General features: G+C 71.6%; 51 protein-coding genes and 1 pseudogene (2 of these 52 running past the window's edge). 34 read left to right on the top strand and 18 right to left on the bottom strand.

The features are described from left to right. The 3 genes from ACFVWY_RS08545 to ACFVWY_RS08535 all read left to right on the top strand — a co-directional run. Positions 1-656, top strand: the 3' portion of a protein-coding gene (locus ACFVWY_RS08545; RefSeq protein ID WP_389868596.1) for a hypothetical protein. 94 nt of this gene lie to the left of the window's left edge; the window shows 656 of its 750 coding nt (coding positions 95-750); its start codon lies off the left edge, out of view; its stop codon occupies positions 654-656. Positions 657-703: 47 nt separating this feature from the next. Next, the gene (locus ACFVWY_RS08540) at positions 704-1525 is read left to right on the top strand and encodes a serine hydrolase domain-containing protein (protein ID WP_389868595.1); all 822 of its coding nucleotides are present in this window, start codon (positions 704-706) and stop codon (positions 1523-1525) included. 228 nt (positions 1526-1753) lie between these two features. Further along, positions 1754-2095: a hypothetical protein gene (locus ACFVWY_RS08535; RefSeq protein ID WP_389868593.1), complete on the top strand. Its 342-nt coding sequence runs from the start codon at positions 1754-1756 to the stop codon at positions 2093-2095. 92 nt (positions 2096-2187) lie between these two features. Here ACFVWY_RS08535 and ACFVWY_RS08530 read toward each other — a convergent pair whose 3' ends face one another. Further along, entirely contained in the window at positions 2188-3063 is an 876-nt protein-coding gene (locus tag ACFVWY_RS08530; RefSeq protein WP_389869026.1) for an aminoglycoside phosphotransferase family protein, read from the bottom strand. A gap of 437 nt (positions 3064-3500) precedes the next feature. Between ACFVWY_RS08530 and ACFVWY_RS08525 the strand changes: the two genes are divergently transcribed. Together ACFVWY_RS08525 and ACFVWY_RS08520 are read left to right on the top strand one after the other, a co-directional pair. Further along, complete coding sequence (locus ACFVWY_RS08525) at positions 3501-4775, top strand: cytochrome P450 (protein ID WP_389868591.1); 1275 nt, start codon at positions 3501-3503, stop codon at positions 4773-4775. 428 nt (positions 4776-5203) lie between these two features. After that, on the top strand, positions 5204-5794 hold the full coding sequence (locus ACFVWY_RS08520; RefSeq protein ID WP_389868589.1) for a GNAT family N-acetyltransferase: 591 nt from the start codon (positions 5204-5206) through the stop codon (positions 5792-5794). A gap of 88 nt (positions 5795-5882) precedes the next feature. Here ACFVWY_RS08520 and ACFVWY_RS08515 read toward each other — a convergent pair whose 3' ends face one another. Both ACFVWY_RS08515 and ACFVWY_RS08510 read right to left on the bottom strand, forming a co-directional pair. Continuing rightward, the gene (locus ACFVWY_RS08515) at positions 5883-6266 is read right to left on the bottom strand and encodes a hypothetical protein (RefSeq protein ID WP_389868587.1); all 384 of its coding nucleotides are present in this window, start codon (positions 6264-6266) and stop codon (positions 5883-5885) included. A 110-nt stretch (positions 6267-6376) separates the two neighbouring features. Next, entirely contained in the window at positions 6377-7045 is a 669-nt protein-coding gene (locus tag ACFVWY_RS08510) for a pirin family protein (RefSeq protein WP_389868585.1), read from the bottom strand. A gap of 129 nt (positions 7046-7174) precedes the next feature. Between ACFVWY_RS08510 and ACFVWY_RS08505 the strand changes: the two genes are divergently transcribed. The 5 genes from ACFVWY_RS08505 (at position 7175) to fabF (ending at position 12073) form a co-directional block, all read left to right on the top strand. Then, positions 7175-8374 (top strand): PucR family transcriptional regulator, encoded by a 1200-nt coding sequence (locus tag ACFVWY_RS08505; RefSeq protein ID WP_389868583.1) that lies wholly within the window; start codon positions 7175-7177, stop codon positions 8372-8374. A gap of 89 nt (positions 8375-8463) precedes the next feature. After that, complete coding sequence (locus ACFVWY_RS08500) at positions 8464-9378, top strand: ACP S-malonyltransferase (protein WP_389869023.1); 915 nt, start codon at positions 8464-8466, stop codon at positions 9376-9378. 11 nt (positions 9379-9389) lie between these two features. Next, entirely contained in the window at positions 9390-10421 is a 1032-nt protein-coding gene (locus ACFVWY_RS08495) for a ketoacyl-ACP synthase III (protein WP_389868581.1), read from the top strand. A 63-nt stretch (positions 10422-10484) separates the two neighbouring features. Further along, positions 10485-10733: an acyl carrier protein gene (locus tag ACFVWY_RS08490; protein ID WP_389868579.1), complete on the top strand. Its 249-nt coding sequence runs from the start codon at positions 10485-10487 to the stop codon at positions 10731-10733. Between the two features lie 77 nt (positions 10734-10810). After that, complete coding sequence (gene fabF / locus ACFVWY_RS08485) at positions 10811-12073, top strand: beta-ketoacyl-ACP synthase II (RefSeq protein WP_389868578.1); 1263 nt, start codon at positions 10811-10813, stop codon at positions 12071-12073. Between the two features lie 99 nt (positions 12074-12172). On the opposite strand, the gene ACFVWY_RS08480 is transcribed toward fabF, so the two are convergent. Further along, complete coding sequence (locus ACFVWY_RS08480; protein ID WP_383928722.1) at positions 12173-12667, bottom strand: DUF3145 domain-containing protein; 495 nt, start codon at positions 12665-12667, stop codon at positions 12173-12175. 349 nt (positions 12668-13016) lie between these two features. On the opposite strand from ACFVWY_RS08480, the gene ACFVWY_RS08475 reads away from it, so the two are divergent. Further along, on the top strand, positions 13017-13946 hold the full coding sequence (locus ACFVWY_RS08475) for an SGNH/GDSL hydrolase family protein (protein ID WP_389868575.1): 930 nt from the start codon (positions 13017-13019) through the stop codon (positions 13944-13946). A 16-nt stretch (positions 13947-13962) separates the two neighbouring features. Next, positions 13963-14961 (top strand): aldose epimerase family protein, encoded by a 999-nt coding sequence (locus ACFVWY_RS08470; protein WP_389869021.1) that lies wholly within the window; start codon positions 13963-13965, stop codon positions 14959-14961. Between the two features lie 14 nt (positions 14962-14975). On the opposite strand, the gene ACFVWY_RS08465 is transcribed toward ACFVWY_RS08470, so the two are convergent. Next, positions 14976-17459, bottom strand: a complete 2484-nt coding sequence (locus ACFVWY_RS08465) for a glycoside hydrolase family 3 protein (RefSeq protein ID WP_389868573.1) — start codon at positions 17457-17459, stop codon at positions 14976-14978. Positions 17460-17610: 151 nt separating this feature from the next. Between ACFVWY_RS08465 and ACFVWY_RS08460 the strand changes: the two genes are divergently transcribed. Together ACFVWY_RS08460 and ACFVWY_RS08455 are read left to right on the top strand one after the other, a co-directional pair. Further along, positions 17611-18225, top strand: coding sequence for a TetR/AcrR family transcriptional regulator (locus ACFVWY_RS08460; protein WP_389868572.1), 615 nt, complete (start codon positions 17611-17613; stop codon positions 18223-18225). A gap of 149 nt (positions 18226-18374) precedes the next feature. Further along, complete coding sequence (locus ACFVWY_RS08455; protein ID WP_389868570.1) at positions 18375-20309, top strand: flavin monoamine oxidase family protein; 1935 nt, start codon at positions 18375-18377, stop codon at positions 20307-20309. Between the two features lie 42 nt (positions 20310-20351). On the opposite strand, the gene ACFVWY_RS08450 is transcribed toward ACFVWY_RS08455, so the two are convergent. The 4 genes from ACFVWY_RS08450 to ACFVWY_RS08435 form a co-directional block, all read right to left on the bottom strand. After that, positions 20352-20960: a LysE family translocator gene (locus ACFVWY_RS08450; protein WP_389868568.1), complete on the bottom strand. Its 609-nt coding sequence runs from the start codon at positions 20958-20960 to the stop codon at positions 20352-20354. 14 nt (positions 20961-20974) lie between these two features. Beyond that, a complete protein-coding gene (locus ACFVWY_RS08445; protein ID WP_389868566.1) occupies positions 20975-21778 on the bottom strand; it encodes an EI24 domain-containing protein in 804 nt (267 codons plus the stop codon). 84 nt (positions 21779-21862) lie between these two features. Next, entirely contained in the window at positions 21863-22294 is a 432-nt protein-coding gene (locus tag ACFVWY_RS08440) for an organic hydroperoxide resistance protein (RefSeq protein WP_389868564.1), read from the bottom strand. Between the two features lie 120 nt (positions 22295-22414). Continuing rightward, positions 22415-23434, bottom strand: coding sequence for an NADP-dependent oxidoreductase (locus tag ACFVWY_RS08435; protein ID WP_389868562.1), 1020 nt, complete (start codon positions 23432-23434; stop codon positions 22415-22417). 139 nt (positions 23435-23573) lie between these two features. Between ACFVWY_RS08435 and ACFVWY_RS08430 the strand changes: the two genes are divergently transcribed. The 3 genes from ACFVWY_RS08430 to ACFVWY_RS08420 all read left to right on the top strand — a co-directional run bounded on the left by ACFVWY_RS08430 (position 23574) and on the right by ACFVWY_RS08420 (position 26701). Then, entirely contained in the window at positions 23574-24020 is a 447-nt protein-coding gene (locus tag ACFVWY_RS08430; RefSeq protein ID WP_389868560.1) for a MarR family winged helix-turn-helix transcriptional regulator, read from the top strand. A 130-nt stretch (positions 24021-24150) separates the two neighbouring features. Next, positions 24151-25188: a rod shape-determining protein gene (locus ACFVWY_RS08425; protein ID WP_389868559.1), complete on the top strand. Its 1038-nt coding sequence runs from the start codon at positions 24151-24153 to the stop codon at positions 25186-25188. 19 nt (positions 25189-25207) lie between these two features. After that, positions 25208-26701, top strand: a complete 1494-nt coding sequence (locus tag ACFVWY_RS08420) for a GAF domain-containing protein (protein WP_389868557.1) — start codon at positions 25208-25210, stop codon at positions 26699-26701. Here ACFVWY_RS08420 and ACFVWY_RS08415 read toward each other — a convergent pair. Continuing rightward, the gene (locus ACFVWY_RS08415) at positions 26679-27110 is read right to left on the bottom strand and encodes an Lrp/AsnC family transcriptional regulator (RefSeq protein WP_376684693.1); all 432 of its coding nucleotides are present in this window, start codon (positions 27108-27110) and stop codon (positions 26679-26681) included. The genes ACFVWY_RS08420 and ACFVWY_RS08415 overlap by 23 nt on opposite strands. Before the next feature lie 126 nt (positions 27111-27236). Between ACFVWY_RS08415 and ACFVWY_RS08410 the strand changes: the two genes are divergently transcribed. The 3 genes from ACFVWY_RS08410 (at position 27237) to ACFVWY_RS08400 (ending at position 31447) form a co-directional block, all read left to right on the top strand. Further along, on the top strand, positions 27237-28445 hold the full coding sequence (locus ACFVWY_RS08410) for an MFS transporter (protein WP_389868554.1): 1209 nt from the start codon (positions 27237-27239) through the stop codon (positions 28443-28445). A 199-nt stretch (positions 28446-28644) separates the two neighbouring features. Then, positions 28645-30096 carry an acyl-CoA synthetase gene (locus ACFVWY_RS08405; protein ID WP_389868552.1) on the top strand — a complete coding sequence of 484 codons (1452 nt, stop codon included), beginning with the start codon at positions 28645-28647 and terminating at the stop codon, positions 30094-30096. Then, positions 30089-31447 carry a carboxyl transferase domain-containing protein gene (locus tag ACFVWY_RS08400; RefSeq protein ID WP_389868550.1) on the top strand — a complete coding sequence of 453 codons (1359 nt, stop codon included), beginning with the start codon at positions 30089-30091 and terminating at the stop codon, positions 31445-31447. The genes ACFVWY_RS08405 and ACFVWY_RS08400 overlap by 8 nt, the downstream gene beginning before the upstream one ends. A gap of 20 nt (positions 31448-31467) precedes the next feature. Here ACFVWY_RS08400 and ACFVWY_RS08395 read toward each other — a convergent pair whose 3' ends face one another. The 4 genes from ACFVWY_RS08395 to ACFVWY_RS08380 form a co-directional block, all read right to left on the bottom strand. Next, positions 31468-32736: an MFS transporter gene (locus ACFVWY_RS08395; protein ID WP_389868548.1), complete on the bottom strand. Its 1269-nt coding sequence runs from the start codon at positions 32734-32736 to the stop codon at positions 31468-31470. A gap of 218 nt (positions 32737-32954) precedes the next feature. After that, the gene (locus ACFVWY_RS08390) at positions 32955-34838 is read right to left on the bottom strand and encodes an ABC transporter ATP-binding protein (protein WP_389868546.1); all 1884 of its coding nucleotides are present in this window, start codon (positions 34836-34838) and stop codon (positions 32955-32957) included. Positions 34839-34960: 122 nt separating this feature from the next. Continuing rightward, complete coding sequence (locus ACFVWY_RS08385; protein WP_389868544.1) at positions 34961-35143, bottom strand: hypothetical protein; 183 nt, start codon at positions 35141-35143, stop codon at positions 34961-34963. Between the two features lie 213 nt (positions 35144-35356). Beyond that, entirely contained in the window at positions 35357-35494 is a 138-nt protein-coding gene (locus ACFVWY_RS08380; RefSeq protein WP_389868542.1) for a hypothetical protein, read from the bottom strand. 450 nt (positions 35495-35944) lie between these two features. Here ACFVWY_RS08380 and ACFVWY_RS08375 point away from each other — a divergent pair, with 450 nt between their 5' ends. After that, positions 35945-36805, top strand: a complete 861-nt coding sequence (locus ACFVWY_RS08375) for a poly-gamma-glutamate hydrolase family protein (RefSeq protein WP_389868541.1) — start codon at positions 35945-35947, stop codon at positions 36803-36805. 188 nt (positions 36806-36993) lie between these two features. On the opposite strand, the gene ACFVWY_RS08370 is transcribed toward ACFVWY_RS08375, so the two are convergent. Continuing rightward, positions 36994-41151: a LamG-like jellyroll fold domain-containing protein gene (locus tag ACFVWY_RS08370; protein ID WP_389869019.1), complete on the bottom strand. Its 4158-nt coding sequence runs from the start codon at positions 41149-41151 to the stop codon at positions 36994-36996. Between the two features lie 711 nt (positions 41152-41862). Here ACFVWY_RS08370 and ACFVWY_RS08365 point away from each other — a divergent pair. From ACFVWY_RS08365 to ACFVWY_RS08305, 13 genes are all read left to right on the top strand, one after another. Continuing rightward, positions 41863-42768: a LysR family transcriptional regulator gene (locus tag ACFVWY_RS08365; protein WP_389868539.1), complete on the top strand. Its 906-nt coding sequence runs from the start codon at positions 41863-41865 to the stop codon at positions 42766-42768. Between the two features lie 438 nt (positions 42769-43206). Then, on the top strand, positions 43207-44775 hold the full coding sequence (locus ACFVWY_RS08360) for a 4-hydroxyphenylacetate 3-hydroxylase N-terminal domain-containing protein (RefSeq protein ID WP_389868537.1): 1569 nt from the start codon (positions 43207-43209) through the stop codon (positions 44773-44775). A gap of 208 nt (positions 44776-44983) precedes the next feature. After that, entirely contained in the window at positions 44984-45919 is a 936-nt protein-coding gene (locus tag ACFVWY_RS08355; protein ID WP_389868535.1) for a VOC family protein, read from the top strand. Next, positions 45916-46764 (top strand): dimethylmenaquinone methyltransferase, encoded by an 849-nt coding sequence (locus ACFVWY_RS08350; protein ID WP_389868533.1) that lies wholly within the window; start codon positions 45916-45918, stop codon positions 46762-46764. The genes ACFVWY_RS08355 and ACFVWY_RS08350 overlap by 4 nt, the downstream gene beginning before the upstream one ends. 4 nt (positions 46765-46768) lie before the next feature. Continuing rightward, complete coding sequence (locus ACFVWY_RS08345; RefSeq protein WP_389868531.1) at positions 46769-47191, top strand: cupin domain-containing protein; 423 nt, start codon at positions 46769-46771, stop codon at positions 47189-47191. A gap of 72 nt (positions 47192-47263) precedes the next feature. Further along, on the top strand, positions 47264-48841 hold the full coding sequence (locus ACFVWY_RS08340) for an aldehyde dehydrogenase family protein (RefSeq protein ID WP_389868529.1): 1578 nt from the start codon (positions 47264-47266) through the stop codon (positions 48839-48841). Positions 48842-48855: 14 nt separating this feature from the next. Further along, entirely contained in the window at positions 48856-49257 is a 402-nt protein-coding gene (locus ACFVWY_RS08335; protein ID WP_389868527.1) for a RidA family protein, read from the top strand. A gap of 77 nt (positions 49258-49334) precedes the next feature. Further along, entirely contained in the window at positions 49335-50129 is a 795-nt protein-coding gene (locus ACFVWY_RS08330; RefSeq protein WP_389868525.1) for a hypothetical protein, read from the top strand. Continuing rightward, positions 50012-50794 carry a cytosine permease gene (locus tag ACFVWY_RS08325; RefSeq protein WP_389868523.1) on the top strand — a complete coding sequence of 261 codons (783 nt, stop codon included), beginning with the start codon at positions 50012-50014 and terminating at the stop codon, positions 50792-50794. Before ACFVWY_RS08330 ends, ACFVWY_RS08325 begins: the two co-directional genes overlap by 118 nt. Before the next feature lie 102 nt (positions 50795-50896). Continuing rightward, positions 50897-51493: a flavin reductase family protein gene (locus ACFVWY_RS08320; RefSeq protein ID WP_389868521.1), complete on the top strand. Its 597-nt coding sequence runs from the start codon at positions 50897-50899 to the stop codon at positions 51491-51493. Then, on the top strand, positions 51490-52689 hold the full coding sequence (locus ACFVWY_RS08315; RefSeq protein ID WP_389868520.1) for an acyl-CoA dehydrogenase family protein: 1200 nt from the start codon (positions 51490-51492) through the stop codon (positions 52687-52689). Before ACFVWY_RS08320 ends, ACFVWY_RS08315 begins: the two co-directional genes overlap by 4 nt. 31 nt (positions 52690-52720) lie before the next feature. Continuing rightward, the gene (locus ACFVWY_RS08310; RefSeq protein WP_389868518.1) at positions 52721-53539 is read left to right on the top strand and encodes a fumarylacetoacetate hydrolase family protein; all 819 of its coding nucleotides are present in this window, start codon (positions 52721-52723) and stop codon (positions 53537-53539) included. Positions 53540-53805: 266 nt separating this feature from the next. Further along, a complete protein-coding gene (locus ACFVWY_RS08305; protein ID WP_389868517.1) occupies positions 53806-54249 on the top strand; it encodes a nuclear transport factor 2 family protein in 444 nt (147 codons plus the stop codon). 900 nt (positions 54250-55149) lie between these two features. Here the strand turns inward: ACFVWY_RS08305 and ACFVWY_RS08300 are convergent. The 3 genes and pseudogenes from ACFVWY_RS08300 to ACFVWY_RS08290 all read right to left on the bottom strand — a co-directional run. Further along, positions 55150-55671 (bottom strand): annotated as a pseudogene (locus ACFVWY_RS08300) (IS481 family transposase); the annotation flags it as partial. Then, the gene (locus tag ACFVWY_RS08295) at positions 55668-56177 is read right to left on the bottom strand and encodes a hypothetical protein (RefSeq protein ID WP_389868515.1); all 510 of its coding nucleotides are present in this window, start codon (positions 56175-56177) and stop codon (positions 55668-55670) included. The pseudogene ACFVWY_RS08300 and the gene ACFVWY_RS08295, both read right to left, overlap by 4 nt. Before the next feature lie 22 nt (positions 56178-56199). Further along, positions 56200-56313 carry the end of a MerR family transcriptional regulator gene (locus ACFVWY_RS08290; protein ID WP_389868513.1) on the bottom strand. 957 nt of this gene lie beyond the right edge of the window, so only the last 114 of its 1071 coding nucleotides appear in the window; the start codon falls outside the window, past its right edge; its stop codon occupies positions 56200-56202.

Genomic DNA, 56313 nt, shown 5'->3' with positions numbered 1-56313 from the left:
CCCGTCCGGGCTCGTCTGCCCAGGTCAAGGTGGTGGTCATACCGGGCGAGGGCGGCACGTACCTGGTGTCGGAGAAGAGGGCCACCAGCGCGGAGGACAAGGCGGTGCTGGCCGGCGCGGCGACCCCGGAGACGTGGAGCCGTCTGCTCCGCAAGCTGGACGCCGTCACTGTCAACATGACCGCCTACACGGTGACGGTCACCAACGCGTCCTCCTCGCCCGTCAGGGTGGTCGGCGTCGTCCCGGTGATCACGCGCCGCACCGAGGCGATCCACACCACGATGATCACGCCCCTCGGGGGCATGGAGTCGGACACCGTCCCCGTGGAACTGAACCTGGACCAGCGCTATCCGCAGTTCACCCGGAACGGAAAGCCCTACTTCGCCCAGAAGTCGCAGGTCCTCGAACCCGGAGACGGTTTCGTGATGGCCGTGGAGTCGAAGCTGCTGGGCAGGGAGTACGTCGAGTACCACCTGCGTGTGGACTACATCGACGAACGGGGCGACAAGCACTCCCTCCAGGTCCAGGACCCCGACCCCGGCAGAAAGGTGTTCCGCGTGTCCGGTGCTGTCGACGACAAGGAATACACCGACTACTGGGACGCCAACGCGGATCGCACGGGGCACCGGCTGTACAGCCGGGAGGAGCGGAAGTAGCCGAGGCGGGGCCGGGGACATCAGGCCGTGCCCGTACGCTCGTACGCATGCAGAGCCTGGCGATGATCGACAACTGGCCCGTCCCCACCGCGGCGGCGGCTGTCGTACGAGCGGACGGCACGGTCGTCGGTACGCACGGCCCGACCGCGCACCGCTTCCCGCTCGCCTCGGTCACCAAACCGATCGCGGCCTACGCGGCGCTGGTGGCGTACGAGGAGGGCGCGGTCGAGCTCGACGAGCCGGCCGGGCCGAAGGGCGCCACCGTACGGCATCTGCTGGCGCACACCAGTGGGCTCGCGTTCGACGAGCACCGGGCCATGGCCGCGCCGGGCACCCGGCGGCTCTACTCCAACGCGGGCTTCGAGGTGCTCGGCGACCACATCGCCAAGGCCACCGACATCCCGTTCCCGGAGTACGTACGCCAGGCCGTGCTGGAGCCGCTCGGGATGACGGCGACCACGCTGGACGGTTCGCCCGCCAAGGACGGTGTCTCGACCGTCGACGACCTCGTCCGCTTCGCCGCCGAGGTGCAGGCCCCGCGTCTGCTCGACCCGCGTACGGTGCTGGCCGCGCAGACCGTCGTCCATCCCGGTCTGAAGGGCGTGCTGCCCGGCTACGGCCACCAGAACCCCAACGACTGGGGCCTCGGCTTCGAGATCCGCGACTCCAAGTCCCCTCACTGGACGGGCGGTTCCTCGTCCCCGGCGACCTTCGGCCACTTCGGCCAGTCCGGCACGTTCCTGTGGGTCGACCCGGCCGCGGGCGCGGCGTGCGTCGCCCTGGCCGACCGCGCCTTCGGCCCGTGGGCCGTCGAGGCATGGCCCCCGTTCACGGACGCGGTCCTCGCGGAGCTGCGCACCGGCCGCTGAACGGGGGTCCGCTGTCGCGCACGGTACGCGTACGCGCGCGCATCCGCTCAGGTCCGGCGGGAAGCGGCTCGAACGCGGCGGCTCCCGGGTCGGTAGCGTGCGGGCGGCCCTGAGCCGCCCGAGGAGGCGAGCCCCCTCCACCGGACTGGGCTCCGTCGCCGCCGCGCACCCCGCGGCGGGCCCGGAATCCCGCGGGCCCGGACACGGTGGCCGTGGCAGCCTGCTCGTATGCCATGGGAGATACGCGAGCACGCGGGCCGCCACTACGCCACCACGTTCCACTACGCCCTGCCCGACGACTCGTGGGCCGTGGAACTGAGCGAGGCCGCGCCGGTACCGGCCGCCCGGGCCGAGGACTCCGGCGCGGCGGCCCCTGTGCCAGGGGCCCCCTTCCTGAGGGCGCTCGTCCCCGACGAGGACCCCGGTCTGGCGCCGACCGTCCGCGTCTTCAGCCCTCACGAGCACGTCGTCCCCTACGAGATCATGCTCTGGTTCATGGAACAGGTCACTGACCAGGTAGCACGCTGCCGCATCGCGTTCGAGCAGGAAGAGCCCGGGGCAGTGGAGTGATCACGCGGCACGGGACACAGCCGGGCCGTGTCCCGCGCCAGGAGGAGTGAACGGAGCGCGGGGCACGAGGTGTTGGGCGACGTCAGGTGTTCTCACCGGGCCAACGCGAGCAGTTCGTCGATCACCGGCTCCTCACCACCGTGACCGAGGTGGGCGATGGCCGCGAACGGGGCGATCACCCGGCTCCAGGCGTAGAGCCGGTCGCCGTCGAGCCCGCACGCCGCCGCCACGCGCGCGCAGCGGGTCTCCACACCCTCCAGCCCGGCCCCGGCCACGACGTAGTCCACGGCGTCGAAGCACGGATCACCCACACACGCCTTCGGATCGATGGCCATCAGACCGCGCTCCGCACCGCCGTCGAGCACATTGCCCAGGTGGAGGTCACCGTGAAGCAATACGGTGGCCGCCTCCGTGTCCAGCAGCCGCTCGCACCGCCGGACGGCCCTGCTCCACGCGGTGGCATCGATGCGCGCACTGACCGCGGGCTCGGACAGCCGCCTGCCGACCCGGACGAAGGCCTCTTCGCACCGCCCCCGCAGCACACGCGGTGGCCGCGGAGGCGGAGCGACCGCGTGCAGCGCGGCGAGCAGCTCCGGCCACTGCCCAAGAAGCGCGGCAGCAGGCATGTCCGCCGCCGGTGTTCCGGGCACGACCTCTTCCAGCACCATCGCGCCCGCGTCCTCGTCCACGGCCAGGACAGCGGGCACCCGCCCCGAGGCGGCGAACCGCCCCAGCGTTCCGGCCTGCTCGGCCAGAAGAGCCCGGTCCGGACTGAGTTTCAGCACCGCGGGCGTGCCGTCGGGCCACTGGCACCGCAACGTGACCGACGACGCGCCGTCCGGGAGGGGTTCACCGAGGGAGAGGCCCCAACGGGACGTCAACCGGGCGATCAGGTCCGGCGTGCCGACGCACCAGTCGGCCACCTGCGGACCGAATCGACGAGCCAGCCGCGTGGTCACGCTGTCCACATCCACCCACTGTCGTGTCATACGGGCCAGTCTGCCGCCCCCGTACCCGGCCGACCGGTGCGATCAGGGAAAGAGACCGGTCGGGCCGGACGCGCCACTGGCTGTCTTCGTGCGAAGTAAGGCGGCCGGGGCGGACGCGTCACCCGGCTGCCTTCGTGCGAAGCGAGGCGGCCGGGGCGGACCCGCCACCCGGCTGCCTTCGTGCGAAGCGGCTGCCGATCCCCGTCTCCCCAAGCCGGTCTCGCCCCAGCGGCACGCGCCTTCGACGGGACGGTTCACTCCCCGGGCCGGGGCGTCGGCCGACGACCGGCCCTGCCGCGGCGCACCCGCGGCACATGCAATTCGTTTGGGCGGATTAGCGCCCGTGGCGGTCTGCCGGTGCGGCCCGGCCGCCATGATGCCGATACGGAACGACCACCTGTTGGGAGTGACCCGCCATGACGACGCAGGACCCGGCCGCCACCGAATCCCACCCCGAACCCCTGGACCTGGCCGATCAGGAACTGGTCCGTGATCCGTTCACCGCCTACGCGCCCATCCGTGAACGCGAGCGGATGGTGCGGGGGCACGTACAGGGCGTCGACCCCATGTGGGTGGCCACCCGCCACGACGACATCCGCATGATCATGAGCGATCCCGGCTTCACCATCGACGCCACCAGCGTCCCCGGCGCGCCGGTGGCCCACCGCACCGAACAGACCTGGCAGGCCCGCGGCATGTACGCGGGGTACGAGGACTACCTGCGTGCCGGAATCTTCGACTCGGACGGTTCCGACCACCGCCGTCTGCGCGGTCTGGTCACCGCCGCGTTCTCCCCGGGACGCGTGGCCGCGCTGCGCCCCAGGATCAAGGAGATCGCCACCCACCTGCTCGACCGCCTGCCGGACCACGCCGAGAACGGCGTCGTCGACCTCATCGAACACTTCGCCCGGCCGTTGCCCATCACCGTCATCTGCGAACTCATCGCCGTTCCCGAAGCCGACCGCGACCGCTGGCGGGAACGGAGCGCCACACTGGCCGCGGGCACCTGCGGGGACGAACTGGGCGACGCGCTCGCCGGCATGGTCGCCGACGCCCACGACCTCGTCGACCTCCACGCCGCCCATCCCGGAGACGACCTCATCTCCGAACTGCTCGCGCCGCACCATCGCGACCGGCTGAGTACCGACGAACTCGTCGCGCTCATCACCAACCTGGTCGTCGCGGGGCACATCACCACCGTCAACCTCATCGCCAACAGCACCGAAGTGCTCCTCGCCCACCCGGACCAGCTCGCCCTCCTGCGCGAGGACCCGGCCCTCGCGCCCTACGCGGTGGACGAGCTCATGCGCTTCTGCGGACCCGTCGTACGGGCGCTGCCCCGCTACGCCACCCGCGACACCGTCGTCGGCGGAACCCCGGTGTGCGCCGGGGAGGCCGTCCTGCCGATCGTGTCCGCGGCCAACCGTGACCCGGCCGCCTTCACCGACCCCGATCGCCTCGACCTCGGCCGTACCCGCCGCAGCAGGGAGACCCACCTCGGATTCGGGCACGGTGCCCACCGCTGTCTGGGCGCGCACCTCGCCCAGGAGGAAGCCGCCATCGCCCTGACCGCGCTGTTCGACCGGGCGCCCGGCCTGCGGCTCGCCACCTGCCCGGAGCGGCTGAACCGCGGCAACAACCCGGTCAACTGGCATCTGAAGGAACTCCCCGTGCGGCTGCGCGCCGAGTGAGCACCGGCAGGCGTACGGCCTGTCCGCTGGCCCCGGACCGGTCCGCGCGTCCCTCGCCGGGGAGCCGAGGCCGGACGGACGCGGTTCACCCCGGCATGAGCTGATCGGGACCACAGGAGCACAACGACGCGGCGGGGGCTCCGCGGAGCCCCGGCTCCCCTCCGGACCGGGCGGAGTCGGTCACCTGGCCCACGGCGGGCGGGCCCGCACCAGACCGCCCTTCCGTTCCCGCCCCGGCGGGGCCCGGCAGGACACCGGCCCGTCAGCGCCCCGGAAGGGCCCGCCTCCCTGCCCCTCCCACCGAGTTCGTCCGGCACCGCGGCCCTGCGCGGCCGGGGCGGTGGCCGCGGCAAGCGGCGGCCCCGGGCCTTCGATGTACCGGACGGACCCATGGCCGAGACGACGGGGTGGATCTACACTCCTCGGCCATGGCCGACATAGTCCGCGCGACCGCCGCCGATGTCCCCGCGCTCGCCGCGGTCCTCGCCAGTGCCTACGCCGAGGACCCCGTCTGGAGCTGGCTGATGCCACGCGACCGGAACCGGCGGCTGCGGCTGCTGTTCACCGCGCACCTGGCCCAGCAGGTTCCAGCCGGGCGGGTCTGGACCGACCCGGAGCGCACGGTCACGGCGGTGTGGGCGGAGCCCGGGGCGTGGAAGCTGCCGGTGACGTACCTGCTGCGCAACGCGGGTCCGCTGCTGCGGGCCACCCGAGGTCAACTCCCCCGTACCACCCGGCGGTTGTTCGCCATGGAGCACCGCCACCCGGCCGGTCCCGACCACTGGTACGTGGAGTACATCGGCACCCGGGCCGACGCACGGGGCACCGGACGCGGGGCGCGGGTGCTCGGCGGGCTGCTGGAGCAGGCGGACGCGGACGGGCGGCCGGTCTTCCTGGAGTCCAGCAACCGCCGCAACCTCAGCTTCTACCAGCGGCACGGGTTCGCCGTGCACGAGGAGATGGTCTTCCGGTCGGGCCCTTCGATGTGGTCGATGTGGCGCCGGGACGACGGGAGTTAAACGGACCGGGCCGGGCGTGACGCGTTCCGGCTCCGCCGCCCGGGACCAGTGCGCGGAGCCCGGCCCCGGCGGCGCGATCCAGGTGCGGCTACGGCTGGATGACGACCGAATTCACCGGAGTGAGGTTCATCCAGACGGCGCCCCCCGGCGGGATGGGGGCATCGCACCCCGTGCCGTTGCTCCCCGTGCACATCCGGATGGTCCAGCCGTCGGTCTGGTTGTTGAAGATCCAGTGGTAGCCCTCCTGGTAGAAGAGCTGGTGGACACCGGCCTGGAGGTACTGGTTGGTCGGCTTGCTGTTCCGGTAGTCGAACTCGCCCTCCGGGTAGATGCACGCGGAACCGGAGTTGCACCCGTACTTGGCGCTCGCCGCCTGGACGGCCGACGCCTGCCCTGTAGTGGCCCCCAGCAAGCCCGACGCGAGGGCGATCGACGCGGCGCCGCCCGCGAGGGCGCGCTTGAAGTGCTTCATGGGTCTCTCCCTGTGGAGCGATTGGCTGACGCCGGAAGACTGCGGCAGCACTCACACGTCACGCACGACACTTTGGCCCCAGCCAAATCGATGCCCGCGCCCCCAGGGCCTCAGACCGGCAGTTCCCAGACCAGGACCCCGGCCGCCGCGCCGTCCGCCTCCGCTGCCAGCGCCAGTCCTTCCTCCCCGGTGATCCGTGCCGAGTCGCCCGGTCCCAGCGCCTCCCCGCCGAGCCGTACCGCGCCGGACACCACCTGGACGTACAGGCGCGGCGCGTCCGGCAGTTCGACCCGCTCCCCTGCGGCCGGGCGGTACACGTGGAGCAGCGCCCCGGCGGCCGGGAGGGCGTACGGGGCGTCGGCGGCGGCGAGGCCGGGCACGATGGTGTACGCGGGGTCGCCGCCCGGTTCGAGGGGGGCCAGCCACATCTGGATGAACGTCAGCGGGGTGTCGCCGTCGTTGCGTTCGATGTGGCGGACGCCGGAGGCCGCGCTGAGGTGCTGGAGGTCGCCGGGGCGTACGCGGGTGGCGTGCCCGGTGGAGTCGCGGTGGGTCAGCTCGCCCTCGACGACCCAGGTGACGATCTCCGTGTGGCTGTGCGGGTGCTCCTCGAAACCGGCGCCGGGCTCCAGGCGCTCCGTGTTGCAGGCCATGAGCGGGCCGAAGCGGAGGTTGTCCGGGTCGTAGAAGCCGCCGAAGGAGAAGGCGTGCCGGGACAGGATGCCTGCGCCCTGGTCGCCGCCCTGGTAACGGTCCTCGGCGCGGTGTACGGAGATCACCGGGCCACCGTAGCCCGGCCGGGGCCGCGGTGCGCCCGCGGCCGGGCAAGCCCTTGCGAAACCCGCCGGTACGACCCGCGGCCGCCCCGGCCCTCCGCGCCCGTCGCCGGATGAGGCAATCTTGTCTGCGTGCCCCGACCCGATCCTGAGCAGCCCGATGCCCACGCCGCCCATCTGCATGCGGCGACCCTGAAACGCCTGGAGCAGTCCTCCGGCCGGCTCGCCGCGAACGCGATCGCCCGTATGGACGAGTCGCTGCCGTGGTACCGGGCGATGCCACCGGAGAACCGGTCCTGGATCGGCCTGGTGGCCCAGGCCGGTATCGCGGCGTTCACCGAGTGGTTCCGGCATCCGGAGACCCCGCAGGCGATCTCCACCGATGTGTTCGGCACGGCTCCGCGCGAGCTGACCCGGGCGATCACGCTGCGCCAGACCGTGGAGATGGTGCGGACCACGATCGAGGTGATGGAGGCCGCGATCGAGGAGGTCGCCGCACCCGGCGACGAGTCGGTGCTGCGTGAGGCGCTGCTCGTCTACGCCCGGGAGATCGCCTTCGCGACCGCCCAGGTGTACGCGCAGGCCGCCGAGGCGCGCGGCGCCTGGGACGCCCGGCTGGAGTCGCTCGTCGTCAACGCGGTGCTGTCCGGCGAGGCCGACGAGGGCGCGGTGTCCCGGGCGGCGGCGCTCGGCTGGAACTCCCCCGAGCACGTGTGCGTGGTGCTCGGCACCGCCCCGGACGGGGACAGCGAACTGACCGTGGAGGCGATCCGGCGGGCCGCCCGGCACGCGAAGCTCCAGGTCCTGACCGGGGTGCTGGGGAACCGGCTGGTGGTCATCGCGGGCGGCAGCAACAACCCGTTGCACGTGGCGAAGGCCCTGATCGGCCCGTACGCGGCGGGGGCGGTCGTGGCCGGTCCGGTGGTGCCGGACCTGCTGGCGGCCACCCGGTCCGCGCAGGCGGCGGCGGCCGGGCTCAAGGCGTCCGGGGCCTGGCAGGACGCCCCCCGGCCGGTGCTCGCCGACGACCTGCTGCCGGAGCGGGCGATGGCGGGCGACCCGGCCGCACGGGACCAGCTGGTGGAGGAGATCTACAGACCGCTGGAAGAAGCGGGTTCCGCACTGCTCGAAACACTGAGTGTCTACCTGGAGCAGGCGAGCAGCCTGGAGGGCGCGGCCAGAATGCTCTTCGTCCACCCGAACACCGTGCGCTACCGGCTCCGACGTGTGACGGACGTCACCGGATGGTCACCGTCGGATGTCCGGTCCGCCTTCACGCTGCGGATCGCACTGATCTTGGGGCGCTTGGCCGCCCGAGATCCGCAGTCCTAGACTTTTGTTGGACATCCACAATTCCCCCTACCGTTCTTCGTCCCTGTCCCCACGGGTCTTCCGGACCGTTCACAAGAGAGAGTGTGAGGGTGCTCGTACTCGTCGCTCCCGGCCAAGGCGCTCAGACGCCCGGCTTCCTGACTCCCTGGCTCGACCTCCCCGGTGCCGCCGACCGCATCGCGGCCTGGTCCAAGGCCATCGGGCTCGACCTCGCCCACTACGGCACCGAGGCCGACGCGGAGGAGATCCGTGACACCGCGGTGGCGCAGCCGCTGCTGGTCGCCGCGGGTCTGCTGTCCGCCGCCGCGCTCGGCGCGGCCCCGGCCGTCGTCGCGGGCCACAGCGTCGGTGAGATCACCGCCGCCGCCCTCGCCGGGGTCATCGGCGAGGAGGACGCGCTGCGCCTGGTCCGTGCCCGGGGGCTCGCGATGGCCGAGGCCGCCGCGGTCACCGAGACCGGCATGGCGGCGCTGCTGGGCGGCGACCCCGACGTCTCGGTCGCGCACCTGGAGAAGCTGGGGCTGACCCCGGCGAACGTCAACGGCGCCGGTCAGATCGTGGCCGCGGGCACCGCCGAGGAGATCGCCGCGCTGGTCGCGTCTCCGCCGGAGGGTGTGCGCCGGGTGGTTCCGCTCAAGGTCGCCGGTGCCTTCCACACGCGCCACATGGCGCCCGCCGTGGAGCGGCTGCGTGAGGCCGCCGCGAAGCTGACGCCCGCCGACCCGGCCGTGACGTACCTCTCGAACGCCGACGGGAAGGCCGTCGCCAGTGGCGACGAGGTCCTGTCGCGGCTGGTCGGGCAGGTCGCCAACCCGGTCCGCTGGGACCTGTGCATGGAGACTTTCAAGGAGTTGGGTGTCACGGCGCTCATCGAGGCGTGCCCTGGCGGCACGCTCACCGGTCTCGCCAAGCGCGCGCTGCCCGGCGTGAAGACGCTCGCGCTCAAGACCCCCGACGACCTCGACGCGGCCCGTGCTCTCATCGCCGAGCACGCGGGCGCCTAAGGAGCGGAGACATGTCGAAGATCAAGCCCAGCCAGGGCTCCCCGTACGCACGGATCATGGGGGTCGGCGGCTACCGGCCGACCCGTGTCGTGCCCAACGAGGTGATCCTCGAAACGATCGACTCGTCCGATGAGTGGATCCGCTCGCGCTCGGGCATCGCCACCCGCCACTGGGCCTCCGAGGAGGAGACCGTGGCCGCGATGTCCGTGGAGGCGTCCGGCAAGGCCATCGCGGACGCCGGGATCAGGCCCGAGCAGATCGGTGCCGTGGTCGTCTCCACCGTCTCGCACTTCAAGCAGACCCCGGCCATCGCGACCGAGATCGCCCACCTGGTCGGCGCGGGCAAGCCCGCCGCCTTCGACATCTCGGCCGGCTGTGCGGGCTTCGGCTACGGGCTGACCCTCGCCAAGGGCATGGTCGTCGAGGGTTCGGCGGAGTACGTGCTGGTCATCGGCGTGGAGCGGCTGAGCGACCTCACCGACAAGTCGGACCGCGCGACGGCCTTCCTGTTCGGTGACGGCGCCGGAGCGGTCATCGTCGGCCCCTCCAAGGAACCGGCCATCGGTCCGACCATCTGGGGTTCCGAGGGCGACAAGGCCGAGACGATCAAGCAGACCGTCGCCTGGGACGACTTCCGTTCCGGCGATGTCCTCCAGCTGCCGCTGGACGCCGACGGGAACGTCAAGTTCCCGGCCATCACGCAGGAGGGCCAGGCGGTCTTCCGCTGGGCCGTCTTCGAGATGGCGAAGGTCGCCCAGCAGGCGCTGGACGCCGCGGGGATCGCCCCGCAAGACCTGGACGTCTTCATTCCGCACCAGGCCAACATGCGGATCATCGACTCGATGGTGAAGACCCTGAAGCTGCCGGACAACGTCACCGTCGCCCGCGACGTGGAGACCACCGGCAACACCTCCGCCGCCTCGATTCCGCTCGCCATGGAGCGGCTCCTGGCGACCGGTCAGGCAAAGAGCGGCGACACCGCGCTCGTCATCGGCTTCGGGGCGGGTCTCGTCTACGCCGCGACGGTCGTTACTCTCCCCTAGGCACACCGGGCCCTTCAGCCCCGCCAGCCTCAACCTGCAACTAAACCTCTAAGGAGCGCCAAAATGGCCGCCACTCAGGAAGAGATCGTCAAGGGTCTCGGCGACATCGTCAACGAGATCGCCGGTATCCCGGTCGAGGACGTCCAGCTGGACAAGTCCTTCACCGACGACCTGGACGTCGACTCGCTGTCCATGGTCGAGGTCGTCGTCGCCGCCGAGGAGCGCTTCGACGTCAAGATCCCCGACGAGGACGTCAAGAACCTCAAGACCGTCGGTGACGCCGCCGACTACATCCTCAAGCACCAGGCCTGATCCGGTCTGCTCCTGTGTCGCCACCCGGCGGTGGCGCCGCTGATTCACGACCCTCTACACGTGGAGAAGATTTTCCAGTGAACTCGACCAATCGCACCGTGGTCGTCACCGGTATCGGCGCAACCACTCCGCTGGGTGGCGACTCGGCGTCGACCTGGGAAGGTCTGATGGCCGGCCGTTCCGGCGTCAAGCCTCTCGAGGGCGAACGTTTCGCCGAGCTGCCCGTCCGGATCGCCGCCCTCGCGGCCGTCGATCCGGGCGACGTACTGCCCCGTCCGCTCGCCCGCAAGCTGGACCGCTCGGCGCAGTTCGCGCTGATCGCGGCCCGGGAGGCGTGGGCCGACGCCGGTTACACCGGCAAGGCCGGCGACGACGACAAGGTCCGTCCCGAGCGGCTGGGCGCGGTCATCGCCTCCGGCATCGGCGGCGTGACCACCCTGCTCGACCAGTACGACGTGCTCAAGGAGAAGGGCGTACGCCGCGTCTCCCCGCACACCGTGCCCATGCTCATGCCCAACAGCCCGGCGGCCAACGTCGGTCTGGAGGTCAACGCCCGCGCCGGTGTGCACACGCCGGTGTCGGCCTGCGCCTCGGGCGCCGAGGCGATCGGCTACGCCGTCGAGATGATCCGCACCGGCCGCGCCGATGTGGTCCTCGCCGGTGGCACCGAGGCGGCGATCCACCCGCTGCCCATCGCCGCGTTCGCCAACATGATGGCGATGTCCAAGAACAACGAGGAGCCCGAGAAGGCCTCTCGCCCGTACGACACCGGCCGCGACGGCTTCGTCCTCGGCGAGGGCGCCGGAATCGTCGTCCTGGAGTCCGCGGAGCACGCCGCCGCGCGCGGCGCCAAGGTCTACTGCGAGGTGCTGGGCCAGGGCCTGTCCGCCGACGCCCACCACATCGCGCAGCCCGAGCCGACCGGCCGCGGCATCGCCGCCGCGCTGGAGAACCTGCTGGAGCACTCGGACCTCAAGCCGTCCGAGGTCGTGCACCTCAACGCGCACGCCACCTCCACCCCGCAGGGCGACGTCGCGGAGCTGAAGGCCCTGCGCAAGGTCCTGGGCGACGATCTCGACCACGTGGCGATCTCCGCCACGAAGTCGATGACCGGTCACCTCCTCGGCGGCGCCGGTGGCGTGGAGACCGTCGCGACCGTGCTGGCGCTGGTCAACCGGACGGCTCCGCCGACGATCAACGTGGAGCAGCTCGACGGGGACGTGGAGGCGGACATCGTCCGCGACACCCCCCGCCCGCTGCCGGAGGGCTCGATCGCCGCGATCAACAACTCGTTCGGCTTCGGCGGACACAACGTGGTGCTGGCCTTCCGCAGCGTCTGACCCGTGGACCGGCCGGCGTGCCGGCAGGGCTGAGGCCCGTCTCCCCCTAGAAACCGCCGTGGGGAGGCGGGCCTCAGCCGTGCCGTGGACCGCCCGCGGTCAGACCACCTGGTGCAGCCAGCGGACCGGGGCTCCCTCGCCCGCGTGGCGGAAGGACTCCAGCTCGTCGTCCCACGGCTTGCCGAGCAGCTTGGCGATCTCGGCCGCCAGGTCGCTCTCGCCCCGCTTCGAACGGGCCAGCGCCGCCCGCAGCCGGTCCTCCGGCACCAGGATGTCGCCGTGCAGGCCGGTGACGGCGTGGAAGATGCCCAGGCCCGGCGTGGAGCTGTAGCGCTCGCCCTCCGCCGTGGCGCTCGGCTCGGCCGTCACCTCGAAGCGCAGCATGTCCCAGCCCCGCAGCGCGGAGGCCAGTTTGGACGCCGTACCGGCGCGGCCCTGCCAGGAGAATTCGGACCGCCAGGTGCCGGGTGCGGCGGGCTGTCTGATCCAGTCGAGCTGGACCCGGACGCCGAGGACACCCCCCACGGCCCACTCGACATGGGGGCAGAGCGCGCGCGGCGCGGAGTGAACGTACAGAACTCCACGTGTCGTCACCGGGACCTCCAGTGTGGAACGAAGTTCGCCTTCTCCAGCGGCCTCGCGCCCGAACCGTCGATTCTCGGCCGGATCCCGAGGTTGTCATCAGTAAACAGCATCGGGGTGAAGCTCCTGAAAAAGGACAGTATGTGACGTGGTGTGATTTCCGGAAAGCCACTCAAGTGGAGCCGAGTGGGGGACAGCGCCGCTGGTACGACGAGGAAAAGCTACCGCGCGGCGGGGGCCCCGGTGTGACGTACGGTCGGTCCTGGGCCTTTCCTTCGCTCAGCTTTCACCCGCCAGGGCGTCGGGGCCTTCCGACCGGTGCCGCCAGGGGCTGCCGGGGCACAACCGAGGGGAGCACGGTATGCAGGATCGTTTTGCCCGCCGCCGTCCGCGCACCGCCGCCGCCCGCCCGCGTACCGGTGCCGCGGTTCTGGCGGCGGCCTGTCTGCTCGGCACGGCCGCCCTGACCGGTTGCGACTCCGGCGCGGGCAGTACGACGAAGGGGGCCGCCGCGCAGCCCTCCGCCCGGCCCGGACCGGTCTGGGACCGGGAGCCGGGGTCGGTGGCCGCGGTGGGCGACTCCATCACCCGGGGCTTCGACGCCTGCTCGGTGCTGGCGGACTGCCCGGAGGTGTCCTGGGCGACCGGCACGGACGGCGAGGTGCGCAGCCTCGCGGTGCGGCTGCTCGGCGACGTGAAGGCCGCCTCGCGCAGCTGGAACCACGCCCGGACGGGGGCCCGGATGGCCCAGCTGCCGGAGCAGATGGGGCTGGCCGCCCAGGAGAAGCCCGATCTGGTGACGGTGATGATCGGCGCCAACGACGCCTGCCGGGATTCCGCCCGGTACATGACGCCGGTGGCTGATTTCCGTAGCTCGTTCGAGGCGTCGATGCGGCAGCTGCGGGCCGGTGCGCCCAAGGCGCAGGTGTACGTGTCGAGCGTGCCGGACCTCAAGCGGCTCTGGTCGACGGGGCGGGACAACGCGCTGGGCAAGCAGATCTGGAAGCTGGGCATCTGCCCGTCGATGCTGGGCGACGCCGACGACCTGGGCCCGGCCGCGACGGCCCGGCGCGCGGAGGTGCGCGAACGGGTGGTGGCGTACAACGGGGTGCTGCGGGACGTCTGCGCGAAGGACCGGCTCTGCCGCTACGACGGCGGCGCGGTCTTCGACTACCCGTTCACCGGCAGGCAGCTCAGCCAGTGGGACTGGTTCCACCCGGGGCGCGACGGGCAGGCCCGGCTGGCGGAGATCGCCTACCGCAATGTCACCGCCGCCCGGCCCCCCGCATAGGCTCGCGATCATGACCATGATCACGAGTTCGGGCACGGCGGTACGGGCGGACGACTTCGGCACCCTCACGGACGGCACCCCGGTGCACCGCTGGACGCTGGAGCGGGACGGCACGCGGGTGCGGGTGCTGACGTACGGCGGGATCGTGCAGTCGGTCGAGGTGCCGGACCGGGACGGGGTACGGGCGGGCATCGCGCTCGGGCTGCCGGACCTGGACGGCTACCAGGCGTTCCCCGGGCCGTACTTCGGCGCCCTGGTCGGGCGGTACGCGAACCGGATCGGCGGCTCCGCCTTCGAGCTGGACGGGCGCGCGTACCGGTTGACGCCGAACGAGGGGCGCAATCAGGTGCACGGCGGGTCCGGGGGCTTCGACAAGCGCGTGTGGCGGGCCCGGGAGGTGGCGGACGGTGTCGAGCTGTCGCTGGTCTCCGAGGACGGCGAGGAGGGCTTCCCCGGCCGCCTCGCGGTGCGTGCCGCGTACACCCTGGAGGCGGGCGGGGCGCTGCGGATCACGTACCGGGCGAGCACCGGCGCGCCGACGGTGCTCAACCTGACCAACCACACGTACTGGAACCTCGCGGGCGCCGGCAGCGGCAGCGCGCTGGGGCAGGTGCTGCGGATCGCGGCCGGGCGGATCACCCCGGTGGACGCCGAGTCGCTGCCGACCGGTGAGCTGCTGCCGGTGGACGGGACCAGGTTCGACTTCCGCGCGCCGGTGCCGGTCGGCGAGGGCTACGACCACAACTTCGTGCTGGACGCGGCGGACCCGGGCCCGGCGGCCGAGCTGTACGACGCGGGCTCGGGACGGGTGCTGACGGTGACCACGACGGAGCCGGGGCTCCAGCTGTACACGGCGGACCACTTCGACGGGCGGCCGTTCGGCCCGTGCGCCGGGGTCGCGCTGGAGACCCAGCACTTCCCCGACTCCCCGAACCGGCCGGAGTTCCCGAGCACGGTGCTCCGGCCGGGCGAGGAGTTCGTCTCGACGACGGTGTACGGCTTCTCGGCGCGCTGAGCCCGGGGCGCCCGCTACGCGCCGGTCTCCACGGCCGCCGTCAGGCGTACGTCGGCCAGTGAGCGGGCCGCCTGGACCTCGTAGCCGCCGGGCACCCGGACCCAGCCGTACGCGTCCTCGTCCCAGATCTCGTAGCCGCGCGGGTCCAGGGCGATCGTGACCTCGGCGCTCTCGCCGGGTGCCGCCTCGGCACGGGCGAAGCCGACGAGCGTCCGGGCCGGGCGTACGGCGGTGCCCTCGCGGGGCGCCAGGTAGATCTGGACGGTCTCGGCGCCCGGCCGGGTGCCGGTGTTGCGGACGCGCACGGTGGCCGTGTGCGGGTCGGCGGTGAGGCTCTCGTACGCCCAGGTGGTGTAGCCGAGTCCGTGGCCGAAGGGGTAGGCGGGCGTGGCACCGGCCTTCTCCCAGGCCCGGTAGCCGACGAAGACGCCCTCGTCGTACCGGAGTTCCCCGTCGGTGGGGGTGGTGTTCGCGACCGGTACGTCACCGAGGGCGGCCGGCCAGGTGGTGGGGAGCCGCCCGCCCGGCTCGGCCGCACCGAGCAGCACATCGGCGAGGGCGTGTCCGGCCTCCTGCCCCGGGAACCAGGCGAGCAGCACCGCGGCGACCTCCTCCCGCCACGGAAGCTCCACCGGGGAGCCGGAGTTGACGATCACCACGGTGTTCGGGTTGGCGGCGGCGACGGCGCTCACCAGTGCGTCCTGGTGGCCGGGGAGGCGCAGGTCGGTGCGGTCGAAGCCCTCGGACTCGACGCGTTCGGTGGTGCCGACGACGACGACCGCGATGTCCGCCGCGCGGGCCGACTCCGCGGCCTCGGCGATCAGTTCGGCCGGATCGCGGCGCGGGCCGAGGTGGCAGAGGGCGAACGAGACGCCCAGGACGGGCGCGTCGTCGCCGAGGGTCTCGGGGATCTGCCGCAGCGAGACCTCGACGGGCTCCCCCGCGGTGAGGGTGATCCGGCCGCGCTCCAGCGGGTTGCCGAAGAAGGCCTCGCCGGGGTCGGCGGAGACCACCCGGTGCAGTCCGTCGTACAGGGTCTCGCCCGCGACGGTGAGGGTGAGCGCGCCGGTGCCCCGGGTACCGAAGACGTGCTCGCCGCTGTCGCGCGGGACGAAGGTGCCGGTGATCTCGACACTGTGCAGGGTGGAGCGGGTGACGCCCCCGGGAAGGCCGTCGCCGATCCACTGGACGGTGCCGCCGGGCAGGGGCGCGGAGCCGAGGACGGCGCCGGTCGCGTCGTAGCAGACGGCCCGGAGGCCGAAGCCCTGCTCGGCGGGGGTGAGTTCGGTGTTGGGGTCGGCGCCGACGCGGTAGTCGACGGTGCCCTCGGGGAGGGCGGCGGTCAGTCCGTCGAGCGGCGTGACGACGTGGGACGGGAAGACCTGGGCGGAGCCCCCGCCCAGGACCCGGGCGTCCCGGGCGAGCGCCCCGCTGACCGCGACGGTGCGGACGTCCGCCGGGTCGACGGGGAGGGCGGGGCGCACGCCGTCGCGGGCTTCGTTGCGGACCAGGACGAAGGAGCGGCGGGCGATCTCGCGGGCCAGTGCCTCGCCGTCGATCTCCGCGGGCCGGTCGGCCGGGGCGACGACGGGCGGGGCGCCGTCCAGGATGCCGACGCGGGCGGCCAGCCGCAGCACGTTGCGTACGGCGCCGTCGACGACGGACTCCTCGACCGCACCGGCCCGGACCGCCTCGGCGAGGGCCTTGCCGTACACCGTCTTCGGGCCGGGCATCGCGATGTCGAGGCCGCCGTTGACGGTGGCGGCGGTCGAGCGGGCGGCCAGCCAGTCGGAGACGACGCAGCCGTCGAAGCCCCATTCGCCGCGCAGCACCGTGTTCAGCAGGTAGTGGTGCTCGGTCATGGTGGTGCCGTTGACCCGGTTGTAGGCGGCCATGATGCCCCACGGGTGGGCGTTCGCGACGATCCGCTCGAAGGGCGCGAGGTAGATCTCGCGCAGGGCGCGCGGGGCGAGGACGTTGTTCACGGTGAAGCGGTCGGTCTCGGCGTCGTTGGCGGCGTAGTGCTTGACGGTGGTGCCGACCCCGCCGTCCTGCACCCCGCGCACATAGCCGGTACCGATCTCACCGGTGAGGTAAGGGTCCTCGCTGTACGTCTCGAAGTGGCGCCCGCCGAGCGGGGACCGGTGGAGGTTCACGGTCGGGGCGAGGAGGACGTGCACCCCCTTGCGGCGGGCCTCCTGGGCCAGCAGGTGCCCGGCGCGGCGGGCCAGGTCCGCGTCCCAGGCGGCGGCCAGCGCGGTCGGGGAGGGCAGGGCCACGGACGGGTCGTCGGCGCTCCAGGCGACGCCCCGGACCCCGATCGGCCCGTCGGACATGACCAGCGACCCCAGCCCCGCGGCGGGCAGCGCGGGCAGCGACCACATGTCCTGTCCGGCCAGCAGCCGCGCCTTGTCGTCGAGGCCCAGCGCCGAGAGCGCCGCTTCGACCGCGGCCTCGCGGACCGCGTCGGGGTGAGTGGGTGTGGGCGCGTCTGTCACGGCCGTACCTCCGCGTCGGATTCTGTGCTGAACACCTCCATACTGACCCGGCACCAGGTAAGCCAGTAGGTTTCGTTACCCTTCTGTTATGTGCAGGGATGGCGTACGGTCCCAGTGCGGGGGCGGACGGGCACCGGGAGGGGCTGGGGCGATGGCACGGGGCAGGGGAATGGAGCGGCGGGCGGAGATCGTCCGGGCGGCGCTCGAAGTGATCGCCGAGCGCGGCTACCGGGGCGCCTCGCTGAGCGCCGTCGCCGAGCGGGTCGGCCTCAGCCAGCAGGGACTGCTGCACTACTTCCCCACCAAGGAGGCGCTGCTGCTCGCCGTGCTGGAGGAGCGCGACCAGTGGGACACCGGGGGCTGTGCCGGGAGCGACGGCGTCTGGCCGGTCGCGCTGCTGGCCTCGCTGGTGGAGTACAACGCGATGCGGCCCGGCATCGTCCAGACCTTCTCGGCGCTGCTCGGCGAGAGCGTGACGGAGGGGCACCCGGCGCGGGAGTTCTTCACCCGCCGCTACACCCAGGTCCGGGCGAGCATGGCGGCGATCCTGCGCGCGGAGTTCGGCGAGCGGCTGCCGGGCGGGCTGAGCCCGGAGCGCGCGGCCCCCCTGCTGGTGGCGGTGCTGGACGGGCTCCAGTACCAGTGGCTGCTGGACCCCGAGGCGGTGGACATGCCGTCGGCGTTCGGGGACTTCCTGACGCTGCTGCGGGGGCCGGGGGCGACCGCGGAGCCGGAGGCACCGGACACCTCAACGCCCCTTCCCTGAGGGGGAGTTCCAGAGAACCGCCCATCATGGCACCCCGCACGGCATCGCGGGGCGGGTTGCCCCGGCCCTCACCACCTGCGGGTGATTTCGGGACTGTCTACGCGCGTTCGGGCATCGGGCACCCCGCCGGGCGCCCCAGGGTTGACCCCATGACTTCCACGCCCGCAGGCCCGTCAGCCGGCCTGCCCTCCCGCCGCACCCTGCTCTCGGGCGTCACCGCCGGTGCCGCCGCGCTGGCCGTGACCACCGGCCCCGCCACCGCGCACGCCGCCACGGACACCGCGGCGAACGCCGCGCCCGCGGCCACCGGTTCGGACTGGGAGACCTGTCTCTCGGTCGCCCGCGCCATCCTCGTACGCGACGCGCAGGACCAGTCGCTGGTGCCGCGCTACCGCGAGATCCTGCTCTCCAAGGGGCTGCCGCGCGGTCGCAAGAGCCCCAGGAAGGTGCTGGTCATCGGGGCGGGACCGGCCGGGCTCACCGCCGCCCACCTGCTCCGCAGCGCCGGGCACACCGTCACCGTCATCGAGGCCAACGGCAACCGCGTCGGCGGCCGGATCAAGACCTTCCGTCCGGGCGGCCACGAGCGGGCGAAGGCACCGTTCGCCGACCCGAAGCAGTACGCCGAGGCGGGTGCGATGCGCATCCCCGACAGCCACCCGCTGGTCACCGGGCTGATCGACGGCCTCGGCCTGAAGCGCCGCCCCTTCCACCTGGTGGACGTCGACGCCCAGGGCCACCCCGTCAACCGCACCTGGCTCCACGTGAACGGCATCCGGGTGCGCAAGGCGGACTACGCGAAGAACCCCCGGAAGGTGAACCGCTCCTTCGGGGTGCCCGCCGCGTTCGAGAACAAGCCCGCCGCGCAGATCGTGCGGGAGGCCTTCGCACCGGTGCGCGAGGAGTTCGAGGGCAAGGAGGGCACGGAGCTCGTCGAGGGCTGGGCCCGGGTCATCCAGCGGTACGGGCACTGGTCGATGTTCCGCTTCCTGACCGAGGCGGCCAAGCTCGACGTGCGCACCGTCGACCTGGTCGGCACGGTCGAGAACCTGACCTCCCGGCTCCCTCTCGCCTTTGTGCACAGCTTCATCGGGGCCTCTCTGATCAGCCCGGACACCGCCTTCTTCGAGCTGCCCGGCGGCACCGGGGTCCTCGCCGACGCGATGTACGAGCGGGTCAAGGACCTCGTGAGGCTGGACCGCCGGGTCACCCGCATCAGCCACGGCGAGGACGGCGTCGAGGTCGAGACGGTCTCCGAGGGCCGCGACGGCAAGCCACTGGTGCGCCAGACCTTCCGCGGTGACCGGGCGATCATCACCGTGCCGTTCTCCGGGCTGCGCCACATCCCCGTCACACCCGCACTCTCGTACGGCAAGCGGCGCGCGATCACCGAGATCCACTACGACGCGGCGACCAAGGTGCTGCTCGAATTCAGCCACCGCTGGTGGGAGTTCGAGGAGAAGGACTGGAAGCGGGAGCTGGAGCGGATCAGGCCCGGTCTGTACGACGCCTACCGGCTGGGCAGGGCACCGGCCGACGGCACCCTGCTGGGCGCCCACCCCTCCGTGCCGTCCGGCCACCTCCCGGACGGCCAGCGGGTGCATTACGCGGCACACCGGGCCGTCGCCCGCAGCCAGCCCGAGGCGGCCCGCGTCATCGGCGGCGGCTCGGTCACCGACAACGCCAACCGCTTCATGTACCAGCCCTCGCACCCGGTGGCGGGCTGCGCGGGCGGCGTCCTGCTCGCCTCGTACAGCTGGTCCGACGACGCCCTGAAGTGGGACTCGCTGGACGACGACGAGCGCTACCCGCTCACCCTGGCCGGGGTGCAGGACGTGTACGGGCAGCGGGTCGAGGTCTTCTACACCGGCGTGGGCGCCACCCAGTCGTGGATGCGCGACCCGTACGCGTACGGAGAGGCGTCGGTGCTGCTGCCGGGCCAGCACACCGAACTCCTGGCCGATGTGCGCGCGGTGGAGGGTCCGCTGCACTTCGCGGGTGACCACACCTCGGTCAAGCCCGCCTGGATCGAGGGGGCGCTGGAGTCGGCGGTCCGCTCGGCACTGGAGGTGCACAGCAGCTGACCGGGCCGGTACGGGGGCGTCGCCCGGGGCCGGCTGCCGCGCTCAGCGGGCCAGGCCCAGGGTGACGCCCAGACCGACGAGCACCGATCCGATGCCCCGGTTGAGCGCCTTCTGCCACCTCAGCATCCCGGTGCGCAGCCGCGCGTTCGAGAAGAACAGCGCGACCAGGGCGAACCAGCCGAAGTGGGCGGCGGACATGAACAGTCCGTACCCCGCCTGCTGCCACAGCCCGGTCCCGGGCCCGACGACCTGGGTGAAGGTCGACACGACGAAGAGCGTGGTCTTGGGGTTCAGCGCGTTGGTGAGGAAGCCGGTGCGCAGGGCCCCGAGCCGGGTCAGTCCCGGACGGGACTCCAGGTCGACGTCGACGTCCCCGCGGGCGAGGAAGGTCCGCACCCCGATGTAGACGAGATAGGCGGCGCCGACCAGCTTGATCGCGGTGAACAGGGCGGTCGACGAGGCGATCAGCAGCCCGACGCCGAGCATCGTGTACGTGACGTGGACGAGGACGCCCGCGGCGACCCCGACGGCGGCCATGAGTCCGGTCGTACGGCCGTAGAGGTAGCTGTTGCGGACGACCATCGCGAAGTCCGCGCCCGGACTGATCACGGCGAGGACGGTGATGACGGCGACGGCGATGAGCTCGGTCACGGGCGGGCCGTCCCTCAGTCCTTGTCGAGCCGGTACGGGGCGGGGGCCTCGTCGTCCCCCTCCCCGGCGCCGTCCCCGGCCGCCGGGGGCACCAGGTCGCGGGCCAGCAGGGTGGCCCCGGCGACGGCGCCCGGCATCAGGAACACGGCGACGAACGGGACCAGGAAGGCGAGCCCCAGCGGCACGCCGAAGCCGAGGGTCAGCAGCCGCCGGCCGCGCAGCAGCGCGAGCCGGTCCCGCAGCACCATGCCGCGGCGCTGGAGCGCGACGGCGGTCAGTTCCTCGGCGAGGAAGTAGCCGGTGACGCAGAAGCCGAGCACGGGAACCACCGTCTGGCCGAGCACCGGGACGAAGCCGAGGGCGAAGAGCAGCAGCGAGTAGAGCCCCACCCTCACCAGGACGCGGACGCTGTCGCGGGCGGAGATCCACAGCTCCCGCCAGAGCGGCAGCCCCGACTCGGGGACCTCGCCGCCCTCCGTGCGGTCGACCTGCTCGGAGAGCGATTCGTAGAAGGGCTGGCCGACCAGGAGCGTCACGGCGGTGAAGGTGATCACCGCGAGGAAGAGGCCGAGGCCGAACACCAGCACGGTCAGGGTGGTGCGGAGCAGGCCGAGCCACGGCGAGGACCAGCCGTCGGCGAACGGCGTCGCCCAGTCCGCCAGGTCGTCGGCGCCGTAGCCGAGGCCGACGAGGGCCGCCGCGTACAGCACGAGGGTGACCAGACCGGGCAGCAGCCCGAAGCCGAACCACCGGCCGTTCCGGCCGACCCAGCGCTGTCCCTTTATCAAGTAGCCGAAGCCCGCCCCTAGATCACGCATGACGTCAGCGTACTTGCGGTGCCGGGAAGCCCCGGGGGCCGCACCCCTGTGGAGTGCGGCCCCCGGAACGTGACGAGCGGGCGGTCAGGAAGCGACCGACAGCTCGACCTTGATGTTGCCCCGGGTGGCGTTCGAGTACGGGCACACCTGGTGGGCCTTCTCGACGAGCGCCCGCGCGGTGGCGGTGTCCACGTTCGGTATGGCGGCGCGGATCGTCACCGCGAGGCCGAATCCACCCTCGGCGGTCTTGCCGATGGAGACCTCGGCGGTCACCGTGGAGCCGGAGACGTCCGCCTTCTCCTGGCGGGCCACCACGCCCAGCGCGCCCTGGAAGCAGGCGCTGTAACCGGCGGCGAAGAGCTGCTCCGGGTTGGTGCCCGCGCCGCTTCCGCCCATGCTCTTCGGCGGGTTCACGACCACGTCAAGGGTGCCGTCGTCGGACGAGACCCGGCCGTCACGGCCGTTCTCGGCGGTGGCGACGGCGGTGTAGAGGACGTTGATGTCCTGCATGCTCATGCTGAGGATTCCTCCTGCTGTGCGCCGCGACTCGCGCCCACGGTCGCGGCGGCCCGGGATGAGAATAGTGCTTGCGCCGGGTGTACGCGCCGGGCCTATGCACCGGCGCGTACGCCCGCGTCAGGCGAGGGAGACGATCATCTTTCCGGTGTTCTCGCCGCGCAGCAGGCCGAGGAAGGCGTCGAAGCCGTTCTCGATGCCCTCGACGAGGGTCTCGCGGTACTTCAGCTCGCCCGAGGCCAGCCAGCCCGCCACGTCCTTCACGAACTGCGGCTGGAGCGCGGCGTGGTCGCTGACGAGCATGCCCTGGATGCGCAGCCGCTTGCCGATGACGAGCGCGAGGTTACGCGGCCCGGGGGTCGGCTCGGTCGCGTTGTACTGGGCGATCATTCCGCAGACGGTGACCCGGCCGTGCACGTTGAGTGTGGAGATGGCCGCTTCGAGGTGCTCGCCGCCGACGTTGTCGAAGTAGACGTCGATGCCGCCGGGGGCGGCTGCGCGCAGCTGCTCGACGACCGGGCCGTCGTGGTAGTTGAAGGCCGCGTCGAAGCCGTACTCCTCGACGAGGAGCCTGACCTTCTCGTCGGAACCGGCCGAACCGATGACCCGTGAGGCGCCCTTGATCCGGGCCATCTGGCCGACCTGGCTGCCGACCGCACCGGCCGCGCCGGAGACGAAGACGGCGTCGCCCTCCTTGAAGGAGGCCACGTCGAAGAGGCCCGCGTAGGCGGTGAGCCCGGTCATCCCGAGCACCCCGAGATAGGCGGAGAGCGGGGCCACGGACGGGTCGACCTTCACCGCGTGCCGGGCGGGGACCTCGGCGTACTCCCGCCAGCCGAGGCCGTGCAGGACGTGGTCGCCGACCGCGATGCCCTCGGCGTCCGAGGCGATGACCTCGCCGACCGCTCCGCCGTCCATCGGGTGATCGAGCCGGAACGGCGGGGTGTACGACTTCACGTCGTTCATCCGGCCCCGCATGTACGGGTCGACCGAGAAGTACAGGTTGCGGACCAGGACCCGGCCCTCGCCGGGGGCGGTGACCGGGGCCTCACGCAGCGCGAAGTCCTCGGCCTTCGGCCATCCGTGGGGGCGGGCGACGAGGTGCCATTCGCGGCCGGACGTGGGAAGTGCTGCTGACATGGGCTCGGGTTCTCCTCGATGTCCTGCGGAGCGGGGAATCCCTTCGCGGGAAATCCCTTCGGCGTAGTTACTTAAGATGGTGAAACAACCATGCGCCTGAATATTTCACCTTGTCAAGCAACCGGCTATCCTGGGTGTCATGGCACTCCCCCGTACAGACTCGCTGACCCTCGAAGTCGTCGAGCTCATCGGCACCGTCGTGGCGCGCTACTACGAGGAGTACGACCAGGCGGCCGCCGCCCACTCGCTCACCGGCGCGCAGGCCAGGGTCCTCGGGCTGCTCGCCCTGGAGCCGATGCCGATGCGCCGGATCGCCCGGAAGCTGAAGTGCGAGCCGTCGAACGTCACCGGCATCGTCGACCGTCTTGAGGTGCGCGGCCTGGTGGAGCGGCGGCCCGATCCGTCCGACCGGCGGGTGAAGCTGGCCGCGCCGACGGAGCTGGGCGCGCGGACGGCGCGGGAGCTGCGCGATTCGCTGACCTTCGCCCGGGAGCCGCTGGCCGAACTGTCGGACGCGGAGCGGACGGTGCTGCGCGACCTGCTGCGCCGGATGCTGGGCGAGGGCTACCCGGCCGGGGCCGGATAGGGCCCGTACGGACGCGGCGGGAACCCCCTCCTACGGCTCAGCCCAGCGCGCGGCGCGTCGCCGGGCGGCGCACGATGCGTAGGAACCGGCTGTCGCCGGTGCCACCGTCCGCGCTCCCGGGAGATCTGCCGTGACCGTCAGTCTTGAGCAGCTGCGCCGTTGCCATGTCGCCGTCGACCTCGGGGCGGCCCGGACCCGGGTGTACGTCAAGGGGCTCGGACTGGTCGTCGACGAGCCGAGCGCCGCCGCGGTGAACACCCGTACCGGCTCGCTCATCGCCGTCGGCACGTTCGCCGAGCAGATGACGGGCCGGACCCCCGACTACATCAAGGTGACCCGGCCGGTCTCCGGCGGGACCGTCATCGACATCGAGATGGCCCAGCGCATGCTGCGCCACCTGCTCGGCGACAAGCTCCGCCGCCAGTTGCGCCGCAAGCCCCGGCTGCGGGCCGCCGCCTGCACCCCGCACGGCAGCGATCCGCTCGCCCAGCGGGCCACCGTGGAGACGATGGTCGGGATCGGCGCCCGCCGGGTCGAGCTGGTCGACACCCTGATCGCCGCGGCGGTCGGCTGCGGGCTGCCGGTCGAGCAGCCGACCGCCACCATGATCATGGTGTGCGGAGCGGCGACCACCCAGATCGCGGTGCTCTCGCTCGGCTCGATCGTGAGTGCCGTACGCGTTCCGGTCGGCGGCGACGCCATCGACCACGCGGTCATCCAGCACCTGCGCCAGCACCACGAACTGATGCTGCCGAGCCAGTCCGTGCGCCCGCTCCAACTGGCCCTCAACGACAGCGGGCTGACCGCGCGGGGGCCCGCCACCACCGAGATCCACGGCCGGGACGTGGCGACCGGCCTGGCCCGCTCGGTGCGGGTGGACACCGCCGCCGTGCGGCAGGCCATCCACGCGCCGCTCACCAACGTGCTGGACGGGCTCGGCAAGATCCTGCGCGAGTGCCCGCCCGATCTGGTGGCCGACCTGGTGGACTGCGGGATCATGATGGTCGGCGGCAGCGCGCTGCTGCCGGGCCTCGACCAGATGCTGCGGAACGCGACAGGACTGCCGGTGCACATCGCGGAGCGGCCGGACACCTGCGCGGTCCTGGGGCTCGGCGCCATGCTGGACGGGCAGATCGAGCCGATGGTCCTCGACCCGCTCGGCTGCTGAGCCCCGCGCGGTGCGGCGGATGACCGACGGCCCGGCCGCCGGTGTCCCGGCCGGCGCCTCCTCGGCCGGCGCCTCCGGCGGCCTCGGGGCCGCGGACGGGCCCGCGCTGCCGATGCTGCTGGAAGCGGTGCTCGGTCTCGGCTCCGACCGCGAACTCCGGGCGATGCTCCAGCGGCTGGCGGACACCGCCACCACGCTGACCGGGGCCCGGAACAGCACGCTCGGCCTGCTCGACCCGGAGCACGGCACCATCGGCGAGCGGTACGTATCGGGGTCCGGGGACACCGGGGACACCGGGGAGCCAACCCCCTCCACCGAGGTGCCGATCCGGGTCCACGGCCGAGTCCTCGGCCACCTCCGCCTCACCGGGACGAACGGCGGTGAGCCCTTCACCGAGGCGGACACCGCGGTGCTGACGGCACTGGCCTCACTGGCCGGTTTCGCGATCGCGAGCGCACGGCTGTACGCGGCGGCCCGGCAGCGGGAGCGCTGGATCGAGGGGGCCGCCGCCGTCACCACCGCGCTGCTGGCCGGGGGAAGCCCGGCCGACGCGCTGATGACCGTCGCCGAACAGGCCAGGACGCTCGCCGACGCCAGCGCCGGGGTGATCCTCCAGCCGGACGCGGCGGGCGGCATGAGGATCGTCACCGCGTCCGCCCCCGACGACCCGGCCGGAATCGTCGGCACGGTCATCGAACCCGGCTCCCCGGTCCTGGTCCAGCTGCTGGGCGGGGAACCGGTGTTCATCGAGGACTCGGCGACCGATCCGCGGATGACGACGCATGTGCGGTCGCGGTTCGGCCCCAGCATGATGCTGCCGCTGCGCAGCGGCGGCCGGCTGATCGGCACGCTCGCCCTGCCCCGGCGGCGCGGCGACCGCCCGTACACGGCCGTGGACCGGCTGCTGGCCACCCAGTTCGCCTCGCAGGCCGCGCTGGCGCTGGTGCTGGCGGACGCCGGGCACGACCGGGAGCGGCTCGCGGTGTACGAGGACCGGGACCGGATCGCCCGCGATCTGCACGATCTGGTCGTCCAGCGGCTGTTCGCGACGGAGATGATGCTGGAGTCGACCCGGCGCCGGTGGGCCGCCCCGGAGACCGGCGAACTGCTCGGCCGGGCGGTGGACGAGCTGGACTCCACCATCCAGGAGGTACGGACGGCGATCTTCGCCCTGCAGCAGCCGCCCGCCGACGCCCCCGCCACCTTCCGGGGCCGGGTGCTGCGGGAGGCCGCGGGCGCTGCCGAGGTGCTGGGCTTCCGGCCCTCCGTGCGGTTCGTCGGGGCGGTCGACGCGCTGGTGCGGGCTCCGGTGGACCAACGGCTGCTGGACCGGCTGCGCGGGGCCCTGGCGGCCGCGCACCGGCGGGCCGGGGTGTCGGCGATCGAGGTGGAGGTGGACGCCACGGCGGTGGCGCCGGACGGACGGGCGGCGGTCCGGCTGAGGGTCACCGACGACGGGCGCGCCGAGGACGGCTCGCGCGCCCCGGACGTCATCTGGCAGGCGCCGCTCTGAGCGCGACCCTGGTGTTGGAGTGGGCCACCCCCGCCTCCCGCTTGAGACGGCGCAGCAGCCCGTCCAGGGCCGCGGTGTCGGCGACGGCGGCCCGTACGAGGTAGTCGTGGGCGCCGGTCACATGGACCACCTCGGTGATGCCGGGCAGGGCGAGCACCGCCCGTTCGAAGGTCTCGTTGGCCGTGTCGATCCGCAGCGACACGTCGATGAACACGACGAGCCCGGTGCGGGTGTCCGCGGCCGGGTCGATGATCACGGTGAAGCCCCGGATCACTCCGTCGCGGCGCAGCCGGCGCACCCGGTCGGCCGCCGCGTTGGCGCTGAGCCCGACCCGCTCGCCCAGATCGCGGTACGAGATCCGGGCGTCCTCCTGGAGGATGCCGAGGATGTCCCTGTCCAGACGGTCCATACTGCGATTGTCGCAGCTTTGTCCGGGATGTGAAGGTTCGAGCCCGGTGCGGGTGCCGCGGTCGCCCGTAGCCCGCTCGGCGTACTCCGGCGGGCCGACGGTGCGGGGCCGACCTTGACTTGAGGCGTGGATACAGCTGCCAAGCAGTCCCCCGCCGCGGTCGAGACGCCGTCCCCGGCCGCGTACCGCAATCTCGTGATGGCCACGATCGGCTTCGGGCTCACCTTCTGGGCCTGGAACCTGATCGCACCGCTGTCGGGCGACTACAAGGAGCGGCTGGGGCTGACCTCGTTCGAGCAGTCACTGCTGGTGGCGGTGCCGGTGCTGGTCGGTTCGCTGGGCCGCATCGCGGCGGGCGCGTTCACCGACAAGTACGGCGCCCGGCTGATGTTCCCGCTGGTCTCGGCGCTCACCATCGTTCCGGTGCTGCTGCTGATCCCGGCACGGGACTCGTACGGCGCGATGCTCGCCGTGGGCTTTCTGCTGGGCCTGGGCGGCACCACGTTCGCGATCGGCATCCCGCTGGTCAACTCGTGGTTCCCGCCAGCCAAACGCGGTCTGGCGCTCGGTGTGTTCGGTATGGGCATGGGCGGTGTGGCACTGTCGGGGTACTTCACCCCGCGGATCGCGGAGCACGGGAAGAACCTGCCGTACCTGGTGGTCGCGGCGGCGCTCGTGGTGTACGCGGCGCTCGCCGCCTTCCTGGTCACCGACCGGCCGGGCCGCCCGGTGCCGGCCGAGTCACTGACCCGCCGGCTGGGCCGCGCCGGGCGGCTGCGGGTCACCTGGGAGCTGTCCGCGCTGTACGCGATCGGCTTCGGCGGGATCGTCGCGTTCGGCGTGTACTTGCCCACATATCTGAAGACCTGGTACGACCTGACGCCCACCGACGCCGGCACGAAGGCCGCGGGCTTCGCCCTGGTCACCGTCATCTTCCGGCCGATCGGCGGCTGGCTCTCGGACCGCGTCCACCCGGCCGTGGTCACGGCGGCGGCACTCGGTCTGGCCGCCCTGATGGCGATCGTCCAGGCCTTCGACCCGCCGCTGGCTCCGGGCGGCACGATCGCGCTGCTCTGCATGGCGGCGGGCCTGGGCACCTCCAGCGGCAGCATCTTCGCCCTTGTCTCGCAGGTGACACCGCAGGCGCAGGTGGGCAGCGTGACCGGCATCGTCGGTGCGATGGGCGGGCTGGGCGGCTTCGTGCCGCCGCTGGTGATGGGGGCGATCTACAGCGCGCAGGGCTCGTACTCGATCGGCTTCATGCTGCTGTCGGACCTGGCGCTCGCGGGCTGCGTGTACGCGTACGGGCGCATGCGGGGCCTTCGAAGGGAGTAGAGCCTTCCGCCGGGACAAGCCCTGAGGGCTGGCCCGTCGTCCCTGGTGGACCAGCGTGCGGCGTCAGACGCGGTGCGTCGCACGGCGGAGGGACGCCCGAGTACCGGATGTATCCGGGCGTTCCGGCAACGCGGCGAGGTGCCGTGGCTGTCGTCGCACGCCCGCCAGGGATGACGGGCCAGCCCTTAGAGTGCGGAGAGTGACGACTCCTCTTCTGTTCGTACCGGATGACGGTTCGCGCCGGGAAGCCATCCGGTTCGGCGAACACAGCCTGACCTACGACGCGCTGGCCTCCGCCGCCGCCGCGCTCGCCGCCCGTCTCACCGGCGCCGGGCGGGTCGCCGTCTGGGCCGCCCCGACCCCCGGGACGGTCATCGCCGTGGTGGCCGCGCTGCTGGCCGGGGTGCCCGCGGTGCCGATCAACCCGCGCACGGGGACGCGCGAGCTCGCCCACATCCTGGCGGACAGCGAACCGGCCGTGGTGCTGGCCTCGGCGGGCGACACCCTCCCGCCGCCGCTGGACGCGCTGGACCGGATCGATGTCGATCCGGCCGCCGGGGGCGTCCCCGCCGCGTTCCCCGAGCCCTCCCCCGAGTCCCCCGCCCTGATCGTCTACACCTCGGGCACCACGGGCCCGCCGAAGGGCGCGGTGCTGCCGCGGCGGGCGATCGCCGCCTCGCTCGACGCGCTGGAGGACGCCTGGCAGTGGACCGGGCAGGACGTACTCGTCCACGCGCTGCCGCTGTTCCATGTGCACGGCCTGATCCTCGGGGTGCTCGGGCCGCTGCGCCGGGGCGGCTCAGTGCGCCACCTGGGCCGGTTCTCCGCCGAGGGTGTGGCCCGGGAGCTGTCGTCCGGCGGCACGATGCTGTTCGGCGTGCCGACGATGTACCACCGGCTCGCGGAGGTCCTGGACGGTTCGGGCCCCGGGGCGGCCGGGCTGGCGAAGGCACTGGCCGGGGCCCGGCTGCTGGTGTCCGGCTCGGCGGCGCTGCCGGTCCATGACCACGAGCGGATCGCGGCGGCGACGGGCCGCCGGGTCATCGAGCGGTACGGCATGACGGAGACCCTGATGAACACCGGCGTACGCGCGGACGGCGAGCCGCGCCCCGGCACCGTCGGCGCCCCGCTGCGCGGGGTGGAGCTCCGGCTGGTCGAGGAGGACGGCACCCTCCTCACCGGCCCCGAGGACATCGGCGAGATCCAGGTGCGCGGGCCGAACCTCTTCACCGGCTATCTGAACCGCCCCGACGCCACCGCCGCCGCGCTCACCGAGGACGGCTGGTTCCGTACCGGCGACATGGCGACCCGCGACCCCGACGGCTACGTACGGATCGTCGGCCGCAAGGCCACCGACCTGATCAAGAGCGGCGGTTACAAGATCGGCGCCGGGGAGATCGAGAACGCGCTGCTGGACCACCCCGGGGTCCGGGAGGCCGCCGTCACGGGCGAGCCGGACCCTGATCTGGGCGAGCGGATCGTCGCCTGGGTGGTGCCCGCCGACCCGGCCGCGCCGCCCTCCGAACAGGAGCTGGCCAGCCATGTGGCCGCCCAGCTCTCCCCGCACAAGCGCCCGCGCGCGGTCCGCTACCTGGAGGCGCTGCCGCGCAACGACCTCGGCAAGATCATGAAGCGGGCGCTCCATGGCTGACCGGCTGAGCGCACGAGCGGTGATCGCGGCCCTCACCACGGAGTTCGAGGAACTCACCGACACCTCGTCACGGACTCCGGCCGGGGACGGGCCGCTGTCCTGGGCCGGGTACGCGGACTCCCGGGCCCGCGCCACCGCCCGTACCGGCGAGCGGGAGTCCGTCGTGCACGGCCTGGCCTCGGTCGGCGGCCGGAGCTGTGTGCTGGTCGCGTTCGAGTTCGGGTTCCTGGGCGGGTCGCTGGGGCAGCGCACCGGGGACCGGCTGGTGGCCGCGTACGAGGCCGCCGGGCGGCGGGGGCTGCCGCTGGTCTCGCTGATCGCGACGGGCGGCAGCCGGATGCAGGAAGGCATGATCGCGCTGACCCAGCTCCAGCGGGTGGCCCACGCCTCGGCGCGGCTGCGGGCGGCGGGCCCGGCGCAGATCGCCGTTCTGCGCGACCCGACGACGGGCGGCGGCTGGGCCACCCTGGGGGCGGGCGCCGATGTGGTGCTGGCGCTGCCGGGCGCCCAGGTCGGGTTCGCCGGTTCCCGGGTGCGTCCGCCGGACGCGGACCCGGCGGCGTACACCGCCGAGGGCCAGCTGGCGGCGGGGCAGATCGACGCGGTCGTACCGCCGGGCGAGCTGCCGGGGACGGTGGGCCGCTGGCTGGAGGCGCTGCGGGTGCCAGACGCCCCGCCGCCGCCCGCCCCGGTGCCGCGGGCACTGTCGGCGGTGGGCCCCGCGGAGACCGGCTGGGACGCGGTGCGCCAGGCCCGCTCGCCGTCGCGGCCACGCGCCGCGGCGTATCTGGACGCCTACTTCTCCTACCGGCTGCCGCTCGTCGGTGACCGCTGCGGGGGTACGGACCCGGGGCTGCTCGCCGGTTTCGGGTGGCGGGAGGGCCGGTCGGTCGCGTACGTCGCCCAGTGCGGCACCGCGACCCGCCCGGCCGGGTACCGCACGGCGGCCCGGGTGATCCGGCTCGCGGACCGGCTCGGGCTGCCCGTGCTGACCCTGGTCGACACGCCGGGCGCGGCGAACGACGCGGAGGCGGAACGGGCGGGTGCGGGCGCCGCGATCGCCGACGCCTTCGCGGCGGTGGCGGCGGCCCGGGTGCCGCTCACCACCCTGGTGATCGGTGAGGGCGGCTCGGGCGGCGCGCTGGCCCTCGCGGCGCCCGGGAACACCCATGTCACCCCGGACAGCTACTTCTCGGTGATCGCCCCGGAACTGGCGGCGGCCATCCTGAAGCGCGCCCCGGACCAGGTGCGGGCCACCGCCGACCAGCTGCGGCTGCGCCCGCAGGACCTGGTGGAGCTGGGCTTCGCCCGGTCGGTCGTGGGCCCGGAGCAGGCCGGAACGCAGCCGTGATCACGGTGGGTCGCGGGGGGTCAGGGCTGCGGGTCGCGGGCGTCGTACCGGGCGAAGCCGCGCCACCGCAGCGCCAGCAGGGTGACGGCGACGACGCAGGCGATTCCTCCCCCGGTCACCGCCACCCCGGGTGAGAACAGGTCGGCGGCCGAGCCCGACAGGAACTCACCGAGTCGCGGCCCGCCCGCCACGACGACGATGAACACGCCCTGGAGCCGCCCGCGCATCTCGTCGGGTACGGCCGCCTGGAGCATGGTGTTGCGGAAGACCATCGAGACGGTGTCCGCGTACCCGGCGAGCGCCAGGAAGAGCAGCCCGGGCCAGAGCTGCCGGGTCAGCCCGAAGACCGCGATGGCGGTGCCCCAGCAGGCGACGGCGATCAGGACGGCCAGCCCGTGCCGCCGGACGCGCCCCAGCCAGCCGGAGAACACCCCCGCGAGCAGCGCGCCGAGCGCCGGGGCGGCGACCAGCAGCCCGGTGGTCTTCGCGTCGCCTCCGTACCAGAGGACGGCGACGACGGGGAACAGGGCGCGGGGCTGGGCCAGGACCATGGCGCACAGGTCGGTGATGAAGGTCATCCGGAGGTTGGAGCGGTGGGCCAGGAAGCGCAGCCCGTCCGCGACGGACGCCCGCTTGCCGGACCCGCTCTCCTCGCCCCGCTCGGGCAGCATGGCGGGCAGCCGCCACATCGCGTAGAGGGCGGCGGTGAAGGTGACGGCGTCCACGGTGTACGCGGCCCGGTAGCCCCACCAGCCGACGGCGAGCCCGCCGAGCATCGGCCCGGCCAGGCTTCCGGTGGTGCTGGTCATGGAGGAGAGCGCGTTGGCGGCGGGCAGCTGCTCGGCGGGCAGCAGCCGGGCGATCATCGAGCTGCGGGCCGGTGAGTTGACCGCGAAGCAGGCCGCCTGGAGGGCGACGACGGCGTACAGCGGCCCCACCTGCCGCACCCCGGCGAGGCTGAGGACGACCAGGGCTATGGAGAGCAGGAACGAGCCGGATGCGCTGGCCAGGCCCAGTTTGCGCCGGTCGAGGGTGTCGGCGACGGCCCCTCCGTACAAGCCGAAGACCACCAGCGGCAGGAACGAGCAGAAGCCGATGAGCCCGACCGAGAAGGCGGAGCCGGTGATGTCGTAGACCTGGAGCGACACGGCGAGGGAGGTCATCCCCTGGCCGATCCAGGAGACCGTGTTCCCGAACCAGAGGCGCCGGTAGTCGGGAGAGCTCCGCAAGGGGGTCAGATCGGCGAATACGCGGCGCCGGGCGGCGGGTTCTTCGGTCGTTTCGGTCACAGCGGATGGTAACGACCGGCTCGGGCCGGGCCGGGCGGATGTCCCGCGGGAGAGCTCTAGGGTCTTTCGTTTGGATCAGGCTGGATCAGGGAGCGGGGGCTGGTGCGTGCAGCTGCAAGGCGGAGGAAGGAGCCGACGCGGAGCGTCGGTGACTGACGACAACGCGGCAGATGTGCGTGCCAGCCCCCGCGAGCCCGGCATGATCCAAACGAGAGGCCCTAGGACCGGTCGATTCCGGTCGTCCGCACGGACTTGTGGACCGCTCCGTTGTGCTGCGCTTGGCCACGGCGCTCGAAGAGGGTGGTGTAGAGGCCGCTGTGGCCCAGGAGTTGGATGTGCGTACCGGACTCCACGAGCCGCCCTTCGTCCAGGACGAGAATGCGGTCGGCGTCGGCGGCCAGGGCCAGGTCGTGGGTGATCACGATGGTGGTGCGGCCCTCGGCCAGTCGGCGCAGGGGTTCGAGGATGCGCTCGGCGGCCAGCCGGTCCAGCCCGGTGGTGGGCTCGTCGAGGATGAGGACGGGGGCGTCGCGCAGCATGGCACGGGCGATGGCGATGCGCTGCAACTGGCCGCCGGAGAGCCGGGAGGTGCCGGTGGATATGACAGTCGCATACCCCTCTGGAAGAGTCTCGACGAATCTGTGCGCGTCGGCCGCCCGAGCGGCCCGCACCACGTCGTCGTGGGTGGCGCCGGGCCTGCCGCACCCGATGTTCTCCTCGATGGTGTCGTGCAGGACGAGTGTGTCCTGCGGCAGCAGCGTGACGTTCTGGCGCAGATACGTCAGCGGCAGCTGGTCGAGGGGAACCCCGTCCAGCCGTACGCTGCCGGTGTCCGGATCGTAGAAGCGCAGCAGCAGGGCCGCCAGGGTCGACTTGCCCGCGCCGCTGGGGCCGGTGAGGACCAGCAGTTCCCCGGGGCTGGCGGTGAACGACAGGTCCTGGAGCACCTGCTCGTCGCTGCCGGGGTAGTGGAAGAACACCTTGCGGGCCTCCACCTCGCCGGACGCCCGGTCGTGGGGCGGTTCGGGCACGGTGCCCGCCGGGTCGGTGACGGCGGGCCGGGCGTCCAGGATCTCCAGCAGACGTTCGGCGCCCGCGGTCGCGGCGGTGGCCGTCAGGCCGAGGGTGCCGAGCTGGCGGATCGGCGGGTAGAGGTAGCCGATGAAGGCGGCGAAGGCCAGCAGCTGCCCGAGGGTCATCCGGCCAGCCGCGATCTCCCACGCCCCGAGGCCGATGATGGCGAGCACGCACACCGTTTCGAGGACCTCGATGAACTGGGCGTAGAACTCGGTGAGACGGACCGCCTTCACCGCGGTCCGCAACCGCGTCCGCGCCTTGCCCCGCAGCCGCTCCTCCTCGTCCCGCTGCCGGTTGTACGCCTGGGTCATGACGACGTTGACCAGCGTCTCCTCGACCACCGCCGTGATGGCTCCGTCCGCGGCGCGGCCCCGCCGGGAGACCGCGCGCAGCGGTCCGGCGAACCGGCGGGTGACGAACAGGAGGATCGGGACCATGACGAAGGTGGCGAGGGCCAGGTCCCAGCGCAGCCACAGGGCCGCAGCCGCGTAGAAGACGGTGCCGAAGAGCGCCGAGGCCGCCCCGACGATGCCGGAGACCACGAGTGCCTCGATGGCCTCCACGTCGCCCGTCAGCCGTTCCACCAGGTCGCCGCGGCGGTTGCGCTGGAAGAAGTGGGGCGGAAGCGTCTGGAGGTGGCTGAACACCCGGGCCCGCAGCCGGAGCACGAAGCGCTCGGCGGTCCAGGCCGCCAGCGAACTGCCCAGATACCCCACCACGGCACCCGCGATCGCGACGGCGAGCCACTGCCCGGCGGGCCGCCAGAAGGCGCTGACATCTCCGCTCGTCAGTGCTTTGTCCGTGAGTTCGGCGAAGAGCAGGACGGTGGCGGTCTCGGCCAGCGCGGCCAGGATCGCGCAGATGAGGATGATGACGAGCCAGCGCCGGTCGCCTCTGGTCAGCGGCCAGAAACGCCGGAAGGAGGCCAGGATGCTGACCGGATCGGTGCGGATCGGGACATCGGTCACCGGGTTGGCCGGTTCCTCGGAACCGTCGGAACTTGAGAGCGGGCTGCGCAAACGCATGGGCATCACCACGGAGGGGCCGTCGTCACGGAGGGGCCGTCGTCACGGAAATGGGCCCAAAAATTGAGGCGGACCCGCGCGAACTGCGCGAGCCTGCCTCGATTCGGGTTCAGGGTGAAGGGTCAGCAACCCCAGCGACGCCCACGGCCGAACCTGCCGTAGCCGTAGTCACCGTAGCCGCCGTAGCCGCCGTAGCCGCCATAGCCGCCGCGACCCCGTCCGCCGCGTCCACCGCCGCGTCCGCCGCCGTAGCCGCCACCGTGGCCGCCCCTGTCTCTGCGGTCGAAGATGCTACGAACCTTCATCTTCGCCTCCTCCGGAGGTATGGATTGCGCCGCTCCTTGTTCCTAACTGCGGCACTTCCGACAGTACGTCCGCCCTCTGCGGCCAACAAGTCGTAGAAGCCGTAATTAGGGATTAATAGTGACGAATCACCATAATCCTCCGAAGCGTTGCTGTGGGTCACGTTCCGTAGCGGAGACCGGCGTGATCACCGCCTGCCGCCGTCCGTGGCCGGATCAGGCGTGTGTCCAGACGTCCACGACGGCCGGTTCGTCCACGACCGCCGGTTCCATGACGCGGCCCGCACCGGTGGCGGCGGCCGGAGGCCCGTCCCGCTGAGCCCTCGGAGCGATCCCGGCCAGGGGACGCGTCATGCCTCCGCCCTCCGTCGCACCGGCTTCCGCCGTGCGATCGATCGTGGAGAACGCCAGTTGGTGTGCGGCACCCGGTGGCACACCTCTTCGGGGAGGGTGCGCCACCTGTCCGACGGGAGCTCGGCCGGTCATGTCCGACGGGGCGCCCGATCGATCACCCGGCCCAGCGGTCACCGGTCGTGCGGGCGATGAATCCACGGTGGCCGAGGCCCCTGACTCTCCCCGTCGGCCGATACAATTCCGGCCACCGTAAGGGGGTCCGTTCGCTCGGTCGCGCCCTCGCGCGGCATGCACTGCCCTTCCTTCCTCCGCACCGGGACCTCGGCTCACGCGTGCGCGGACCGGCCCAGCCCGGCCCGCACCGCACCGGCCCGCACCGCACCGCACCGCACCGCACCGCACCGCACCGCACCGCACCGCACCGCACCGCACCGCACTCAAGGAACAACCATGTCTCCGTCTCATGCAAGTCGCAGGACCGTCCTCGCCTCCCTCGTGGGCGCGGCCGCGGGCGGCCCGCTCCTGACCGGTCTCGCCACAACTCCGGCCGCCGCTGCCGGAGGTGACCTCTACGCCTCGAACTCGGACCTCTACACGAAGGCGGTCGAGGGCCAGGACTTCGCCCGCCGGTTCAGGCGGCACGAGGCGGTCGACAACGACAGGACCGCCACCCCGCTTCCCCGTCTGACCAGCGTGCTGGCCATACACGGCGGCGGCATCGAGATGGGCACCTCCGAGCTCTGTCTGGGCATAGCGGGATACCGGCCCGACACCCTCGCCCCCGTCACGGCGGGCTCCCCGGTGTACGACTACTGGATGCTCGAAGGCCTGCGCACCTCGAACAACGGTGAGCTGCACGTCACCGCGTCACACTGCGACGACCCGGTCGCGCGGTCCATGGCCGCGGGCAGCGCCAACGTCCTCAGCCTGCACGGCTGCACCGCGGCCCAGGCCGGCACGCCCACGGGCCAGCCCGAGGCGGTCGTGGTCGGCGGCCTCAACCCCCGTTTCCGCCAGCTGCTGTCCGCGAAGCTGAAGGGCGCGGGCTTCCAGGTGGTCACCGGTGGCCCGGACACCATCAACGGCGACCTGCCGGAGAACATCTGCAACCGCACCCTGACGGGCGAAGGCGGTGGCCAGCTGGAGATCACCACCGAACTCCGCCAGAGCTTCTTCGGCAACTTCTCCGGCGCGGGCAACCGTGCGTCCACCGCCAATGCCGACTTCTGGAAGTTCGCCGGTGCCTGCCGCGAGGCGATCGCGGCGATGGAGGCCGAACAGCTGGCGCGCAAGAGCCTCTTCGTCTTCTGAGAGACACAGGGACGCGGTGTCCGGTTTCTCCCCGCGGCGGTCTCGCAGCCGGCGCTACGGGCCGGACAGGGGCGCTCGGTCAGGGCTGAAGCGCCGACGTGGCGAGGAACGCGGCGGTGCGCGGACGGGGCGTACGGACAGGTACCGGAACAGGGGTGCCCGGCAGGTCGCCGGGCACCCCTGGTGTATCAGCCGCCCGCGGGCACATCCGTGGGGAGGCCGAAGAGCGCACCGGCCATCTCGCTGATCTGGCTGTCGTTCAAGGCACCCTGGAACGTCCAGACATCATCGACCGCACCGGCGAAATACGTCTGCGCGTTGCTGCCCGCCCGGCCCACCTGAAGGGCTCCGCCCGCCTTGAAGGTCAGGACGTTCTCGGCCCAGGCGATCAGGTCCTGGCATGCGGTGTCGTCCGACTCACCATTGCCGTCGGTGTCGCCGCACGCCACTTCCTGCAGATTGCCGTTGACGTAGAGACGGGCTTCCTTGTTGAGGCCGTCATAGACCACCGCGAGGTGGTTCCAGTCCCGCACGTCGTCGAAGTCGGTGCTGCTGACCCGGACGACGCTGGCGTCCGTCGCGTCCTTGTCCGCCAGGGTCAGTTCCCAGCGTCCCAGACCTTCGGGGTTGGCGGCATCGGGCTGGAAGGTCACGTCGAAGGCGCTGCGCTTGGCCCCCTCCGCGCTGAGCAGGGTGATCGGGCGGCCGGGGCTCGCCGCGGCCTGCGCCCAGGCGGTCACGGTGAAACTGCCGCTGGTGTCGACGGACAGGGAATCGGTGGCCGCGTAGGCGCCGGTGCCGTTGAGCTCCAGACCGCCGAAGTCGATCCATCCCGAACCGATCCCGGCCCCTCCGTACAGGGTCAGCGGCTTCTTGCCCGCGGCGTCGTCCGGTGTGGTGACCGGGGACGTGGTACCGGCGGCCTCGAACATCCAGCGGTTCTTCAGCTCGGGGCGCTGCTTGCCCATCTGGAGCACTTCCTCGGCCGCCAGCGGCCGGTCGAAGATCCGGACGTCATCGATCTGGCCGGGGAAGTAGCTGGTCACGTTGGTGCCGTACCGGCCCGCCCCCACCTGCACGGGGCCGCCCGCGTACCAGGCGCCGCCGAGCTTGACCGAACCGGCCTTGGTGCCGTTGACGTAGAGCGTGAGCGTGTCGGCGACCTTGTCGTGGACACCGACCAGGTGGACCCACTGACCTGGCTGGGCCTTCACGCCGTCAGCCTGCATGGCCCGGACCGGGGTCGCGTCCGCGCTGTCGGCGGAGTACTGGTTGAACGCCCACCGGTCGTAGGCCGAGGAGTAGTAGAGCTCGAACCCGGGCTTCTCCGTACCGGCCTGCGCCGCGATGATCGCCGCGTGGTCCGGCTTGGTGTCGGGCATCTTCGCCCAGGCGGACACGGAGAAGCTGCGCTCGGTGTCGGTGTGGGGAGCGGCGGTCTTGCCGTAGTCGTCCACACCGTCCAGGGTCAGGGCGTTGCCGCTGATCCCCCGGTTGCCGGTCGTGGCCCCGCCCTGGAAGGTGAGGGGCTGGGTGTCGGAGTAGCCCGAGACCTTGGTGGCTCCGGCGGGCTCGTCCAGGGGGAACACCATGCGTGCGGTGCGGCCGTTCCCGATCGGCTGGTGCTGATACAGCCGGGTCACCTCGGTGGCGCTGACCGGCTTGTCGAAGATCCGCAGGTCGTCGATGCTTCCGGGGAAGAAGTTGGTGACCGTGCCCCGCAGGTTGGCCGCACCGATCTGGAGACCTCGCCGCGCGTTCCACGCCGTGGTGTACGGGGTGGAGCCCGCGAGCACACCGTCCACGTACAGGCGCAGTTCCTTCACGCTGCCGGAGTACACGCCCACCAGGTGGGTCCACTTGCCGGCGACCGCGTCACCGGCGGCGGGAGCCATGGCACGGGCGATACCGGCGTCAGCGGTGTCCGCGGTGTACTGGTTGAAGACCCACCGGTTGTAGCCCTTCGAGTAGTACATCTCGAATCCGGGGCTGTAGTTCCCGGGCTGGGTGGCCACGACAGCCGCCCCGTCGGGAATGGCGTCCAGCTTCACCCAGGTCGACACGGAGAAGCCATTGGCCGTGTTGACCGTGGGGACACCGGTGGCGGCGTATCCGTCGGTGCCGTTGAAATGCAGGGCGGTTCCGTCGGAGGCGCCCTGCTCACCGGCCGTCACCCCGCCGTACAGCACCGCTTCCCGGGCCGGGGTCGAGCCCTGCGCCTGGGCCGCGCCGGCGCTCTCGTCGAATTGCCACGAAGCACGTTCGAGCTGCCCCGAGGTGACCCGGAAGCGGTATCCGGTGGGCGCGGAGCGGTTGCCCGCCGCGTCCAGGGACGACACGTACAGGGTGTTGAGCCCGATGCGCGGCGGCAGCGCGCTGATGCTCTTCGCCGCCCCGCCGGTCGTGCTGAGCACGTTCTTGCCGGTCGGCTCGACGTTGAAGTCGTACCAGTACTTCGTCACCTGGCTCTCACCGGCCGTCATGGTGAAGGTGCCGTACTGCCCCAGTCCGTCGTACCAGGGATCGCTGGGATCCGCGGGGTCGGAGGCGGGGTACTCGTTCGAGGCGATGGCCGGCGACTTCGGCGCCGTGGTGTCGTAGAAGAAGTAGCAGGCGGTCGCGTCACCGGCGTGCGACCAGGGCGAGTACTGCGCCCCGTCGTAGGCACGCGCGTACCAGCTCACCTGCTTGTCCTTCGGAATCGACGTCGGCAGGCTGATCGAGAAGTTGTCACCGGACTTCTTCGACGTCGTGCGCGCCGGGCTCCACGATCCGCCGTCCCACTTGGCCTGGAACTGCACGGACACGCTGTCGCCGTCCGGGTCCGTGACCCCGTTGGCATAGATGAGGCCCAGGGAGCGGACCCGCGGCGCGCTGGAGGGAGCCTTGCAGACCCCGCCGTACTGCATGGTCAGCTGCGACATCTTGATCTGCGCCGGAGGGCGGTTGTACTTCACCCGCAGGAACGCCTTGTCCGAGAACCGCTTCCAGGCGTACCCGTCGGTCTCGCTGGCCGCCTGCAGCCCGAACGTCATCGTGGACGCCTTGCTGGTCGCCGCGGACTGAACAGCCGCCTTCACGTCGAACTCGGCGTCCTTCGCCGCGCAGCCCGAGTAGCCGTAGGCGAAGGAGTCGGAAGCGAGCTTCTTCATCCAGAAGCCGGAAGCGTTCTGCGCATTCCACGTCGTGGAGGACGAGATGTCCTTCGTCTGCCACAGCTCCACGCTCCGGGCCGAGCACGAAGCCGACCACGTGTTGCGGACCACGAACTCCGCGGACAGGATCGACTTCCCCGCGAACTTCGACACCGGTATCCGGTAGAACAGCCGCTTGGTGTCGTTGGGCTGGCAGTACGACCAGTCGCAGTAGCCCATTCCGGCGTCCGGGTCACCGTTGAACTTCCATTGCGGCGAGGACGCCCAGTACTTCGACGCCATCGTCCACGCGCTGGCCCGCGGCGAGTACCACTGCGGATCGATGTACACGGGGTACGTGGTGTCCGCGCCCTTCAGCACATCCGCGTCCGGGGTCAGCACCAGTTCCTTCTGCCCGGCGGGGATGTCGACGCCGACGTCCCCCAGCTTGCCGGACTCCGCCGCTCCGGGCTCGCGGTCCTCGCCCTGCGCGGCCGCTCGCACGCCACGGGCAGCAGCCGTGGACGCACCCGTGCTGGAGTCCCACATCATCGGCTTCGGGGCCTCGAAGACAGCACCCTTCGCACCGGCGTCGACCGCCTGCAGTCCGCCCCCGGCCGTCTCCTTGACCTCGACGCCGTCCGTGGCGAGCTTCAGCCGCAGTTCCGCGAGCTCCGGGCTCTTCGCCGCCTCGGCCGTCTTCACCACCAACAGCTGGGTGAACCCGTCCTCCTGAGCGGTCATACGCAGATCGACGTCCGGGAGCACGGACGGATACGTGGCGACGGCCCCGGCCAGCTCCGGCTCGGGCAGGGGCGCGGGCCAGGACAGGCTCAGCGTCCGCCCGGCACGCGCGATGCGTACCAGCGGACTCCTGTCACCTCCGCCCGAGAACTCCACGCCCATGGACACCGACTTGGGAGCGACCATGCCCGCCCCGGTCGCCACCAGGTCCGTGTCCACGCGCTTCCACGCATCGCCGCTGCGCACCCATACCGGCCGCAGGTACTCGCGCGCTTCCAGGCCCCCGTCCGGGGTCGCGAACACCTCGCTGCTCTCCCGGCGCATCGAGACCACCTCGACCGCTGCACCGGTGCGTTCGGCCTTCGCCAGAGCATCGGCCTCGCTCAGCGGAGCGCTGCCGCCCGTGGCCGCCGCGCTCTTCACGGACCGCGGCGCCTGCGCGACCGCCGCACCCGCCAGCGGGAGCATCCCCACGGTCAGCCCCGCGCCCAACAGGGCCGCTAGGGCCCCACTCCCGGCTCTGCGCCGGGTCCACATTCTCTCCACAGCCCACCCACATGGTTCTCAAATGATTCGCATTGAAATAACGCCAGGTCAGGGCGGTGCGTCAACAGACGGAACCAGACAATCCGGCTACGCGAACCGAGGCGGAAGTGACCTTCGCCACATGCGCAAAATGGTTGTACGGCGCAAGGAAACGATTGGGGAACGCTTCGGCCGCCGGGCGGCCAAAGCCCTGGTCACACGCCCCGGAGGGGCCGGACACAAGGCCCCGGGCCTCGCCATCTGCCGCCGCCCGTGGCCGAATCAGGGCCAGGGCGGGCACTCCGGGCACTCCGGGCGCTCCGGGTGCCCTGGGCACTCGGGGAACGCCGGGCACTCCGGTAGCGCCGGGAATGAAGGAAGCGGCACCCGCGGCGAACCGCCGGATGGAGCCAGGCGAGCTCCCCGCCGACCGTGCTGGCTGACTTCGCCCAGGGCCTGGCCGGGCGGGGATGCCCCGCGGCCGAAGCGCGTCGCACCATCACCGGAGCGGCTGACCGGCCCGGCAGGGAGTCGCGCCCTCCCGGATTCCGGATTCCCGGCCGCGGGAACGGACCGGGCCCCCGGCCCGCGCGGAACGGCGCGGTTAATCTCTGCGTGCCGGGAGATTTCGGGGGCCGTGGAAGGTCAGTGCGCATGGACTTTCGTCAGATCCAGTACTTCAGGGCCGTCGTGGAGGCCGGTTCGGTCTCGCAGGCCGCCAAGAACCTGAACATGACGCAGCCACCGGTCAGCCATGCCATCGCGAAGCTGGAGGGCGAGCTCGGCGTGCGCCTCCTGGAGCGTACGGCGAAGGGGGTCCACCCCACCCAGGCCGGGCTCTACCTGCTGTCCAAGGGCGAGCGCCTGGTGGCCGACCGGGACCGCGCCGTGGAGACGCTGAAGCTGATGGGCGAGGGTGCGGTCGGGGACCTGCGCATCGGTGTGGAGCCCATGGTCATCAACGAGATCGTCGCCGACGTACTGGCCGAGTTCCTCGACCAGGTCCCGGGCGCCCGCGTCAGCCTGACCGACGTCACCCCCGACCTCATCGTGCAGGGAATCCGGGACGGCCGACTGGATATGGGGTGCATCCCCTTCGGCCCCAGCCAGTTCGCCGGATTCGTCACCGATTTCTGCGACTCCTATCCCGTCCTGGGAATTGATATCAAGCTCGCCGTCCCCCGGTCCCGCGCCCGCGAGGACCACTCCGGCGGAAAGGGATGGGGGCGCTGGATCATCCCCTATCGCATTCCCGCGTTCACAGGAATGCCCGAGGTCGTCGAGAACGCACTCGTGGGTGACGAGACCTTCGAGGTGCTGGAGGTCTCCACGCCGCAGACCGCCGTCGCCTTCGTGGCCGCCGGGCTCGGCGTGGCCCCCGTGACCCAGCGGATCGCGGGCCGGACGGACGCGGTGGCCCTGCTCGACCCCCCACACTGGCTCACCCCGATGCAGGCCACGCTGCTGTGGCGGCGGGACGCCGAGATCAGCCCGCTGATGCGGCACTGGCTGGAGGCGACCCGCGTCGTCGCCGAACACCGGCGCGCGCTCAGGCCGTGAGCCGGACGGGGTGAGAGCCCCGCCGAAAGGCCGCCATACACAAAACTATGGCCCCCTCCATTGCGCCCGGTATGGAGTGCGTGGAAGAAATCGGGGGAACATCTCGCACAACGAGATGCATCCACTGTGACCTGCCTCACTCCCTGGCTGGCCCAGTCGGCCCTTGTCTGGCCCCCCTTCGCAAGAAGTGCCTGTTCAGAGGCCATACGCCTGCCGTTCACCGAGCAACGGCCGCCTTCTCCGCCGCCCCTCTCGCGCCCCTTGCCCGCTCACGGAGCTATTGCCCGGCCCTAACCCCCGTGGAAGCCTTCCGGCAATTCGACGCCGCAGGCAACTACGGATCGGCACATCACATCCCTTTTCGCGGGCAGCTGATCACGCATGACCTGAATCCGGTGTGATCCATTTCCGTCGGGGAGAAGATGGGGTTTTCGTTCCATGAACACGGAAAATGCAAATCAGTCGCCTTCCGGCCGCACCGGCCGTGAAAGCATCCCCTTTACCGGCACCGAGTATCTGGAGAGCCTGGACGACGGGCGCGAGGTCTGGATCTACGGTGAGCGTGTCGAGAACGTCGCGGAGCACCCCGCGTTCCGCAACTCGGCCCGCATGATCGCCCGCATGTACGACGCGCTGCACGACCCGGCACGCAAGGACGTCCTCACCTCGCCCACCGAGGACGGCGGTTTCACCCACCGCTTCTACCAGGCTCCGAAGACCGTCGAGGAGCAGGTGGCCTCGCGTGACGCGATCGCCGAGTGGCAGAAGATCGCCTGGGGCTGGATGGGCCGCTCACCCGACTACAAGGGCTGCTTCCTCGGCACACTGGGCGCCAACGCGGAGTTCTACCGCGGCTTCGAGGACAACGCACGCCACTGGTACCGCAAGGCCCAGCAGAAGACCTGGTACATCAACCACGCGATCATGAACCCGCCGGTCGACCGCGGCCTCGGCGCCGACGCGGGCAAGGACGTGTTCGTCCGGGTCACCCGGGAGACCGACGCGGGCTTCTACGTCACCGGCGCCAAGGTGGTGGCCACGGGCTCGGCCCTGACCCACTACACCTTCGTCGGCCATGTCGGCCAGGTCGCCGTGCAGGACCCGGCCTTCTCGCCGGTGTTCATCATGCCGACGAACTCCCCCGGCGTGAAGCTGCTGTGCCGCACGTCCAACGAGTACCGGGCCGCCGTGCTGGGCAGCCCGTTCGACTATCCGCTGTCCAGCCGGCTGGACGAGAACGACGCCATCCTGGTCCTCGACGACGTGTTCATCCCCTGGGAGAACGCGTTCATCTACAACGACCTGGAGCAGGCCAACAAGTACAACATCCACTCCGGATACCTGGAGCGCGCCTCCCTGCACGGCTGCACCCGCTTCGCCGTCAAGATGGACTTCCTGGTCGGCATGCTGTCCCGTGCCCTGGACGTCACCGGCGCGGGCCAGTTCCACGGCGTCATGTCGCAGCTCGGCGAGGTCATCGCCTGGCGCAACACGTTCTGGGCGCTGTCGGACGCGATGGCGAAGAGCGCGGTGCCGTGGAAGGGCGGCATGATCCAGCCCGACCCGCACTTCGCCGGTGCGTACCGGGTGATGAACCAGCTGGCCATGCCGAAGGTCAAGAACATCATCGAGCAGGTCGTGGCCAGCGGGCTGATCTACCTCAACTCGCACGCCGACGACTTCAAGACCCCCGAGATCCGCGGCTATCTGGACACCTACGTGCGAGGGACCGGCGGCATCGACGCGGAGGAGCGCGTCAAGGTCATGAAGATGCTGTGGGACTCCATCGGCACCGAGTTCGGGGCCCGCCACGAGCTGTACGAGATCAACTACATCGGCAGCAACGACGTGACCCGGCAGACCAACCTCTTCGGCGCGCGAGGCAGCGGCCTCCTCGACTACTGCAAGGACTTCGCGCAGAGCGCCATGGACGAGTACGACCTGGACGGCTGGACCGTGCCCGACCTGGTCGCACCGGACGACGTCAGCATCCTCAGGAAGCGCTGACCTCCCGCGGGCTCCCGGTCAAAGGAGCCCGCCAGGGACCGTGCCGTACCCCTCACACCACCGTCACGCCGACGCCGTCCGGCTTCGAAGCGGGGCACCCGGCTCGGATGCCGTACGACGCACCGCGGACGGCAGCCGGACGGCACGGCCCCTTCACCGGCGACGAACCGAGCGCGCCACCGCGCTCCCACCCACCCCAGGAGGACCCGTGGCCACGGCAATCGATGCTGCCCACGTCACCTACGAGGCGCCTGATCTCCAGGTGATGGAGAAGTTCCTCACCGCGTTCGGCATGACCAGGGCCGAGGGCAGCGACGACCGGACGCTGTACATGCGGGGAACCGGAACCCAGCACCACATCCACGTCACCCGCAAGGCCGCCAAGCAGCGCTTCATCGGCGCCGCGATCGAAGTCGCCACCTATCAGGACCTGGTCGAGCTCGCCGCCAGGCCGGGATCCTCCCCGATCACCGAGTCGACGGAGCCCGGCGGCGGCCGGGCGGTCTCGATGACCATGCCGGACGGCATCGAGATCCGGGCGATCTGGAACCGGGACAAGGCGGAGCCGGTCGTGGACCGGGAACCGTTCGTCATGAACAACATCCGGGACAAGAACCGGGTGAACTCCTTCGTCCGCCAGCCCGTCGCGCCCTGCACCATCGCCCGGCTCGGCCACTTCGTGCTCCATGTGAAGGACCACGACGCGTCCATGGCCTGGCTGAACGAACGCTTCAACTTCCTGCCCTCCGACTACTTCCTGCCGCCGGGACAGGACGGCCCCGTCGTCGGCACCTTCGTCCGGCTCGACCTGGGCGAGCAGCTGGTGGACCACCACTTCATGCTCGTACTCCAGTCGGACTGGGTGGGTGTGCACCACAGCGCGTTCGAAGTCACCGACATGGACGCGGTCATGTCCTCGCACGACTACCTCCTCCAGCAGGGCTACAGCCTGGACGTCGGGGTCGGCCGCCATCTGCTCGGCAGTCAGATCTTCGACTACTGGAAGGACCCGTTCGGCTTCCGCATCGAGCACTACACCGACGGCGACACCGTGGACGGAAGCCACCGGCCCGGAAGATTCAACGGCACCGCCAGCGACACCACGCAGTGGGGGAACCGTCCGCCGCTGGAGTTCTTCCAGTGAGCGCCGAACAGCGCGCGGAGCGCGCCGAACCCCTGCCGACGACGTCCGGTGAGCCACTGCCAGGGCCCGTCCATGAACCCCTGCCGACGACGTCCGGTGAGCCACTGCCGGGGCCGGTCCACGAACCCCTGTCATCGACCGTCCGCGAGCAACTGGCGCGGGCCGGCTCGTCCACCGTCGCCAACATGCTGCTCCGGCACGGCCTGCGCAACGTCCTGATGGCCGGGGTCCGTCCCCTGACCAGAGGCGGGGCGCCGATGGTGGGGCCCGCCAGCACGCTGAGGTTCATCCCGGCCCGCGAGGACCTGGACAGCCTCGCCGCCTACGCGAGCAGTGCGCATCTGCACCGGCGCGCGATCGAGGAGTGCCCGTCCGGCGCGGTGCTCGTGATCGACGCGTTCGGCTCCAGGGCGGGGGCGTCCATGGGCGACATGATGGCGGCGCGGCTGAGGCGGCGCGGTGTGTCCGGTGTGGTCACGGACGGCGGATACCGGGACTCCGGCGCCATCGCCGGGACCGGGCTGCCCTGCTTCCACCGGGGCAACGCGCCCGCGGCGACGCCTCTCGCCCTGCACCCGGTCGCGCTCGACGAGCCGGTCGGCTGCGGCGGAGTGGCGGTCTACCCCGGCGACGTGGTGCTGGGCGACGACGACGGGGTCGCGGTGATCCCCCGCCATCTGGCCGCCGAGGTCGCGGCCCAGGCCGCCGACGCCGCCGCGTACGAGGAGTTCGCGGCCCTGGGGATCCGGCGCGGGCGGTCCCTGTTCGGGCTGTTCCCCGGCACGCCGGAAAGCCGTCAGGAATACGACACATGGGTGGCATCGGGCCGCCCGGACTGGGAGTGAGACAGTGAACATCGACCCCGCGGACACGAAGTCCCTTGAGGTCCTGGTCCACGCCGCCGATCTCGACGACGCGAGCTGGATCGACTACCCCGACTACGGGTTCCGCCAGTACTTCCTCTTCAAGAACCCCAAGACCGGCGCCAGCATCGCCCTCCTGGAGTACGAGAAGGGCGGCACGATCCCGACCCGGCACACCCACGCCTCGAACCAGTTCATGTACTGCCTCGAAGGCGACTACGAGTACACCGACTCCGGCCTGCGGCTGCGCCCCGGTTCGTTCTACATGAACCCGAAGGACCACCCCCACGGCCCGACGCTCGCCCACGAGCGCAGCGTGCTGATCGAGATCTACGACGGCCCGCACTACTACGAGAAGCCCGAGTACCACACCGACGAGACGATCGGGGACTTCCTTGCGAAGGACTGAGGTGCTGAGGCACAGCCAGGAACCAGGCACGCGCCGGACCCCCGGCCCCGGCGGGAAGCGAGGAGAGTGACGATGACCGAGACCACCCGCACGCACGGCACGACCGGTGAGGCCGTGGCCCTGTTCGACACCGAGAGGGTACGGGCCGCGTTCGGCCTGGACCAGGTGCATTCCGGCACCTACACGGACTCCCTCGGCTGGGGCCCCGTCGAGGACCGCCCGCTCATCGAGGCCGTCTGCCCCGCCGACGGCACGACCGTGGGACAGATCGCCGCCTCCGACGCCGGGGACTACGAGCGCGTCGTCGCCGCGGCCGTCGAGACACAGAAGAAGTGGCGGATGGTTCCGGCGCCGCGTCGCGGTGAGTTCGTCCGCCGGATCGGCCAGCTGATCGAGGAGAACATCGACCAGCTGGCAGCCGTCGTCTCCCTCGACACCGGCAAGTCGACGATGGAGGCCAGGGGCGAACTGCGCGAGGCCGTCGACATGTCCACGCTGGCCGCGGGCCAGGCGCGGATGCTGTACGGCTTCACCCAGCAGTCGCAGCGCGCCGAGCACCGCATGTACGACCAGTGGCTGCCGCTGGGCGTGATCGGCCTGATCAGCGCGTACAACTTCCCGGCCGCCGTCTGGGCGCAGAACGGGTTCCTCTCCGCGATCGCGGGCAACACCGTGGTCTGGAAGCCGAGCCCCAAGGTGCCGCTCACCGCCATCGCGGTGCAGAAGCTGGTCAACCAGGCCGCGGCGGAGATGGGATGCGAGGGCGTCTTCTCGCTGTTCATCCCCGCCGACAACACCGTCGCCGAGCGGCTGATCGCCGACACCCGGGTCGCGATGATCTCCTTCACCGGCTCCACGGGCGTCGGACGCAAGGTCGCCGAGATCGTCGGTTCGACGCTCGGGCGCCGGTACCAGCTGGAGTGCTCGGGCAACAACGGCTGCATCGTCGATGAGACCGCCGATCTCGAACTCGCGGCGAAGGCACTGACGTTCGGCGTGGTCGGCACCACCGGCCAGCGCTGCACCAGCACCCGCCGGGTCATCGCGCACCGCAGCGTCGCCGACCGGCTCGTCGAGCTGATGAAGAAGGCCTTCGACCAGATCACCATCGGCGATCCGAGGGATCCGGAGACCGTCGTCGGCCCGCTGATCGACGCCCAGGCGGTGGCGGACTACCGCGACGTCCTCGCCCGCGCCGAGCTCGACGGAGCCACCGTGGCGTACGGCGGCAAGGTGATGGACCGTCCGGGGCTCTTCGTGGAGCCCGCGATCGTCACCGGTGTGGAGCCGCACTTCGAGATCGCCCAGTCCGAGACCTTCGTCCCGATCGTCTCCGTACTGGTCTACGACGACCTCGACGAGGCCATCGAGATCCACAACGGCGTGGCCCAGGGCCTGGCCTCGGGCATGCACAGCACCAACCTGAACCACATCGAGACCTTCCTGTCCGCCCGGGGCAGCGACTGCGGCATCGTGCGCGTGAACATGGGCACCACGGGTGCCGACGTCGGCGCCGCCTTCGGCGGCGAGAAGGAGACCGGCGGCGGGCGCACGGCCGGTTCCACCGCCTGGCAGGGATTCATGCGGCGCCAGAGCGTCTGCGTGAACTGGGGCGGAACATCCGCCTGGGACAGCCGAATCGACCTGTGAGGACCACAGCAACCATGAAGAAGGAACGTTTCTTCTCCACCGCCGTCCGTGAACCGGCGGACCGGACCTGGTCGAACTGCCTCCGCGTCGACGACCTGATCCTGGTCTCCGGCATGACCGCGCGCGGCCAGGACGGCGAGACCCTCCTCGGCGGCACCGCCTACGAGCAGTCCAGGGTCGTCTTCCAGAAGATCAAGGACCTGGTCGAGGCGGCGGGCGGCGCCATGGACGACGTCGTCAAGATGACCATCTTCGTCACGCACATGAGCGACAACGCCCAGGTGTGGAAGGCCCGCGAGGAGTTCTTCACCGGCGACTTCCCGGCCTGCTCGCTGGTCCAGGTCGCCGCCCTGGCCAAGCCGGACATCCTCGTCGAGATCGAAGCCATCGCCATCGCGGGCTGCAGCACGGACTGACCGAATCCGGCGGTACCCGGCGCGTTCCCCCGCGGAACGCGCCGCGGGCGCCCCCTCTCCTTCGATGGGTAGGAACTGTGTCGTCATCACCAACGAATCTGCCGAGATCCACCGACTCGACGCTGGCCGCCGCGGCTGAGGACCACTCCCTGGCCCGCGTCCCGGCGGCCGAGCGCCGCAGCGGCTACCAGCTCGCCCTCAGCCCGGTCAGTGTCGCCACCGCGCTCGTCGTCTTCGCCATCGCGGGCTTCACCGTCGTCCTCGCCGGTTTCACCGTGGGGCTGATCGTCGGTGTCCTCGTCGCGGCCTTCGGGGTCTTCCTCGGCAAGGCACTCGGCCGGATGGCCTTCGAGACCGGCATGTCCAGCACGATCACCTCCCGGTTCTTCGGGTTCGGCCTGCGGGGATCCTCGATCGGCTCGGCGATCTTCGCATTCATGATCCTCGGCTTCCTGGCCATGGAATCGGCCCTGCTCTACCAGGGCACCCTGCTGATGTTCGGCCTGCCCGACTCCTGGACGACGCGCGTCCTGCTCTACGGCCTCATGACCCTGCTGTGGATCGGGCTCGCCGTCTTCGGGCTCAAGCTCGCGCTGCGCGCCTCCGGAGTCCTGACGGCGGTCACCCTCCTCGTCACGATCTACATGATCATTCACATCTACGTGATCGAGGGCGCCGACCCGATGGACGTGTTCCGCTACGCGGGCGTCGTCCCCGGGGGCTGTGGCCGAAGTTCGAGGCCGCGATATCGCTCATGGGCGCGACAGCCGGGACCATCGCCCTCGTCACCACGGACTTCGCCCGCTACTGCCGTACCCGCCGCGACGTCACGGTCCTGGCCGCAGCCGGTCCGATCACCCAGAACGTCCTGATGACCGTCCTGGGTTCACTCGTCGTCATCGGCGGCATGCCCGATGTCGTCACGTACCTCATGGACCACGACAAGAACATGAGCGCGCAGGCGGCGGGCGCGGCCGGCGGCGACCTCGTCATGCAGAACACCGGCGCCTTCTTCGTGATCTTCGCCGCCTGGATGGGCTTCGTCACCATCTACGCGGCACAGGCCAAGGCGCAGGCCATCAACGCCTACTCCGGCTCGCTCTCCCTGGTCAACCTGGTCAACGCCCTCACCGACAGGAAACCGGGCCGGGCGGCGATGGTGGTCGTCGGAAACGTCATCGCCCTGGTGATGATCGGCGCCGGGATCCTGGAGAAGTTCTCCACCTACCTCGCCTACCTGGGCGCCATGACGCTCGGCATGTGCGGCGTGATGATCGCCGACTACTACCTGGTGCGCCGGGCGCGCTACGACAGCCGCACCCACCGGGTGGAGAAGTGGGACTGGGCCGGAGTCCTCACGCTGGTCGTGTCCGCCTCCCTCGGCATGGTCCTGATGGCCACCGACGTCTTCGCCCTCGGCTTCCTGGTGTCGTTCGTCTCGGCGCTCCTGCTGTACCCGCTGCTGCGGACCTGGCTGCCCGAGGGGACGGGCACCTCCTTCGCCGCGGCCGAGGACGCCGTCGACGAAGCCCTCTGACCCCTTGAGGTCCTCACCCGCTCCTCCTCTTCCGCCTCCCCCTCCCCCCTCCCCGCTCCGGCCCCGCACACGGGCCCCGCGACTCATCCAGAAGGTTCGCCCATGACCGACATCATGTGGGACGCCGAGATCTACGAGAAGGCTGCCGACACCACAGCGGCCCCGTCGCACGCCACGTACCCTCCGCTCCCCGATCCCCGCCAACTCCGCAACACCCTGGGCAACTTCGCGACCGGCGTCGTCGTCCTCACCTACCGGTCGGGCCATGACCACTACGGCGTCACCGTGAACTCCTTCACCTCGGTGTCCCTGGACCCGCCGCTGGTGCTGGTGTCCATGCAACGCACCTCGCGAGCCCTCACCCACCTGCTGGAGCGCCCCTTCGCGGTCAACGTCCTCGGTGACAACCAGCTCGGCACCGCGCTCCACTTCGCGGGCAAGCCCCAGGACCGGCCCGTCGACTGGATCACGGACGGCCCGGCGCCCCGCATCGGCGGCTCGCCCGCCTACTTCCAGTGCACTCCCTGGGCCGGATACGACGGTGGCGACCACGTCCTGGTGCTCGGCCGTGTGACGGCCTACGGGCAACAGGACGACGCCCGCCCCCTGCTCTTCTACCGCGGCCAGTGGAGCGCACTGGCCCAGGAATCCGAGGACGGCACCGCGAACGGCGCCCGGCCCGAAAGGACCCGACCGTGACCCGCCCCGCCACCGGCACGCCCCGCGACTTCGCCGCCCTCCTGGCACGGCTGGAAGCCATCCGCCCCCTCCTGCTGAGGGAGGCCTCCGACAGCGAGCGGCTGCGCCGCCCGACGCCCGCCGTCCAGGACGCCCTGCGCGACAGCGGAATCCTCAGGCTGACCGTGCCCGCCGAACTCGGCGGCCTGGACGCCTCCCCGCTCCAGGTCCTGGAGGTCATGGAGAAGCTGTCCCACGCGGACGCCTCGCTGGGCTGGCTCGTCCGGGCCCTGACGAGCGAGACCGCGACGGCCGCCGCCCACCTGGGAGACGAGGCCGTGGCCGCACTGTTCGCCGACGGCGCGGACCCACTGGTGGCGGGACAGTCCGCTTCGTTCACCGGCCGGGCCGTGCGCGTCGCGGGCGGCTACCAGGTCAGCGGCGTATGGCAGTTCGCCCCCGGCGCGTCCATGGCCACACACCTCAACCTCGCCGCCACGGTCGAGGGAACCGGGGAACGGGTGGTCTGCCTCGTCCCCCGGTCCGCCGTACGGATCAGCGACAACTGGAACGTGCTGGGACTGCGCGCGACCGCCAGCCTGGACTACCGGGCCGAGGACGTACCGGTCGAGGACGCGTACGTGTACGGCATCGGCCCGGACCACGTCCGCCGGGGTCACCCCGCGAACCGGCTGAGCCCCGCCCTCTGCGCCGGTCTGCACCAGGCCGCCTGGTCCCAGGGCGTCGGCCGCCGCATGCTCGACGAACTGCGCGAACTGACCCTGCGCAAGGACCCGGCGCAGGAGTCCCCGGTCACCAGCGACGAGTTCTTCGGCGAGTTCGCCCGCCACTTCTCGCACGTGCGCGGCACGATGGCGCTGCTCCGCGAGACCTGGCACGAGAACGAGTCGACGCTCTCGACCGGGGCGCGCCTCAGCGACGAGCAGGAGACGATGTCGCGCCTCGCGTGCAGTCTCTCCGGCCGGACCGCGGTGGAGATCAGCCAGCTCGTGCACCGGTTCGCCGGAGCGCGGGTCATGCGGGACGGCGTGCTGCAGCGCTTCTTCCGCGACAGCCACGCCGGGAGCCAGCACCGGGGCTCCTCACACATCGTGACGCAGAAGTGCGGACGCATGCTCTCGGGCACCCTGCCCGCCGGTGCGCACTGGGGATTCTTCGACCTGGTCGTCCCCGGGCACCCCGCCGCCGACGCCTGAGCACGCCCCGCGGAACCAGGAGGACAAAGACATGAAACTGGCAACCGTGCGCACCGCCGACGGAACAGTCGCGGCCCGGCTGGACGGCGACGCGTTCACCGAGATCCGCGGCCACGCCGACCTCGGTGCCCTGCTGCGCGACGAGAACTGGCACCGGCTCGCGGCCCACGCCGACGGGCGCCGCATCCCGGCCGCCGGGGCCGAACTCGGCACGGTCGTACCGAACCCCTCGAAGGTGCTGTGCACCGGCCTCAACTACACCGGGCACATCGAGGAGATGGGCCGGGGACTTCCCGCCCACCCCACGCTCTTCGCGAAGTTCGCCGACACCCTGACCGGCCCGGCCGACCCCGTGTCAGCCGTGCCGGAGGACCCCGAGATGGACTGGGAGGGCGAACTCGCCGTCGTCATCGGCCGCACCGCGTACCGGGTGACCGAGGACGAGGCGGCCGGTTGCATCGCCGGATACACCGTCGCCAACGACATCTCGATGCGCGGCTGGCAGTACCGCACCACGGAATGGCTCCAGGGCAAGATCTGGGCCCGCTCCACCCCGGTGGGCCCCGTCCTCACCACACCCGACTCCTTCGACCCCGCCACCGCGACGCTGCGCACCACCGTCAACGGCACAACGGTCCAGGAACACGCGGTCGACGACCTCCTGTTCGCCCCTGCCCGGCTGATCGCGTACATCTCCACCATGCTTCCCCTCCGCCCCGGCGACCTCATCCTCACCGGCACCCCCGGCGGCGTGGGCCGCGCCCGCACCCCACGCTGGTACCTGAAGACCGGCGACGTGGTCGAGGTGAGCATCAGCGGCATCGGCACCCTGACCACCCCCATCACCTGACCCGTTCCCCGCCGCCGGGCCCGGCACGACGGTGCAGACGGAGTTCCCCTGCCGCGCGGATGACGGCGGGGGGTGCCACCGAGCCAGGGAGGCGCTGCCGGAGAAACCGACGAGGATCCGCCCCCGCCCGGACCGGCGCACAGCGGCGGTCCCCCACCCGGTCATTACCTCTGGCGTAATCGACCACGCTCGCCTGCTGAGGCAGCGTGGTGCACGTCAACGAGATCCCGGCCGAGGGGTCCGGCACCCCGTCCCAAGGAGCGACCATGCCCGTCACGTCAGCTGGCACCACCGCGAGTTCCGTCGCCGAGACCACTCGCCAGGTCGTCCAGGAGTTCCTCGCCGCCCGGATCGCCGGGGACGTCGAGCGGCTCGTCACGCTCTTCGCGGACGACGTCGACTGGCTGCTCGCCGAGAACCCCGTCGTCCCGTGGATCCGGCCGCGCTCCACCGGAGCCGAATGCGCCGCCCAGTTCACGGAACTGGCCGCGCACACGGTGGCCGAGGACACCCGGGCCTCCGTCGACACGTTCCTCGTCGACGGCACCGACGCCGTCCTGATGGGGTACGTCTCGGGGACCGTGCGCGCGACGGGGAAGTCCTTCGAGGGCCCCTTCGCGCTGCGCCTCACCGTCGAGGAGGGCCGGATCACCCGGCATCACCTCTACGAGAACAGCGTGTCGATCGCCGAGGCGTGCACCCCGTCCTGAGCCCCCGCGTTCCGGCCCCGGCCGGTGCCGGGCAGGCCCTCGGCAGAAACGGTCCGCTCGCCCAGCGGTCGGCAGGAACCGCAGCCCTGCTCTCCCACCACCACATCACCACATAGGCCGGGTGGGGCGGGTTGTACCCGGACACACGGGCTGCGGGCTGCGGTCTCCGGCGGGATATCGACTGCCCGGGTGGGGCGGGTTGTACCCGGACACACGGGCTGCGGCCTCCGGCGGGATGCCGACTGCGATCAGAGCCTCGTAGCCCTGGCGGGCGCGCTCCTGCGCAGCGGCCTCCTCCTCTGCGGCCTTCCGGGCGTTCGCCGCCTCAATCGCGGCCACACCCTCGTTGCACTCGGCCTCGGTGATCTCCACCGCGCCCTCGGGAGGAGAGGGCGGGTGCCCGGTCCCCCCGTACGTAGCCGCGCCCAGCCCTGCCCCGACCGGATGCCGTGCGCCCGTAACCGCCGTGCCCCATGCGGGAGTCCTCTCCCCGGCCGGACATCCCGCGCAGCGCCACCTCCCCCGCGCCTCCGCCGCCGCCGGTCATCTGCCCCGACCTGCTGGAAGGCGCGGCAACACCGTTCGAAACCGTGCTGCTCGCGCCGGAGTCCATCCCGTCCGTACCGGGATGCCCGCCAGCCGCGGTGACCACCCCACCGAAGCTCGGCGCGCCGCCTGCGCCGCCCTGGGTTGTTGCCGGTCCCGCCTGCCCCGACCACGATGGTCTCGACGCCGCCCAGTGTCCGGCCTCGATCAGGGACTCACCGTATCCGCCGCCAGACGCGCCATGACGCGCAGTCAACTGATGCGCCGAAGCGGACGGCATCGGCCGAGCCGCCGCCTCCTCCCTGCGTCTTGACCCTGATCCCGGGCCAACCGCAGGTCGGTCTTCTTCGTCCGCCGGTCCGCGGCTTCCGCCTGGTCGCTGCCGCGTCCGTGCGCGCGCCAGCCTCCGCCGTCGGGGATGCGGCCTGCCTTCTTCCCATCGACGTGGATCGTGTGGCCGGGCCATCGGGCGTGGGCTTCCCGCGGCTGTCGGCTGGCTTCACCGTCGGGGTCGATGAATCGGCGTCGGTTGAGGCCGATTCTCGGCCAGGTGCCCGCTCACGGCCCTTCGGCCGATCCGCATGCCGGCCCGGTACAGCTCGGAGGCGATCCTGGCCTCGGACCACTTGTGGGTGCGGCGCGGTTCTTCGGTGAGGTCGAGGATCTCGGACGCTGTCGCGGTGGGCTGGTGGCGCGGCGTGGAAGAGCGGCCTTCACGCCCGGGTTCGCCGTGTCGCCGGTATCGATTGACCTGCTTCGATGCACGTGCCCGTGAAATCCCCCTCTCGGCCGCACCGTGGGCGATGGTCTCGTACGGCATCACTCGACGAGCCGACGCCGCCCTTCCACGGTGAGGGGTGCGTCCCTGTGCGTCACGCAGCGGAACCAGGCGCGAAGGCTCGCCGTGACCGGTCCCGCCTGGCAATAGCCTCGGCGACCTCTTGGATGGCGCCGCGAAGGAGGTCACCGTAGGGATCCTGAGGAAGGCTGGGGGCGTGCGTTCCGGCCGCGTTGATGTGCTCGGCGGCGGCTTCGAAGGAGCCGAGTCGGCGGTAGTTGTCGGCGAGGTTGAGGTGCAGGGAGGGGTAGAAGCCGGCGATGTGGAGGCCGGCGTGGTGCTCCTGGACGCGCTGCTCGGTCACGGCGTCGGCAGCGTCCAGGGCCCGGATGTCCCAGGCGAGGGCCTGGGCGGGGTCTTCGTAGAGATCTGCCAGGTAGTGGGCAAGCGAGCAGCGGTGCAGCGGGTCACCGGTGACACCGATCGCAGACCACAGAGCCAGCAGTTTCCGGCGGGCGGAGGCGCTGTTGCCGGCTCGGCCCTCGGCGACGGCGTGGCCTATTGCTTCCATGGCCGGGTCGGGGCTGGCGGGTGTGGTGGTCATGGGCTGTTCCTCGTTGTCTTTCTCAGGCGGAGTGGCCGGACTTGACGGGCATGGCCAGGGTGGTGAGATCGCCGCGGTCGGCAGAGCGGATCGTCACGGGCTGGTCGTGTCCCCTTAGGTCGAGCAGTACGTCGGG

This window comes from Streptomyces sp. NPDC058195 (assembly GCF_042883525.1).
GTDB lineage: Bacteria > Actinomycetota > Actinomycetes > Streptomycetales > Streptomycetaceae > Streptomyces.
The sequence above is the reverse complement of the archived record's forward strand: the minus strand, read 5'-3'. Positions and strand labels throughout refer to the sequence as shown.

Excerpts from the sequence above, each read along its gene's own strand:
- ACFVWY_RS08540 (WP_389868595.1), top strand. The coding sequence starts at position 704 with ATGCAGAGCCTGGCGATGATCGACAACTGGCCCGTCCCCACCGCGGCG.
- ACFVWY_RS08535 (WP_389868593.1), top strand. The coding sequence starts at position 1,754 with ATGCCATGGGAGATACGCGAGCACGCGGGCCGCCACTACGCCACCACG.
- ACFVWY_RS08525 (WP_389868591.1), top strand. The coding sequence starts at position 3,501 with ATGACGACGCAGGACCCGGCCGCCACCGAATCCCACCCCGAACCCCTG.
- ACFVWY_RS08520 (WP_389868589.1), top strand. The coding sequence starts at position 5,204 with ATGGCCGACATAGTCCGCGCGACCGCCGCCGATGTCCCCGCGCTCGCC.
- ACFVWY_RS08515 (WP_389868587.1), bottom strand. The coding sequence starts at position 6,266 with ATGAAGCACTTCAAGCGCGCCCTCGCGGGCGGCGCCGCGTCGATCGCC.
- ACFVWY_RS08495 (WP_389868581.1), top strand. The coding sequence starts at position 9,390 with ATGTCGAAGATCAAGCCCAGCCAGGGCTCCCCGTACGCACGGATCATG.
- ACFVWY_RS08490 (WP_389868579.1), top strand. The coding sequence starts at position 10,485 with ATGGCCGCCACTCAGGAAGAGATCGTCAAGGGTCTCGGCGACATCGTC.
- ACFVWY_RS08475 (WP_389868575.1), top strand. The coding sequence starts at position 13,017 with ATGCAGGATCGTTTTGCCCGCCGCCGTCCGCGCACCGCCGCCGCCCGC.
- ACFVWY_RS08470 (WP_389869021.1), top strand. The coding sequence starts at position 13,963 with ATGATCACGAGTTCGGGCACGGCGGTACGGGCGGACGACTTCGGCACC.
- ACFVWY_RS08460 (WP_389868572.1), top strand. The coding sequence starts at position 17,611 with ATGGCACGGGGCAGGGGAATGGAGCGGCGGGCGGAGATCGTCCGGGCG.
- ACFVWY_RS08455 (WP_389868570.1), top strand. The coding sequence starts at position 18,375 with ATGACTTCCACGCCCGCAGGCCCGTCAGCCGGCCTGCCCTCCCGCCGC.
- ACFVWY_RS08445 (WP_389868566.1), bottom strand. The coding sequence starts at position 21,778 with ATGCGTGATCTAGGGGCGGGCTTCGGCTACTTGATAAAGGGACAGCGC.
- ACFVWY_RS08440 (WP_389868564.1), bottom strand. The coding sequence starts at position 22,294 with ATGAGCATGCAGGACATCAACGTCCTCTACACCGCCGTCGCCACCGCC.
- ACFVWY_RS08435 (WP_389868562.1), bottom strand. The coding sequence starts at position 23,434 with ATGTCAGCAGCACTTCCCACGTCCGGCCGCGAATGGCACCTCGTCGCC.
- ACFVWY_RS08430 (WP_389868560.1), top strand. The coding sequence starts at position 23,574 with ATGGCACTCCCCCGTACAGACTCGCTGACCCTCGAAGTCGTCGAGCTC.
- ACFVWY_RS08420 (WP_389868557.1), top strand. The coding sequence starts at position 25,208 with ATGACCGACGGCCCGGCCGCCGGTGTCCCGGCCGGCGCCTCCTCGGCC.
- ACFVWY_RS08415 (WP_376684693.1), bottom strand. The coding sequence starts at position 27,110 with ATGGACCGTCTGGACAGGGACATCCTCGGCATCCTCCAGGAGGACGCC.
- ACFVWY_RS08400 (WP_389868550.1), top strand. The coding sequence starts at position 30,089 with ATGGCTGACCGGCTGAGCGCACGAGCGGTGATCGCGGCCCTCACCACG.
- ACFVWY_RS08390 (WP_389868546.1), bottom strand. The coding sequence starts at position 34,838 with ATGCGTTTGCGCAGCCCGCTCTCAAGTTCCGACGGTTCCGAGGAACCG.
- ACFVWY_RS08385 (WP_389868544.1), bottom strand. The coding sequence starts at position 35,143 with ATGAAGGTTCGTAGCATCTTCGACCGCAGAGACAGGGGCGGCCACGGT.
- ACFVWY_RS08380 (WP_389868542.1), bottom strand. The coding sequence starts at position 35,494 with ATGACGCGTCCCCTGGCCGGGATCGCTCCGAGGGCTCAGCGGGACGGG.
- ACFVWY_RS08375 (WP_389868541.1), top strand. The coding sequence starts at position 35,945 with ATGTCTCCGTCTCATGCAAGTCGCAGGACCGTCCTCGCCTCCCTCGTG.
- ACFVWY_RS08370 (WP_389869019.1), bottom strand. The coding sequence starts at position 41,151 with ATGCTCCCGCTGGCGGGTGCGGCGGTCGCGCAGGCGCCGCGGTCCGTG.
- ACFVWY_RS08365 (WP_389868539.1), top strand. The coding sequence starts at position 41,863 with ATGGACTTTCGTCAGATCCAGTACTTCAGGGCCGTCGTGGAGGCCGGT.
- ACFVWY_RS08360 (WP_389868537.1), top strand. The coding sequence starts at position 43,207 with ATGAACACGGAAAATGCAAATCAGTCGCCTTCCGGCCGCACCGGCCGT.
- ACFVWY_RS08340 (WP_389868529.1), top strand. The coding sequence starts at position 47,264 with ATGACCGAGACCACCCGCACGCACGGCACGACCGGTGAGGCCGTGGCC.
- ACFVWY_RS08335 (WP_389868527.1), top strand. The coding sequence starts at position 48,856 with ATGAAGAAGGAACGTTTCTTCTCCACCGCCGTCCGTGAACCGGCGGAC.
- ACFVWY_RS08325 (WP_389868523.1), top strand. The coding sequence starts at position 50,012 with ATGGGCGCGACAGCCGGGACCATCGCCCTCGTCACCACGGACTTCGCC.
- ACFVWY_RS08320 (WP_389868521.1), top strand. The coding sequence starts at position 50,897 with ATGACCGACATCATGTGGGACGCCGAGATCTACGAGAAGGCTGCCGAC.
- ACFVWY_RS08310 (WP_389868518.1), top strand. The coding sequence starts at position 52,721 with ATGAAACTGGCAACCGTGCGCACCGCCGACGGAACAGTCGCGGCCCGG.
- ACFVWY_RS08305 (WP_389868517.1), top strand. The coding sequence starts at position 53,806 with ATGCCCGTCACGTCAGCTGGCACCACCGCGAGTTCCGTCGCCGAGACC.
- ACFVWY_RS08295 (WP_389868515.1), bottom strand. The coding sequence starts at position 56,177 with ATGACCACCACACCCGCCAGCCCCGACCCGGCCATGGAAGCAATAGGC.